This window comes from Nocardia sp. bgisy118 (assembly GCF_057708605.1).
On the sequence record NZ_JBYISM010000004.1, the window covers coordinates 55713 to 112891 of the forward strand.

A 57179-nucleotide genomic window follows, 5' to 3' on the forward strand; every position below is an offset into this window, starting at 1 on the left:
GGGCACGATGACCCTGGCGCGGCTGACCCGCAAGGACCGCGACTACCGGATGCAGCTGATGCTCGGCGATTTCGAGACCTACGACGAGCAGACCAACGCATCGCTGATGAAACAGTCCACCAGAGAGTGGCCGCACGCGTTCGCCCGGCTCGACGCGCGCGCCGAGGATTTCCTGTCCCGCTTCGGCGCCAATCACATTCACGCCGTCCCCGGCGACCACCGCGCCGCGGTGCGCGCGACCTGCGACCTGCTCGGCATCACGCTCGACGAGTTCTCCCGCGTCCCGTCCGGCGATCCGCGATGACGCGCGGTCGCGCGGAACGGCGGTGAGCCGATGTTCCTCGGCGTCGATATCGGCACCTCGGCTTCCAAGGGTGTGCTGGTGCGCGCGGACGGCACGGTCGTCGCGAGATCCGAACGCGCCCACGCCGTCTCGACTCCACGCCCGGGGTGGGTGGAGCACGACGCGGAGACGGTGTGGTGGTCGGAATTCGCCGCCATCACCGCGGATCTGGTGGCGGCGGCCGACGGCGAAGGGATCGACGGGCTCGCGGTCTCCGGCATCGGGCCGTGCCTGCTGCCCGCCGACGGCGCCGGCAATCCACTGCGCCCGGCCATCCTCTACGGCGTCGACACCCGCGCTACCCTCGAAATCGCGGAACTGAACGCGGAATTCGGCGCGGACAACGTGCTGGAGCGCGCGGGCTCGCCGCTGACGAGTCAAGCGGTGGGGCCCAAACTGCGCTGGCTGGCCCGGCACGAACCGCAGGTCGCCGCCCGCACCGACCTGCTGCTGATGGCGAGTTCCTTTCTGGTGCACCGGCTCACGGGCCGGTACGTGCTCGACCACCAATCCGCCAGTCAGTGCGTGCCGCTCTACGATCTGCGCAAGCGGGCGTGGGCAGCGGACTGGGCCGAGGCGGTGGCGTCGTGGCTGACGCTGCCCGATCTCGCCTGGCCCACCGAGATCGTCGGGCGGGTGAGCGCGACCGCGGCGGCGACGACGGGACTTCCCGCGGGCCTACCGGTGACCACCGGAACCATCGACGCCTGGGCCGAAGCCGAGAGCGTCGGGGTGCGCGCGCCGGGCGACGCCATGATCATGTACGGCACCACCCTGTTCCTGGTGCAGGTGCTGACCGAGCCCGTCCCGCATCCCGGCCTCTGGGGCACCTGCGGAACCTGGCCCGGCACTTACACTCTCGCCGCGGGAATGGCCACCTCCGGCGCGGTGACCGAATGGCTGCGCGATCTGGTCGGCGGCGACTACACCGAGCTGGTGACCGAGGCCGCCGCGGTGCCCGCGGGCAGCCGGGGCCTGCTCGCGCTGCCCTACTTCGCGGGCGAGCGCACGCCGCTGTTCGATCCCGACGCCCGGGGCGTGATCGCGGGACTGACACTGCGCCACGGCCGCGCCGAGCTGTACCGAGCGGCGCTGGAATCGATCGCCTACGGCGTCCGGCACAACCTGGAGGCGATGACCGAGGCGGGCGGGCAGGCCAGGCGGCTGGTCGCCGTCGGCGGCGGCACCAAGGGCGGACTGTGGACGCGGATCGTCTCCGAGGTCACCGGACTGCCCCAGCAGCTACCCGCCGACACGATCGGGGCCTGCCTCGGCGACGCCATGCTCGCCGCCACCGCGGCCGGTCTGGACACCTCGGCGTGGAATCCGGTGGCCGACACCGTCGTCCCCGATCCGGCCCGCACCGCCGCTTACGAGCCGTACTACCGGCGCTATCGCGAGCTCTACACCGCCACCGCCCAGATCGCGCATTTCCTGGCCGCCGAACAACACAGGGCACACCCGCCTTCCTGATCCCGGAGCGTCGTGCCAGGATGCTTGAGGCAACACCGGCAGGGAGGACCCGCATTGCCCACAGTGACCTTGACCCAACACAACTTTCACCAAGTCGTCAGCAGCAACCACATCGTGCTGATCGATTGGTGGGCGGGCTGGTGCGGGCCGTGCCGCCACTTCGCGCCCGTGTACGAGGCGTCCTCCGATCAGCACCCCGACATCGTGCACGGCAAGGTCGACACCGAGGCCGAAGAGGCTTTGACGGCGACGGCCCAGGTCGACCGTTTCCCGACGCTGATGGCCTTCCGCGAGGGCCTGCTGGTGTTCAACCAGCCGGGTTTCCTGCCCGCCGCCGATCTGGAGGAGGTCGTGCAGCGTGTGCTCTGGCTGGACATGGACGAGGTCCGCAGAGAACTGGCCGCGCAGGGCGGAACCGCGCCGCAGGCCGAGCCGGTCGCCGCGGCTCCGGTGGGCGCGGCGCGCCTCGCGGGACCGGCCCGCGGGCCCGCGCAGTACGGCTGGCCGGGGCTGTGACCGCGGCCGGGTCGCCACAGGAACTGTGGCGGCTCGACGCCGCCCGTACCCGGTCGATCAGCGCCGAGAACCCCACCGGTGCGCCCGGCGCGGGAGCCCGCGCCACGGAGGGCACCGGCGCTCATGCCGCTCGCCACCTCGGCCCAGGATGGAAGGTCTCGCCGTCCATCCACTTGGAGCCCGGCGCCACCGCCACCCTGGCCGACATCGCGGGCCCCGGCGTGATCCGGCACTTCTGGCTGACGACCGACCGCACCGCGCTGCGCGAACTGACCCTGCGCATGCACTGGGACGACGCGCCGCGGGCCGCCGTGCGCCTGCCGCTGGGCGATTTCTTCTGCAACGCCTGGGACGAGCTCGCGCTGGTGAACTCGGAGATGGTGGTGGTAGCCCCGGCGGGCGGACTGAACAGCTACTGGCCCATGCCTTTTCGGCAGACGGCGCGGATCGCGCTGCACAACGGCGCCGACCGCGCCGTGCCGGTGTACTACCAGATCACCTACACCGAAGAGGACGTGCCGGAGGAGGCAGGCTACCTGCACACCCAGTGGCGGCGCAGCGCGCCGTTGGGCAGCCCGGCGGTGCACACCATCCTCGACGGCGTCGCCGGACGCGGCCGCTATGTGGGGACCTATCTCGCCCTCCGACCGGGCGATCCCGGGTGGTGGGGCGAGGGCGAGCTGAAGTTCTACCTCGACGGCGACACCGAGCACCCGAGCATCTGCGGCACCGGCACCGAGGACTACTTCGGCGGCGCGTGGAACTTCGACATGGACGGCCGGTACCGGACCTACTCGACGCCGTATCTCGGCCTGCCCCAAGTACTTCCGCCGGACCGGTGCTACGAGGCCGAGCAGCGGTTCGGCATGTACCGCTGGCATGTGCGCGACCCGATCTGCTTCCACAGCGAACTGCGCGTCACCGTGCAGGCGCTCGGCTGGTCCGATCCGGGCACCTACCTTCCGCTGGAACGCGCCGAGATCGCCACCACCGCCTGGTGGTATCAGGGCTGACCGGGCAGCTCCGGCGCGGCGGCGTCGAGTCCGTCCATCAGCTCGTCGGCGCGCGCCAGCGCCAGGTCCAACCCCGCCCCGAGATCGTCGAGCATCGTCAAACCGCCCAGCAGCCCGGACAATTCGCTGCGCACCCGCTCCAGCTCCTCGATCGCCGGATCGACCGGCGACCACACCACGCCCTCCGACCAGCCCGACGCGTCGTCCAGCCAAGCGCACAGCACGTCACGCACCAGGCAGTGATCGGAGGTGAACACCTCGAAGCGCCGCGGGTCGTCGCCGCGGCGGTGCTGGAGTTCGTACATGCCGTCGGACAGGCGACGGGCCCGGATCCACTCCCGTTCCCCCCTGGCCATCTCCAGGAACGGCTGCTCGGCGGCGCCGCGTTCGGCGGGCGCCGCCGTCGAATCGAGGTCACCGGCTGGTCGACTGGGGTCCGCACGCACCGGGTCAGTCTGCCCGATCGTGGCCGCGAATACTCGAAATGCACCGCCGCACGCCGGTCCGGGTGCATGGTAGATGGATGCTCGCGGTGGTCATCGAGACGCCAGGTCGTTGTTCCGTGCAGACCGTGCCGGACCCGTCGCCGGGTCCGGGCGCGGTGGTGGTGCGTGTCGCCGCGGTCGGCATCTGCGGCACCGACGCGCACATCATGGACGGCGAATTCCCCCCGACGCCGTATCCGATCGTGCCGGGACACGAATTCGCGGGCGAGGTGGTCGCCGTCGGCCACGAGGTGGTCGGCGTCGCGGTCGGTGATCGGGTCGCGGTGGATCCGTCGCTGTTCTGCGGCGCGTGCCACTACTGCGCGATCGGCCGCGGCAATCTGTGCGAGCGCTGGGGCGCGATCGGCGACACCGTGGACGGCGCGATGGCCGAGTACGTCGCTGTCCCGGCCGCCAACTGCCACCGTCTGCCGGACGCGGTCTCGCTGAGTCACGGCGCGCTGGTCGAGCCACTGTCGTGCGCGGTGCACGCCTTCGACGTGCTCCCCCGCGCGCTCGGCTCGCACTATCTGCTCTACGGCGCGGGCACCATGGGCCTGCTGATGTTGCAGTTGGCGCGGGTGGCGGGCGCGGCCTCGGTGTCGGTCGTGGATCTCGATACCGCGCGGCTGGCGGTGGCCGAGAAGCTCGGCGCCGACGCGGTCGGCACCGACGCAGACGACTTCGATCGCCCGCACGGATGGGAGGTCGTCATCGACTGCACCGGCGCGATCGCCGCGATCGAGGACGGCGTGACCAGGGTCCGGCGCGGCGGGGTGTATCAGCAGTTCGGCGTCGCGCCCGGCGCGGCGACCGCCGCCATCTCCCCGTTCCGCGTCTACAACGACGAGATCACCATCGTCGGCTCCATGGCGGTGTTGCACAGCTTCGGGCGGGCGGTGGAGTTGATGGGTAAAGGCGTGATCGACGCCGACACCATGATCACCCACAGTTTCGCGCTCGGAGAATTCGGCGACGCGTTCGAGGCATTCCGCGCGCGGGCGGGCCGCAAGATCCAGATCCGGCCGGATCGGTCCGGATGACGCGGGTGGCCGGGGTGGACAGCTCCACCCAGTCGTGCAAGATCGTCGTCTGCGACGCGGCGACCGGCACGGTGCTGGAGCGAGCCACGGCCCCGCATCCCGACGGCACGTCGGTGCCCGCCGAGGCCTGGTGGGACGCGCTCCATGCCGCGGGCGACGGGCTGCTCGATCGGGTCGACGCGATCGCGGTCGGCGCGCAGCAACACGGCATGGTCGCGCTGGACGCCGACGGCGCGCCGGTCCGGGACGCGCTGCTGTGGCACGACACGCGCTCCGCGTCGGCGGCCGAGGAACTCGTCGGCGAGCTCGGCGGCCCGCAGCGGTGGGCCGACGCGGTGGGCAGCGTGCCGGTCGCCTCGTTCACCGTCGCCAAGCTGCGCTGGTTCGCCGATCACGAACCCCGATTGGCGGACCGTACCCGGCGGATCCTGCTGCCCCACGACTACCTGACCTGGCGGTTGCGCGGCCCCGACGCCGAACCCGTCACCGACCGTGGCGACGCCTCCGGCACCGGTTACTGGTCCCCCGCCCAGGGACGCTACCGAGAAGACTTGGTAGCGCTGGCTTTTCGCGGACGTACCCCGCAGCTGCCGCGGGTACTCGCGCCCGCCGAAGCCGCGGGCCGCACCGCGACGGGCGCGCTGGTCGCGGCAGGCACCGGCGACAATGCCGCGGCCGCATTGGGATTGGGCCTCGAACCCGGCGACGTCGTGCTGTCGCTCGGCACCAGTGGCACCGCCTACGCGTGTGCGGGCGCCCCCAGCGCCGACCCGTCCGGCGCCATCGCCGGGTTCGCCGACGCGACCGGCGCGTTCCTCCCGCTGGTCTGCACGCTCAACGCGGCACGAGTGCTGAGCTCCGCCGCGCAACTCCTCGGCGTCGATCTTCCCGGCCTGGAAGCCCTTGCCGCCCAGGCTCCTCCGGGTGCGGACGGATTGGTGCTGCTCCCGTACCTCACCGGCGAGCGCACCCCCAACCTGCCGCACGCCACGGGCAGCTTGCACGGCCTGTGCCCGCGCACCATGCTCCCCGGGCACCTCGCGCGCACCGCCTACGAAGGCATGCTGTGCAATCTGGCCGACGCCCTCGACCGCCTCGTGGCCACCGGCATCAGCCCACGCCGCATCCTGCTCATCGGCGGCGCCGCCCGCTCCGCCCTCGTCCGGGAGATCGCCGCGCAGATCGTCGGCCACCCGGTCACCGTTCCCGAACCCGAGGAATACGTCGCCCTCGGCGCGGCCCGCCAAGCTGCCTGGGCCCTCGCGGGCACCGCCGCTCCCCCGCGCTGGCCGACCCGCACCGCCGCCGAAATCCCCGTCTCCGCGGACGACGCCGCCACCGGCCGCATCATCCGCGACAGCTACGCCCGCGCCAGGGACGCGCTCTACGGCTGAGCCGGTCCGATGCCCTCGAGCAGGGCAGATCTCGGCCGATCCGCGATACCGCAGCACCCGACGGCGACGCGCGGCGGCGTCGTCGTCCGCGCGCCCGTCGCCGACATCCCGGCCCGCGCCGAGCACACGCACAACCTGCTCGACATGGCGCAACGCCTCGGCGTCACCGGCGCGCTGCACCGCTTCCCGGATCTGGCGCTCGAATACCAGCTGACCCGGCCGGGGCCGGGCCGCGATTCCTCGCCGCGCTGCTCGACCCGCTCGACGAACACCCGGAACTGCTCACCACCCTCTACTGCTACGTGGCCCACGGCTTCGACCGGCGACGCACCGCACGCGCGCTCCACGTGCACCCCAATACCGTCGACCTCCGTCTCGAGCGCATCGCCCAGCTGACCGGCCTGGACACCGCACCCGCCAACGGAATGTGGCACCTGCGCTCGGCGCTCATCGCCCGAAGCTACCGAGCACAGTCGGACGCCTGAGTATCGTTCGCGCTATGCCCGAGCTGATTGCGCCCACCACACGCCTGCACGCCGCCTGGCTCGAGGCGCACCAGGAGTGGGGGCCCGGTGTCCACGAGGACGGTTTCGGCCTGCGGTTGTCCGACCAGGTCGGCTCGCTCGAGGGGTTCGCGGCCTGGGTCGCGCGGTTGTCCGGCGCACCGGACCCGGCAAAGGTCGTCCCCGTGCGCACCGTCTATCGGTGGATCGTCGACGGCGACCGGGTACTCGGCGGTATCGCGCTCCGGCACGGGTCCGACGAAGTCGTCGAGCGGACGGGCCATATCGGCTACGGCATCCGGCCCTCCGCGCGCCGCCGCGGGGTCGCGACCTGGGCGCTCGGCCGGATGCTCGACGAAGCCCGGGTGCTCGGCATGAGCCGGATACTGGCCATCTGCGCGGCCGACAACATCGCCTCGGCGAAGACGATCGAACGGCACGGTGGCGTGCTGGAGAGCATCCGGGACACCGATCTCGGGCCCGCGTGCCGCTACTGGATCGAAATCGGCGGGCCCAGAGCATGATTCGGCGCCCCGGTTGGGTGCGGAAGCGAATACGCCGAGCGTAAACGGCGCGCGATCGCCTGATTCCGTCGCGACGCCGCGCCCGGCAATCGCTGACCCGGCAGACATCCACCGACCGAGGTCTTCTCCCGTTCCGAACGAGGGCTAGCGCAGAACCACCGAATTTCGCCACGGCGCAGCCGACCACGACTACGTCCGAAGTGTCCGCTTCGTCCTCCCCGGCGCCGTCGGGTCACTTCGCCCGGACAGTGGACTCGTCGCGTCCGCCCGACGGCATACCTTCGTCGCGACGGCCGAGTCCCGGACAACCAGCAGGTGAATCGACCTGATGATGCACGCCGAATCGAACGCGCTGGTCTAGGGTGTGGGTGCGGCGAGGTCGCACAGTCAGTGATGCGTGAACAGCGAGCGGTACGTTCCGTGGTTTTTCCACCGAATCGAAAGGCGCTGCATGTCTGGAGACTTGACGCAACTAGAGCTTTTGCGGGAGCTGGAGCCGGTCGTCGCGACCAATATCGACCGGCATCTGTCCACCGCCAAGGAATGGTGTCCGCACGACTACGTGCCCTGGGACGAGGGCCGCAACTTCGCCGCGATGGGCGGCGAGGATTGGCATCCCGAGCAGTCGCGGCTCTCGGAGGTCGCCAAGGTCGCGATGATCACGAACCTGCTCACCGAGGACAACCTGCCGTCCTACCACCGCGTGATCGCCGAGAACTTCTCGCAGGACGGCGCGTGGGGCACCTGGGTGGGCCGCTGGACCGCCGAGGAGAACCGCCACTCCATCGCCATGCGCGATTACCTCGTCTGCACCCGCGCGGTCGATCCCGTCGCCTTGGAGAACGACCGGATGGTGCACATGACCCGCGGTGTGCATACCCCGCCGGGCTTCGGCGGTGTGTGTGATCAGGTCGCGTACGTGACGTTCCAGGAGCTGGCCACCCGGGTCAGCCACCGCAGCACGGGACGGGTCTGCGAAGACCCGATCGCCGACCGGCTGCTGCAACGGATCGCGGCGGACGAGAACCTGCACATGATGTTCTATCGCAACGTCGCGGCCGCCGCGTTCGACATCGCTCCCGACCAGACGATCGAGTCGGTGACGCCCATCGTGAAGTACTTCGCCATGCCGGGCGCCGGCATGCCGAACTGGCGACGCAATGGCGTGTTGATGGTCAAGCACGGGATCTACGACCTGCGGCAGCACCTGGACGAGGTCGTCATGCCGATCCTGCGCATCTGGAACGTCTTCCACCGCACCGACTTCACCGCACGCGGCGAACGCAGCCGCGAAGAACTCGCCGAGTACATCGAGAAACTCGGACGCGACGTCATCCGGTTCGAAGAACAACGCGAACGCATCCTGGCTCGCGAAGCGGCGCGCGTCGGATAAGGCAAGCCATCGATCATTGATCCGACTGTTCGGACCGGCCATACCGGCCGGTCCGAACAGCTGTGTACGGGTACCGAGATCAGGGACGAACCGCCACGTTTCCCGGCCCGCACTCGACCCCGAGTCCTCCGATGATTATTTTTCGGTTTCGTACACTGTCGGCTCTTCGATGATCCGCGTGCCGACGCGAGATTCCACGGGATCGAAGCCCATTGCCGTCCTTGCGAGACAACGGAGTTCGCGCGGTCCATACTCGGATCGTTCACGCGGGCACGGTGCGGCGATCGGGGTCGTCACACGGTGCGTGGCGAAATCAAGCACTACGTCCATCGCAGGGGTTGACGGTGTCGGCATTCGAAATGATTTCATCGACCATCGCGGCTGTGGCAGTCATAGTCAATATCGCGGCACTGCTATTCCTCGGCATGCAGGTCAGGCAGGGCGTGCACAATGCTTCCGCTGCCGAGGTCACCAGGAAAGAGGAATGGGCCCAGCAGCGCAAAGAGGCGAGCATGCAGTTCTATATGACTACGCTCGAGCGCCGCGAACATCATAGAAGAGAGCTGCCACCCGACCGGGATCGTGAATCCATTCGGCGCATCCTCGCGGAAACCAAGAACGACCCGGCAAAAGACGCCGCAGTCCGCGGGTACCTCAACTACCTCGAGATGCTCGGCACCGGTGTCAACACCGGCATCCTCGACCTAGAGGTCATCGAACAGTTCGGGGGCGGGACCATGATCGCGGCCTGGAACAGTTACGGATTCTGGATCGTCGAAGTCCGCAAGGAGTTCTCGGCGCCCGATATATACCGCCAGTTCCAGATCATGGCTCGAACAATCGCCGATCGACGCGGCGTGGAGGTATGGAGCCCGGAGTCCGAGCCTCGTTCTCCAATGCCGACGAACGCACCCGACGAAGCGGCCCCCGAAGCCGACCCCGTCCGAGAATCCACCGCGGCAGCCTCCGGCGGCCGGTAGACCTACGCACCCTCCGCGGCGTCACTCCCGACCGGCTTCTCTCCGCACCCAGAAGGCGAACCGTTCCGCCGGGCGTCGGTAGCGCCTGGAAGGATTCGGGACATGAGTACCACCGGGGACGATGTCCGTGCCTATGCCTTGTCGTTGGCGGAGACGAACGAGCAGTTCGCTTGGGGGATGCCGATTTTCCGGGTGGCCGGGAAGTTGTTCCTGACATTGCCCGAGAACGAGACATCGATGGCGGTGCGGTGCCCGGCGATCGATCGGGACGAGCTGGTGGTGGCGGAGCCGGAGAAGTTCTGGATCGCGGCGCACGAGGCGAACAATCCGTGGGTCCGGGTGCGGCTCGCGGCGCTGGACGACCGGGACGAACTCGAGGCGATCGTGCTGGACTCGTGGCGGCAGGCCGCCCCTCGCCATCTGCTCGACGACGCGGAGTGAACGACAGCGCCGCCGCCCATGCCGAGGGGCGGCGGCGCTGTCGAACTGGGCGCGGCTCAGTGCTTGGTGAGCAGCTTCGCCTTCACCGCGTCCAGGGTCGCCGCGTCGATGCCGAGGCCCTCGGACAGGAAGCGGTCGAAGGAACCGTAGGACTGCTGGACCTGGTCGAAAGCGGCGTCGAGGAAGTCGCGCTGCACGCCGACGATGGGCTCCCAGAGCGCGCGGTCCTGCACGAGGCCCTGCTGGACGAGGGCGTCGAGCAGCGCCTTGTTGCCCGCGGCGAGATTGTCGTTGGACTCCAGGAAGTCGTTGTAGATCTGGCCCTTCGGGACGTCGAGGGCGCTCATGAGGATGGCGGTCATCCAGCCGGTGCGGTCCTTACCCGCGGTGCAGTGGTAGAGCACCGCGCCCTGAGCGCCCGCGATCTCGCGGAACGCCGAGGCGAACTGGCCGCGAGCAGTCGGGTCGGTGACGAACCAGCGGTAGTAGGTGCGCATGATCTCGGCGCCCTTGCCGTCGCCCAGCACCCGCTGCTGCTCCTCGGGACCGGCCTGGATGAGCCGGGAGACCATGACGAAGAAGTCGTTGGCCGGGTCGTACACCGGCAGCTCGGTGCGCCGCACGCCGGACGGGATCTTGTCGGGATCGCGGCCCGCCTCGATAGGGCTGCGGAAGTCGATGACCTGAGTGATGCCCAGCTCCACCAGCTTCTGCTGTTCGCCTGCGTCGAGCTTGGCGAGCGCGTCGGTGCGGTAGACGACACCGCTGGCGACGCGGCTGCCGCCCTTGGCCGGGTAGCCGCCGATGTCGCGGGCGTTGGGCGCGTGCGCCAAGCCCATCGGCCGGTCGGCCTTGCCCGGCGATTCGAGGACCGGGACCGCCGGGCCCGCGAGAGCGGGCGCGACGGTGACCGGCAGGACGCCGAGGAGTACCGCGGCAGAGGCCGCGACGAGGCCGCGCATGGCGCGTGAAATGGTCACAGGGAGTGTTCCTTTCGATCCTGGGACGGAGGTTTTCACGATCAGTCGGCGAGCAGCGTGACGGTGCCGGCGGCCCCGTCCACGCGCACCCGCTGTCCGTCGGACAGGCTGGTGGTGGCGGTCTTGGTGTCCACGACGCAGGGGATGCCGAATTCGCGCGCCACGATGGCGGCGTGCGAGGCCGAGCCGCCGATGTCGGTGACCACGGCGGCGGCGTAGGCGAACATCGCGGTGTGCCCGGTGTCGGTCACCGAGGCGACCAGAATGTCGCCGGGTTCGATGTCGTCGTCGAGCGAGAGCACCAGCTTCACGGTGCCTTCCACCACGCCGGGGCACACGCCGATACCGGTGAGACTCTCGTCGGCGGCCAGCGCGCCCGCATCGGCGACCGGTTCCCACTGTCCGGCAACGACATCGGGCATCCGGATGTCCCGCAGGCGTTTGCGCTCGGCGCGGCGGCAGCCCACCCGCTCGGCCGCATCCGCGGGGAGGCAGAAGATCTCGTCCAGGCTGAGGTAGCAGGCGTCGTCGGTCTCGCGCAGCAGACCGGCTCGGATCAGCCGGTCGGCGCGCTCGCGCACCGCCATGCGCAGGCAGTGCGTGATCCGCACGACGGCGTCGCGGGCCCGTTCCCTGGCGACCGTCGCGCCCGCCGCCATCCGCGCCGTGCGGCTCGTATTCGCCGGAACGGGTTCGCGCGTCGGCACGGGCATTTGGGCGGCCCGCGCGGCAGCGGTCACCAACAGCGCGGGACGGTCGCCGAAGGTCGGATTGATCAGTTCGCATTCGCCGGGGCCGCGGTGGCCGATCCTGGCGAGCTCCTCGTCCAGTGCGGCGGCGAAGGCGGGCGAGGCGGCCCGCGCCGCCGCCACATCACCCGTGCCCGCGATCTCCAACAGCGCCGAATCGGCGCGGCAGAGGGCGGCCAAACGCTCCACCGCGAGCATCGGTTTCGCCGATTCCAGCCGGTTCAGGTCGATCGCGACCTCGCCCGCGTTCTTGCCGCGGGCGTGCACGGCGGTGGCGGCGCCGGTCATCATGACTCCGATGGAGGCCGCCTGCCAGGCCTGGTGCAGCCGGTCGCGCCAGAGCAGCGCCCGCACGTGCAGTTGTTCGTCGGTGAGGGCCGCGATCTGTTCGGCCGTCAGCGCCTCGGTGTGCGAGGCGGCGTTGATCAGTTCCGCGGTCGCGACGAAACGACGGGCGGTGGCGATGACCCTGGAGGTGGCGCGCCAAGTGGCGGCGGTGCTGGCCAGGCCCGTCGGCATCGGCGGCTTCCCGTGCGGCTGTAGCGGAATCTCGTCCGGGATGTTGCCGTAGGCGTCGCGGCGGATGCTCTCCTCGTCCCAACCCGGCATGTTCTCGGCGGCCAGCACGCCGATCGAGGCGTTGATGTAGATGTGGTGGCCGAGCACGGTGGTCACCCGGCTCGTCCAGTGCTCCAAAGCGATTCCGTCGAGCGCGATCATGGTGCCCATCGCCTCGTTGGCGAGCCGGATCGCACCCGCGTGCAGGTCGATGGTGAGCGGCGTCATCGGACCGGGCAGCGCCTCGGAGGTGTTGGTGGCGGTGTGCACCGGATAACGCGGGTCGACGCGGTCGTCGAACTCGCCCTCCAGCCCCTCGGGGGCGACGTCGACCAGACGGTGCCGGTCGGAGGTGGCGGCGCGCGAGGGAATCACGTGCGCGGGCAACGGGATCGCACCACTGCGCGTACGGAAGGAACCGCCCGACGGCTTGCGGCCGACCAGGCCGCGCACCAGATCGGCCGCCGTCTCCGCCGCGGTCCATCCGCAGCGGAACCCCCAGTCCTGCTGCGCCACCGAGGAATTCAGCAGCGGGCGGCGCGCCGACCAGCCCGGAACCCAGGCGGAGTAACGTACCCCGGCCGCGCGCATCAGCGCGCGCACTTCGTCGGTCGTCACCACGCCCGGTGCGGCCAGCTCGACCACGCCGATCCGGGGCGAGGTCGCCGCCACCACGAGGAAGCGGTCCAGGTCGTCGCTGTGCAGCAGCTGGAAACGACCACCGGACTTGACGCCGAGGATCGGTTCGAGCGCACGGCGGGTCTCGTGACCGATCCGGCGGCCCGCGACCTGCGCGGTGCGCACCAGCAGGTGGTCGGCGCCCGATTCCCGAAGCCGTTCGGCGACTTCGAATTCCGGTACGCCAGCCGAGCGTGCCCCCGCCACGACCGGAACCACCACGCGCGCACCGGCATTCCGCGCCGCCGTGGCCATCGCACCGACGCTCGGGCCTGCCAGGTGGACGACGGTGTCGCAGCCCGCGACGGCCTCGGCGCAGGCCGCGGCGTCGGCCGGATCGCCCGCGGTGAACCGCACGCGGGGGTCGACGAAGCGGTGCCACCGGCGGTCCAGGCCGGCCACGTCGTGCCCGGCGGCCAACAGCATGCGCGCCACCGCCCGACCGCTCGGCTCGGTGATTCCGGTGATCAGGACCCGCATCGATATCCTCTCCTCACTGCGCCACCACAAACGTGACGTCGTTCACACACCTTTGCCAGTACGCGACCGCACCAGCCGGTTCAGTCCCACTGAGCGGGAGGTGGCAATCAGCTACCGAGATGATCGGTATCGGGTCGCCCGCGGAGGGGCGACTGTCGCAGGCATGAGCGAACGCAGTGAGCGAATCGTGTGCCGGCGCGCATCGCGCATGCCGGAGCCGAGCGTCAGCGAGGCCCGGGCATGAGCGAAACTCTGGGCGCTCGCCGCTCGGTCGCGCCGCGGCCCGCGGCGGAGGTCGACGCCTACGACATCGACACCGAGGTTCTGGTCGTCGGCTACGGATGTGCCGGAGCGGCAGCGGCTTTCGAGGCGGCCCAGGCGGGCGCGCGGGTGCTGGTGCTGGAGCGCTCTGGCGGGCCGGGCGGCGCCTCGGCCATGTCGGGCGGCGAGATCTACCTCGGCGGCGGCACACCCATCCAACAGGCGTGCGGTTTCACCGACACCCCCGAGCAGATGGCGGCGTTCCTGCGTGCCGCGCTCGGCCCCGGCGCGGACGAGGCCAAGATCGAGCGGTACTGCGCCGACAGCGTCGAGCATTTCCACTGGCTGGTGGCGCGCGGTGTGCCGTTCCAGCCGACCCTGTGGGACGCGCCCGCCTGGGTACCGCCCACCGACGACGGACTCATGTGGCTCGGCGAGAACAGCTGGCCGTTCACCGAACTCGCGACGCCCGCCCCGCGCGGACACCGGCCCGCCGCCAACGATTTCGGCGGCAAGCTGCTCATGGACGTGCTCACGGCGGCGGCCGAGCACGCTGGTGTGACAACACAATTCGACAGCTACGCGACGAATCTGATCAGCGCCGAGGACGGCACGATCACCGGCGTCACCGCGCGCCGCTACGGCCGCGAGTTCGCGGTGCGCGCGCGGCGCGGCGTCGTGCTCACCACGGGCGGGTTCGTCGACGACGACCGGATGCTGGCCGCCCACGCGCCCCGCCTGCTGCACCACACCAAGGTCAGCGCGGGCACCGACGACGGCAGTGGTATCCGGATGGCACAGGCGGCGGGCGCGGCGGTGCGCCACATGTCCGCGGGACAGGTAGGCATCGCGCTGATCCCCGGATTCGCGGCCCGCGGCATGGTCGTCAACGGCCGCGGCGCGCGCTTCGTCAACGAGGACACCTACCCGGGCCGCATCGGCCAGGCCGCCCTGTTCCGGCAGGACAACATGGACGTCTGGGTGGTGCTCGACGAACAGGCCTACGAGGCCGTGCCGGAACCGCAGCGCTGGGGCGTGCGCCCCACCCACGTCGCCGAGACCGCCGAGGAGCTCGGGCAGCTGATCGGCACCCCGCCCGGCGCGCTCGCCGCGACCATCGCCAGGTACAACGAATTCGCCTCGCGCGGTGTGGATCCCGATTTCCACAAGGCGCCGCGCTGGCTGCGTCCGCTGACCGCTCCGCTGGCCGCCATCGACGTGCGCGCGGGGGTGCGCCCGCCCGCGGAGACCGGCGACCGGCGCGGCACCGGCGCCTCGGTGTTCACCCTCGGCGGCCTGCACACCACCGTGGACGGCGCGGTGCTCGATCTCGACGGCACGCCGATCCCGGGGCTGCTCGCCGCGGGCCGCGCCAGCTCCGGCCTGCACGGCGAGGGCTACATCAGCGGCACGTCCCTCGGTGACGGCACGTTCTTCGGCCGTCTCGCGGGCCGCACCGCCGCCGGCTGAGCGCCGGAAATCCCAGCTCACATGGTTCCGATCACCGGGACTGACCTACCGGACGCGGGGTGGACCGCCCTAGCGTCACCACCATGGCGGGGGCCGCGCGCGCGGTTCCCGGCCCGACGAAACACAGGAGGACACCCGTCATGACCAACAAGGTGCTCGATCGGGTCCGTGACCTGCTTCCGGCGATCCGCGAGCGCGCCGCGGACACCGACGCGCAGCGGCGGGTCCCGGTGCAGAGCATCCGGGAGCTGACCGAGGCAGGCGTGTTCCGGATGCTGCAGCCCGCCCGGTTCGGCGGTGACGAGTCCTCCCCCGTGGCCTTCTACGAGGTGATCCGCGCGATCGCCTCGGCGTGCCCGTCCACCGGCTGGGTGTCCTCGGTGCTCGGCGTGCACCCGTGGCAGCTCGCGCTGTTCCCGCTGGAGGCTCAGGAGGAGGTGTGGGGCGCCGACTCCGACACTCTCATCTCCTCGTCCTACGCGCCGACGGGCATCCTGACCCCGGTCGAGGGCGGCTACGAGGTGAGCGGACGGTGGAGCTTCTCCTCCGGCTGCGATCACGCCGAGTGGGCGTTCCTCGGCGCGCTGGCGCCCGACGAGAACGGCAGGCCCAGCGACTATCTGACGATCTTGGTGCCGTGCGCGGACTACGTCATCGACGACGTCTGGCACGTGGTCGGCCTGTCCGGCACCGGCAGCAACGACATCGTCATCGAGAAGGCGTTCGTGCCGCACCACCGCGCCTACAGCGCGACCGAGCAGTCGCAGCTGCGCGGGCCGGGCCAGGAGGCGAATCCCGCTCCGCTGTACAAGATTCCGTTCGCGGGTGTCTTCTCCAACACCATCACCGCGCCGATCATCGGCGCCGCCCAGGGCGCCTACGAAGCGCATATCGAGCGGATGCGGGAACGGGTCCGGCTGTCCTACGGCGGCCAGAAGGTGGCCGAGGACGCTTTCGCCCACGTCCGGGTCGCCCGCGCCGCCTCCGAGATCGACGCCGCGATTCTGCAGATGGAGCACAACATCTCCGAGCAGCTGCGCTATGCCGAAGCGGGCGAGCCGATTCCGGACGAAGTGCGCCTGCGCACCCGCCGCGACCAGGTGCGCGGCACCGAGCGGGCAATTCAGGCGATCGAGCTGCTCTTCGACAACTCCGGCGGCCACTCGATCCGCAAACCGAATGCGATCGAACGGCATTGGCGCGACGCGCACGCGGGCAGCGTGCACGTGATCAACGACGTGGAGCGCGCGCTGGCCATGTTCGGCCGCGGCGAATTCGGCCTGACCGTCGAAGATCGGATGGTGTGACGGTGGCGCTCACCGCGGAGGAGACCACCCGCTGGGTGACGGTCGACGGACTGAAACTTCGCTACCACGAGGCGGGTTCGGGTCCGCCGCTGGTGCTGCTGCACGGATCGGGTCCCGGCGTGTCCGGCTGGGCCAACTTCGGCGGCAATCTCGCGGCGCTGTCCGAGCATTTCCGGTGCCTGGTGCTCGACCAGCCGGGCTTCGGCGCCAGCGCGCGCCCGGAGGTCTACGACCGCAACTATCTTCGCATCTCCGCCGACGCCGTGATCGGCCTGCTCGACAGCCTGGAGCTGCCGAGCGCGCACCTGCTCGGCAATTCGATGGGCGGCGCGGTGGCCACGCTCGTCGCCCTCGATCACCCCGGGCACGTCGACCGGCTGGTGCTGATGGCGCCGGGCGGGGTGGGGGTGAACGTGCTGGGTCCCGAACCGTCCGAAGGCATTCGGCGACTGCTCGACTTCACCGCCGACCCGACGCGCGAGCGAGTGCAGGCCTGGCTGCGCACCATGGTCTTCGACGAGCGGATCCTCACCGACGAGCTCGTGGACGCACGCCTGGCCGCCGCGGCGGAACCCGCTGCCATCGCCGCCATTCGCGACGCCTACGCCACGTTCGCCGATCCCGCACTGGCCGAACGGGTTCCGCTGTGGGCGCGGCTGCGCGGCCTGCGCAACGAGGTGCTGATGCTGTGGGGCCGTGACGACCGGGTGACCCCGGTCGAGGGCGCCCTGCTCCCCTCGCGGCAGCTGCCGAACGTCGATCTGCGGCTGTTCGGGCGCTGCGGGCACTGGGTGCAGATCGAACGCAAGGCGGCCTTCGAACGCGCCGTCGCCGATTTCCTCCGGCACGGGCTGTAAGCCGCGGTGCGGGCGTGCCCACCGGCCCGCCCGCACCGAAAATCGAAGGCGCCCTTCCCGACCGGACGATAGCCTCGGCCCATGACGTGGACCGCCCCCGAGATCGAACGGACACCCACCCCGCTCGTCGCCGACGAGCGACCCATGCTGCAAGCCTGGCTCGATCGGCACCGCGAGACCCTGCTCTGGAAGTGCGCCGGTCTGAATGCCGAGCAGCTGCGCGCGCGCCCGCTGGCGCCGTCCGGCCTCTCGCTGCTCGGCCTCGTCCGTCACATGAGCGAGGTGGAACGCGGCTGGTTCCGCATCGCCGCGGCCGGTGCGCCGCTGGACTACCTCTACTGTTCGGAGGACAACCCGGACGGCGATTTCGACGACGTCGCCGACGCCGATCCCGAGGACGCCTTCGCCACCCATCACCGCGAGGTGCGCGCCGCCGATGCCGCGGTCGCCGCGCTCACGCTGGACCACACGTTCACGCACCCACTGCGCACCGCCGTCTTCAGCCTGCGCTGGGTGTATGTGCACATGATCGAGGAGTACGCCCGCCACCTCGGCCATGCCGATCTGCTGCGCGAACACATCGACGGTCGCACGGGACACTGACCACACCGGCATGGCGCACTTACGATGCTGATCGTGTCTGATGTTGTGCGTGACGGTGATTCGGGCGCCGGGCCGGTCGGGCAGGGTGCCTGGTGGAGGGATCCGGTGTTGCTGGTGCGTGGGGATTTCGAGCGTGTGTGGGGGCTGCTGGATTCGGCGCCGGACGCTCAGGCCCGCTCGGTGGCGGCGGTATATCGGGCATCGGCACATCTGCACCGTGACGCTTCGCCTGCGGTGCGTCGGCAACTGCTGGCGCTGGACGCCGCCCGGTACGGACACCGAGAGCTGGCCGCCAGGATCACCGCCGTACCCGTGGACGGGGGAGAACACGCGCGGTGGGGGGTGGAGTGGGCCACTGCCAGCCAGGTCGATTCCCGTTTTCGATACGCCCTGACCGGCTGGAAGGTGCCGTCTGTGGCGACAGCCGTGGTGGATGGCCGTGCCGTCGCCGTGGGCCCGTCGTGGAGCGGCGGCAATAACAGCAGGGCACTTCGGGTGTGGGACCTGATGACCGGCGAGCAGATCGGCGAGCCCTTGGTCGGCCACGACGGTTCGGTGCGAGCGGTGGCGACGGGAGCGATGAACGAGCGCCCTGTCGCCCTCACCGGAAGCGAGGACGGAACGGCGCGGGTGTGGGACCTGGTCGGCCACAGGCAGATCGGCGAGCCCCTGGCCGGCCACGACGGCTGGGTGCTGTCCGTGTCGACGGCCCTGGTGGACGGCCGCCTCGTTGCGGTCACCGGCGGTACCGACCACACGGCGCGGGTGTGGGACCTCGGCACCGGACGGCAGATCGGCGTTCCGTTGGCAGGCCACAGCCACTGGGTGGTGGCGGTGGCGACAGCCGTGGTGAACGGCCGTCCCGTCGCCGTCACCGGCAGCTGGGATGCCACGATCCGGCTATGGGACCTGCGTACCGGAGTGCAGGTCGGCGATCCGCTGACCGGCCACACCGATCAGGTGCTGGCGGTGGCGACGGCCGTGGTGGACGGTCGGCCGGTCGCCGTCACCGGAAGCAATGACAAGACGACAAGAATGTGGGATCTCACCACCGGTGAACAGGTCGGCAATCCTCTGACCAGCCACTCTCACAAGGTAGGGGCCGTCGCGACAACCATGGTGAACGGCCGCCCGGTCGCCCTCACCGGCGGCGGGGACGCCACGGTCCGAATGTGGGACCTGACGACCGGCGAGCAGTTCAGCGACCCGCTGACCGGCCACACCGATCAGGTGGGCGCCGTGACGGTGGAGGATGTGGACGGTATCGCCGTCGCCGTCACCGCCGGTGCGGTCACCGATACCGATCACACGGTACGCACGTGGAGCCTGCGGGAGCGCCGCCGGACCGCCGAACCCTCGGATGGGCCCAGCGGCACCGTGGTCGCGATGGCGACGGCGACGGTGGACGGGCGGTCGGTCGCCGTCACCGGCAGCGGCGACGGCACGGCCCGCATATGGGATCTCGCCGCGGGTGAGCGCATGGGCGCCCCCCTCACCGGCCACACCGGTGAGGTGCACAAGGTGGCGGCCGGGACGGTGGAAGGCCGCCCGGTCGCCGTCACCGGCGGCCACGACGCACTCCGGCTGTGGGACCTTGCCACGGGTGACCCCCTCGGCGAACCGCTGACCGACCCCGACGGACCCACCATCGCGCGGGCCATGGCAATGGTGGACGGCCGTCTCCTGGCCGTCACCAGCGGCGGCCATCGCAGCGGCAGACCCCTGCGGGTATGGGACCTGGCCGCCCGCGAGCCGATCGGCGGATTCCCCGCAGGCCGCCGCCGCGGCTACGCCGACAAGGTGATCGCGGTGACGTTGGGGCAGCTGGACGGCAGGCCGGTCGCCGTCACAGGCGCCGACGACCGAACGGTACGCGTGTGGGACGCGACCACGGGGAAGCAGCTCGGTGAGCCCCTGAGCGACCATGACTGCTCGGTGCGGGCAGTCGCCACGGCGGCGGTGGAAGGCCGCCTGATCGTGGTCATCGGCAGCGACAACATGACAGCGCGAACAGCAGACCTGACCACGGGCCTGCTGATCGGCGAACCTCTCCGCGGCCACACCGACGTGGTGTGCGCGGTGGCCGCGGGCACGGTGGACGGACGCCCCATCGCTGTCACCGGGAGCTGGGACGCCACGGTGCGCGTGTGGGACGCCATGACGGGCGAACAGATCGGCGAGCAGCTGGTGTTCCCCGCGATGGTGAACGCGGTCGCCGTGACGCCGGATGGGCGCCTGGCAGTCGGATTCGGCACGGAGCTGGCCATCCTGGCCCCGCGCTGACCCCGTCCTCCTCAGCCCTCCCGGCAGGGCCGGGACCTAGCGCAGATGCTCGGCGACCCAGCTCGCGATCTGGGTCCGGGAATCGAAGCCGAGTTTGGTCATGATGTGGTCGACGTGGCTTTCCGCCGTCCGCACCGAGATCACCAGTTCGGCCGCGACGCGTTTGTTGCTGTACCCGGCGGCGACCAATTTGGCCACGTCCTTCTCCCGCCGCGTGAGCGCATCGGCCGCAACGGGTTTGGGGGCACGCTCGACGACGATCGGCGCGGTGCCCAGCGCGTAGCGCACCGCCTCGTCGGTGTCCAGCGCGGCGCCGCTGTCGAAGGCGGCGCGAAACTCCTTGTCGCCCATCGCCCGATGCACCTGGTCACGCACCTTGTCGCCGACCACCTCGGTCATCGCGTGCGCCAGCCGCTGCTTGCTGCCGTGCCGCACCGTGGACGCCGCGCCCATCAGTCGCGCCGCCCGCACCCGATCGCCTTCGGCGGCCGACACCCAGGCCAGCCCGTCGAAACCCGAAGCGGTCCAGACACATCGGTCGAACAGCCGGAACTGCTCGACCGCGTGCCGCAGGTCGACGGCGGCGCGGTCCTGTTCGCCGTGGCGCCAATGATTCGTGCCCACTGCCCAATACGCGAGCCCGCCGAGCAGATGCGAACCGTGCTCGGCGGTTCTGGCCAGGAAGTGTTCGGCGATGGCGTCGGCGCGCTCGTCCTCCAGCACGAGCGCGCACACGTAGGCGAAGGCGAAGCTCTCCATCTCCGTGCCGTGGTGGGCGACCTCGCCCGCGCGTTCGGCCGCCGTGAGCGCGATCTCCAGCGCGCGGTGCGGATCGTTGCCGCTGAAGGCCAGCAGCGCCGAGAGCAGCGTCGCCTCCACCAGGACCTCGGCGGCGTCGAGTTCGGTGGCCAGCTCGACGCATTCGCGGGCGTAACGGGTGGCCTCGGCGTTGTCCGACAGCATCGCCGCGATCACCGAGGAGGCGGCGAGCGCCCTGGCCCGATCGACGGTGTGCGCCTTGTCTTTTGCGATCGCCTCCACCAGCCAGCGGTAGCCCTCCAGCAGGAACCGGTAGTGCTCCCAGAACGGGCGGAGTTCGGTCGCGATCTCCAGCGCCCGATGAGCGCCGTCCGGATCGGACAGCGAGAAGTGCAGCGCGGCACGCATATTGGCGTGCTCCCTGGTGACGTCGCGGAACCAGGTGACGTCCTCGCCGCCCCAGTAGGCGGTGCGGCCGCGACGGGCGATGCGGTGGTAGTGATCGCGATGGCGGATGCGCACGGCCCGTTCGTCGCCCGCGGCGGACAGCCGGGCCAGCGCGAACTGCCGCAGCGGCTCCAGCATGGTGTAGCGGCCGCTGCCGTCGCTGTCGTGCCGGTGCCCGAGCACCGATTTCTCGACCAGCCCGGTCAGCGCGTCCACCAGCGCGTCGGGCGGATCCACCACGCACACCGCCTCGGCCGCGTCCAGATCGAAGCCGCCCGCGAACACGGCGAGCTGCTCCCACAGCCGCTGCTCGTCGGGCGTACACAGGTCGTAGCTCCAGCTGATCGCGGCTTCCAGCGTCTGCTGGCGGCGTGGTGCGGTGCGCAGGCCCGTGGTGAGCAGCCGCATCGCGTCGTCGAGGCGGGCCAGCACCTGGTCGGGGGTGAACATCCGCAGCCGCAGCGCCGCCAGTTCCAGCGCCAGCGGAATGCCTTCGAGCCGACGGCAGATCGCCGCCAGGACGCCGAGATTGGCTTCGGTGACCCGGAATTCGGGGTTGGCGGCCGCCGCGCGGTCGATGAGCAGGCGCAGCGCCTCGCTCTCGCCCGCGACGATCTCCCCGGTCAGCTCGTCGGCCGCGGGGACGGGCAGCGGGGCGACCGGCATGACCTGCTCGCCGTCTACGCCGAGCGGCTCGCGGCTGGTCGCCAGGATCCGCACGCCCTCGGTGGCCGGGATCAGCCTGCTCACCAGCGCCGCGCAGGCGTCGATGAGGTGTTCGCAGTTGTCCAGGACGATCAGCAGGTTCTTGTCGGCGAGGAACTCGACGAGCCCGGCCAGCGGAGCGCTGGTGTCGTCGCGCAGGCCGAGCGCCTGCGCGACGCTCAGCGCCACCAGATTCCCGTCGTGGACGTGGGCCACCTCGACCAGCCACACCCCGTCGGGAAACGCCCGCCGGACCGACTCGCCCACCCGCCGTGACAACCGGGTCTTGCCCACGCCGCCGGGCCCCGTCAGGGTGAGCAGCCGTGTGGTGGACAGCAGCCGTTTCGCCGCGGCGACCTCTTCCCCACGTCCGACGAAGCTCGTCACCTCCGCGGGGAGATTTCCTGTCACGTGCCGCACCACGCCGATTACCTTCGCACGTGCGGCCGACACGGCGGGCGTTTTGCCGCTATTCGGGCGCCGATGCCATGCGGTTGGCGGCCCGCACCAGGGCCGCGAGCGAGGCCGCGAGCACGGAGTCGCCGCGACCGCAGCACCAGCCGGTCCGCTCCCCCGCCCGGTATTCCAGATAGGCGATCGCACCGCCATCGCCTGCCGCGCCGATCGTCTGCTGAGTCAAGGTCAGCACCCGCACCGGCAGGCCCGCCGCCGCCAGCGCGGCGGTGAGCGCCTCGACCGGTCCAGCGTCGCGGTGCTCGCTGGTCGACGTCTCCCCGCCGACGGTGAGCGTGATGTCCGTGGTCGTGGCGCCGGTGTTCCACTGCTTCAGCACCACCGGAGCGGATTCGGCGTCCGCCAGGTACGCGGCGGTGAACAGCTCGTGCAGCTCCGCCGCGGTGATCTCCAGTCCGGTGTGGTCGGCGTGTACTTGGACGCGGCGGGCGAACTCGATCTGCCACCGCCGCGGCAGGTCGAGGCCGTATTCGGTGTGCAGCAGGTAGGCGATGCCGCCTTTGCCGGACTGGGAGTTGACGCGGACGACGGCGTCGTAGGAGCGGCCGAGGTCGGCCGGGTCGATCGGCAGATACGGTACGCGCCAGTCGATCTCGCGCTCCGGCCGCCCGGTCGCCGCGGCGCGGGCGCGGTGGTCGGCCATGCCTTTCTTGATGGCGTCCTGATGGGTGCCGGAGAACGCGGTGTGCACGAGCGCGCCCACGTACGGGTGACGTTCGTGGATGGGCATGCGGGTGCAGTACTCGACCGTGCGCGCGATCTCGTCCACATCGGAGAAGTCGATCATCGGATCGACGCCCTGCGCGTGCAGGTTCAGCGCCAGCGTCGCGAGATCGACGTTGCCGGTGCGCTCCCCGTTGCCGAAGACGCAGCCCTCCACCCGCTGGGCGCCGGCCAGCACCGCCAGCTCGGCGCAGGCGACGCCGGTGCCGCGGTCGTTGTGCGGATGCACCGAGAGGATCACGCTGTCGCGGCGGGACAGGTTGCGGTGCATGTACTCGATCTGGTCGGCGTACACGTTCGGGGTGGCCACCTCGACGGTGGCGGGCAGGTTCAGCACGACGGGTCGTTGCGGGGTGGCGTCCCACAGGGTCGTCATGCGGTCGCACAGGTCGAGCACGAAATCGGGTTCGGTCAGATTGAACACCTCCGGCGAGAACTCGAATCGCACCGAAGGCAGGTCACCGGCGAACTCGAGCACGTCGCGGCCGCCCGCCAGGATCAGCTCGCGCAGCGCGTCGCGGTCCTTGCCGAGCACCACCTCCCGCCAGGTCGGAGCGGTGGCCGTGTACATGTGCACGACCACCTCGTTGCGCAGGCCGCGCACGGACTCCACTGTGCGTTCGATGAGATCGCGCCGCGCCGCGGTGAAGACGACGATGGTCACGTCCTCGGGCGCGAGATCGGTATCGGCGAGCAGCCGTACGAAATCGAAATCGGTCTGCGAGGCCGACGGGTAGCCGACCTCGATCTCCTTGTAGCCCATGGCGACCAGCAGTTCGAAGAAGCGCCGCTTCCGGTCGCGGTCCATCGGCTCGGCGAGCGCCTGATTGCCGTCGCGCAGGTCCACCGGGACCCAGAGCGGCGCGGCGGTGATCCGCGCGTTCGGCCAATCACGCTGTGCCAGTGGGATATCCACACGGTCGTAGACGCTGTGATACCGGTGCGACAGCATCCGCGAATGCCGCTGTCTGTTCCAGTCCGGCGCACCGGCGGCGAAAGGCCCGGCGGGGGTATCGATGGTGGGGAAAACGCTCGTGGTCATGGAGGTTTCTGCTGCTTTCCGGCCGAGACGGCCTGCGCATACGAAGCGATGACCGGCCACGACGAAGCCCCACGGCGGGCGGCCGGTCGGTCAGGCCCCGCCGTGGCGGCTAAGCAGAAGCATGCGCGTCATGATGGCTAGACTATACACAACTCCTCAGACAAGTAGAGAGGTTCGGATGGTCTCGCAGGTTCGCCGCCACCCGCTCGCCGCACAGGCGGCCGAGCTGTTGCTGACCCGTGTGCGCGCGGGCGAATGGCCGCTCGGACACCGCCTGCCCGGCGAGACGACGCTGGCCGCGCAGCTCGGCGTCGGCCGGTCGACGCTGCGCGAGGCCATCCGCGAACTGGCGGGCAAGGGCGTGCTCGACAGCCGTCAGGGCGCGGGGGTGTTCGTCACCGCGCTGGACGTGACCGAGGAATGGGACGCGGTGCTGCGCCGCGCCGCCATCGCGTCGGTGATCGAGGCCAGGATCGCCATCGAGGCCGAGGCCGCCGCGCTCGCCGCCGCCCGGCGCACGCCCGCGGACCTGCGGGCGATCCGGCGCGCCCTGGCCGCACGCGAGGCTCGGGGCGAGCCGGTCGATGAGCACGTCGACGCCGACATGGCGTTCCACCGCGCGGTCATCGTCGCGGCGCACAACGACGTGCTCACCCAGCTCTTCGACAGCTTCCTGCCCCGCCTGCGTCAGGCCATGATCGACATGCTGAAGATTCGCCCCGTGCCCTCCGAACCCGAGGACCACGAGGCGCACATCCGGCTGGTCGATGCCATCGCCCACCGAAATCCCACGGCCGCAGCCGAATTCAGCCGCGCCCATCTCACCGCACTGAAAGCGGCGTTCTCGTGACTGCCGAGGAAGGAACATCCGTGACCACACCCGTGCTCGAGCTGACCGACGTGACCTTCCGCCGCGACGGCAAGCAGATCATCGACGGCATCTCGCTCACCGTGCGCGCGGGCGAACACTGGGCACTGCTCGGGCCCAACGGGGCGGGTAAGAGCACGCTGCTCGGATTCTGCGGCGCGGTCACCTTTCCCACCTCGGGCACGGTGCGCATCTTCGGCGAGCGAATGGGGCGCGTCGAACTCGCGGCGCTGCGCCACGCGATCGGCCACGTCAATCCGCGCCATCCGCTGCGCTATTCGCTCACCGTTCGCGAGGTCGTGCTCACCGGCCTCACCGCCACCATCGACACCCCGATGCGCTGGACACCCACCGCGGAGCAGTTGCGCAGGGCCGACGCCATGATCGAGTCCGTCGGCCTGAAAGGCAAGGGGGACAACACCTGGCCGACCCTCTCGCAGGGTGAGCGCGGGCGCACGCTGATCGCCCGCGCGCTCGTCGCCGAACCACGGCTGCTGCTGTTCGACGAGCCGACCACCGGTCTCGACGTGGCCGCCCGCGAACAGCTGCTGGAGACCATCGACGGCCTCGACCGCACCCATCCCGAGGTCGCGTCGGTCCTGGTGACCCACCATCTCGAGGAACTGCCGACCAGCACGACGCACGCCCTGCTCATCGCGGACGGCCGCACCGTCGCCGCGGGCCCGGCCCGCGACACCCTCACCACCGACGCCGTCTCCGCGGCCTTCGACCATCCCGTCGAGGTCGCCTACGACCGCGGACGCTGGACCGCACGCGCGAAGGTCGATCCGCTTCGCACCTTCGCCCGGTGACGCGGACGCCAGGCCACGGAGCGCTCAGTCCCCGTCGCGGCGTGCGGCGTCGAGGCGAGCTTCGGCCTCGGCCAGCTCACGCAGCGTGAGCAGCTGTTTGCGGGTCATGAAAACGTCACCGAAGGCGAGCGGCCGGGCGACGATTCGCGGTGTACCGAAGCGCGCTCGAACCACGAGCCGAGTGCCCGCCCCCTCCGGGCGCACGGCGTATGTCACGGCGATCCGTCCGGCGACCAGCGTGATGTGGCGACCGAGGACGAACGACTTCAGGTCGAAGGCCGACATGAATCGCTGACCGACCTCGAGTTCGGTGAGGTGCGGGTCGCGCTCACGCGGGCTGCGCTTGCCCCAGTTGTCCAGCAGATCGTAACTGTATGGCGCGACCCGCAATTGACACAGCCAGCTGTAGACCAAGCACGGCGACGCGGCGATGCTGATGGCCCGATCGGCTTGCAGCCCACGGGGTTCCAGCTCGTCGCACGGCAACGGAGCGTCGCGCTCGGCTTCGGTGGCGCCCCAGACCGTTCCGCTGATCATGCCGCGGCCGCGATTCGGCCGAGCATGCGCCGCACCACGAACGCGTGACCGCCGCTGCCGACCACCAGCGCGCGATAGATCCTGCCGTGCAGACCGGGAAAATCCCCTCTGCTCACGGCCCGCACCCTGGTCCGGCTCGGCCCCTCGTCATCGAGTTCGAAGATCAGCTCGTAACGGGAGAACCAGTGCTGCCCGTGCATCGCGAACCGGGCCGGTTCCTCGGCGGTGTCCAGGACGAATCCGGAGGGAACGGTGGCTGGGTCGTGCGGGTCCTTGCAGACGACTCGAAGCAGCGCTTTCCAGGTCCGGTCGCGATTCGCGTCGACTTCTCTGGCATGCTCGTCGATATAAGACAATCGCTCCATATAGAAGGAACGTACTAGTAGATGGCGCCACCCCGCAAGCACGACACCGATGTGATCCTCGACGCAGCGCGCGCCCTCGTGCTCGCCGACGGACCGCGCGCGGCCAGCGTGGCGGCCATCGCCAAAGCCAGCGGCGCGCCGGTCGGCACGCTGTACCACCGCTTCGGCAATCGCAACGGCGTGCTCACCGCCGCGTGGATTCGCGCGCTGGATCGCTTCCAGCAGCGGACCTTGGCGGCCGCGGACCACCCCGACCCCGTCGAGGCCGGGGTCGCCATGGCGGGCGCGGCCATCCGTTTCGGCCGTGAGCTGCCCGAGGACGCCAGGCTGCTGCTCGAGCTGCGCCCGCGCGACCTGCTCGACGGCGGCCCCGACGCGGAATTCCGCGCCCGGCTGGACCGGATGAACGCGCCGCTGATCGACCACCTGCGCCGCGTCACCCGCGACCTGTTCGGGACAGAAGGGCACCGGGAGATCGACGCGGTCAGCCGCGCGGTGGTCGACCTGCCCTACGCCGCCCTGCGCAGGCACGCGCACGCCCCGGCGCTGCCGGACTGGCTGGACGCCGACCTGGCCGCCGCCACCCGAGCCCTGCTCGAGTCGTACCGCCGCTGAGCAGCGTGTTCAGTCGCCCGCGACCAGCGCGGGGGTGAGTTCGTCGAGCCCGCCGATGACCTGAGCGGCGAGCGCGACGGCATCGGGGTCGAGCGGATACTCCGGACGCGGCGCGGCGATCACGCGCATGCCCGCGGCGTGCGCGGCGCGCAACCCGTTGCTCGAGTCCTCCACGGCCGCGCAGTCGGTCGACTTCTTGCGCAGGAAGCCCGCGACCGCCACGTACACATCCGGCGCGGGCTTGCCGCGATCGACCTCCTCGGTGGAGAACGTCACGTCGAAGAACTCGATCAGCCCGGTGCGGCCGAGGACGGTGTCGATCAGCGTCCTGGGCGAGGAGCTGGCCACCCCGAGCGGCCAGTTCTCGCTCATCCGCTGCACCGCGGACACGGCGCCGGGCAGCAGCGGCACCGTCCGGTCGTAGTGCGCGGCCATCCGCTCGATGACGTCGTCGGCCACCCGTTCCGGCGGCTCGCCGACCCCGAGCTCACCGCTGAGATATTCCGACCACTCCCCCGTGCTCATGCCCATCAGTCGCTTCTGCGTATCCGGTAGCCAGCGGCCGCCCTTCTCGGCGACGTACTCGCGCCGCACCTGCTCCCAGACCGGTTCGGAGTCGATCAGCACGCCGTCCATGTCGAACACGACTGCCGTAATACGCATCGGTGCAACGCCTTTCGCCGTTCACGAGGGCACGCCCGCCGGGCCGTCACGGACCGGCCGCGCCGAGCTCGCGTGGTGTATCGGTAGACCTGATGGGTGAACGGGTACCCAGCGTAGGGGTGTCCGATTCCCCGCGCGGCCCGGGGCCGCCGGTACGCGCCTCCCCCGCCGCGCGAGCATCCCACGGGCAACCGATAACTTGTTCTCATGAACGAAGAGCAGGCCGGCGCCCCGCTGCCGAACCAGGAGCACCACGAGGGCGGGTTCCGGCCGATGACCGAGTTGATCGACGCCGCGGCCAACGAGGTCGACATCTCCCGCGGCGGGCCGCACTACGGCGCCTTCATCGAACAGGTGCGCGGCCTGATGGACCGGGCCCGGCTCTCGTCGCCGTCCGACGAGCTGGCGCTGGAGACCATCGCCGTGCTCAAGGAGCTCAACGACAAGCTCGACGCCGCGGTCGTCGACGAGTGGTCGGCGCCCGCCTGGACCCGGGTCGACCTGCCCGCTCGCGGCAACGTCACGCTGCCGCCCTTCGTGGTGGACCGGGCGGACGGGGACGGCGTCGAGGCCCGCATCACCTTCCGCACGTACCACCTCGGCGGCAACAAGGCCGCGCACGGCGGTCAGATCGCGGTCGGCTTCGACGACCTGCTCGGCATGGCGGCCGCCGTGCACGCGGGCGGGGTGACCCGTACCGCCTCGCTCACCATCGACTATCGCTCGATCACCCCGTTGAACACCGAGCTGCGGCTGCGCGCGTGGGCCGAGCGCAGGGACGGCCGCAAGGTCTACGTCCGGGCCACCCTGCACGACGGCGATCGGCTCTGCGCCGAAGCCAACGGCCTGTTCATCGTGCTGAAGCCCGGCCAGCAGTAGCCGGGGGCCCGCCGGGCGCGGTCGCGAACCGATAGTTGGCCGGGTCGGGCGTGCGCTGCATCAGCGCGCGATGCCGGGCGGGGGTCCACGGCCACAGTTCCGGCTTGCCGTCCTTGCCGAGATACCAGCTCTGGCAGCCGGTGGCCCACACCGTCTTGGGCAGGGCGGCGCGCAGTCGCGCGTAATAGCGCTCGGTAGCGGCCTCGGTCGGTTCGACGGTGTCGAATTCCCCCGCGCACCAGCGGCGGATCCAGCCGAGGATGTGCTCGGCCTGCGTCTCGGCGATCAGCGTGAGCGGGTAGTTGCCCACCGGGCTGTGCGGTCCGATGAGCAGAAACATGTTCGGAAAGCCGGGCAGCGCAACGGTTTCGAAGGCCTGCGGCCCGTCCGCCCATGCCTGGTCCAGGGTGCGGCCGTCCGCGCCGACGATGCCCATCGGCCGCATGAAGGCGTGCGCGTCGAAGCCGGTCGCCAGCACCAGCACGTCCAGTTCGTGCACGCGGCCGTCGGCCGTGACGACGCCGCGCGGCACGAGGTGGTCGACGGTGCTGGTCACCACGGCCACGTCGGGACGCTGGACGGCGCGGTAGAAGCCGCCCGAGATCACCAGCCGCTTGCACATCGGCTCGTACTCCGGTGTCAGCGCGGCGCGCAGGGCCGGATCGCGCACCGTGCGCAGGTTGGCCCGGCAGAACCCGGCGACCATCTCGCGCCTCGGCCCCGGCTCGATGAGCGCGCCCATGAGGAACTCGAAGATCCGGTGGGTGACCGCGTAGCCGAGTTCGTCGAGCACCGGGAAACGCCGATGCGCGGCGCGAGTGAGCCGGGAGTAGCGGCCGTTCGGCAGCGGCGCGACCCACTGCGCCGTGCGCTGGAACAGCGTCAGCCGCCCCGCTTTTCCGGCCAGATCGGTCACGATCTGCACACCGGTCGAGCCGGTGCCGAGCACACCGACGCGCTTGCCGGTCAGCTCGATGCCGTGATCCCAGCGCGCCGAATGGAAAGCCGCGCCCGCGAAGTCGTCCAGGCCGGGCAGGTCCGGCGTCCTGGGGTGGTGCAGGATGCCGGTGGCGCACAACACGAAGTCGTAGCGCTCGCGCGCGCCCTCGGCGGTCGTCACCGTCCACCGCCCGTTCGCGAACTCCGCGCCGCACACCTCCGCGCCGAACCGAGTGATGCTCGGCAGCCCGTACTCGTGCGCCACCCGCGTGAAGTACTCCTCGATCTCGGCCCCCGGCGCGAAGAACTGCGACCAGTCGGGGTTCTTCGCGAAGCGGAACTGATAGAACCGCGACGGCACATCGCAGGTCAACCCGGGATAGGTGTTCTCGCGCCAGGTGCCGCCGAACCGGTCCGACTTCTCGAAGATCGTGACATCGCGAAAACCCGCGCGCAGCAACGTGATCGCCATGCAGATTCCCGACATCCCCGCGCCGATCACCGCGATCGCGGGCTCGCGCGGCGCGCTCATCGGACGCTCCGCCCAACGAGACGACCGCCGCCACGGACCAAATCACGCATACGACACCGCGTCGCCTCCCGGTCGGCGGCCACCATCAGGCCGCGCCGGCCCGGCGACGGCCCAGCCCAGTCCGCCGCCCGCACCGACCACAGCCGGGCGATGGCCTCGGCCGTGACAAAGCACCGCGGCTTCGCTCTCATACTTCAACGCTATGGCGCGCGACCGTCCTGCGGAAGGCCTCGCGACGACAGGAGTCCGGAGAACCTCGCTCACCGCGTGACGACGAATACCCAGTACCCGATGATCAGCGCGGTCAACACCGCCGGGATGGCCGCCACGCTGGGGGTGACAGCCGCGCGGGCGAGGTCGCGGATCGGTCGGCCGGAGTCGGAGATCATGTCGAACGGGTGCGGGCCGGATGGCGACGGGGTCTGTAACTGCTGCGCTACGGAGGCGAAGAGGCGCCGGTAGCGGCGTTCCAGGCTCAGGTAGTACCCGTCCAGGCCCCAGAAGATCCACGCGGGCGCCAGCGCGGGCAGGATCAACTCCGATCGATACTGGGCCTGCGCGGTGAGCAGCGCGAAGATCACCGAGACGAGGGTCACCGACCACCCGCGCACAGTGAACGACTGCTGACTCAATCGCGCGATGATCGTCTGCAATATCTCGAGATGCTTGACTCGGTAGTCGGTATTCATATGGAGCCGATCTCTTTCTGACACAGGGTGATTCGTCCACACGCCGGCGCGGCGGCCATCCGCCCTTTCTCGATATGCCGCACGGTTTCCGGCGGTACACTCGCGGAAACCGAAGGGTTGCTGGTGGCGCCTTCGGCACGCCCGCGGCGGCGCGGGCGCGACGAACGACGCTGTCGTGCAAGAAGTTCTGCGACCGGAGACGGTGGTTCTGGGGAAAGTGATGACACGAGCTGAATTCGGCCGAGAGCTGCGACGACGTCGAACCCGGCAGGGGTTGACCCTCGGCGAGCTCGCCGAGCTGGTGCACTACAGTCGCAGCCATCTGAGCAAGGTCGAGAACGGGCACAAGTCGCCTTCCGCGCAACTGTCGCGCAAGTGCGACGCGGTCCTGTCCGCCGGTGGCGAACTGCACGCGATGGCTCCGGCGGACACCCGGCCGGAGAGCGACACCGGGCCCGGCCCCGACGCACGCGAATACGGGCACACGCAATGGAACCTGCGCCTGTATTCCGATGGCTCCGGGACATTCGAGATCGGTGAAGCCGGCGCGCCCGCCGTGACCGAGCTGCCGCAGCCCGCCGCCGCCTCCGCCGACACGCTGCCCGGCCTGGCCGCTCTGTTCGAGGAGACGAAGCGCCTCGGCCGCACCAGCAGCCCCAGCCTGGTGCTGCCGATGGCGATCACACAGGCGCACGTCGCGGACTCCTCGGCCCGGCAGAGCACGGGTGAGGATCAGCGGCGGCTGCTGCGGCACGCCGCCCGCACCGCGGAGTTCGCCGGGTGGATGGCGCAGGAGTGCGGTGACGACCGGGGTTCGCTGTGGTGGACCGACCGCGCGGTCGTGCTGGCCTCGGCCGCGGGCGACGAACACATGACCAGCTATGCCCTCGTCCGCAGGGCGGTGGTGAGCCTGTACCGCGGGGATTCCTCCGCGACGACCGGGCCCACCGAGCAGGTGCTCGCCGGCGACGCCATCCACCCCCGCATCCGCTGGCTGGCCGCGCTGGGCGCGGCCCAGGGGTACGCCATCGGCCTGGACCAAGCCAGCGCGATGCGCGCCTTGGACACGGCCGCAAGCCTTTTCGAACAAGCGCAGCGTCTCGAGGGTGACGAACAGCTCGGCCCGTCGGCCATGCACGGTCGTCCCCTCCTCATCGAGGCGTGGTGCCAATACGATCTGGGCAACCTCGCCGCGGCCGCCGCGCTCTTCGAGCGGGCGATGTCGCGGCCGCTGCCCTCGGACCGCGATCACGCGCGATTCGGTACGCGCCACGCGCTGGTGTACGCCGCGCTGGGCGAGCCGGATCGGGCGAGCGAACTGATCGGGCCACTGCTCGATGTCGTGCGCTCGGTCGATTCGGCGACGATCCGCGCCGACCTGCGCGACTTCGCCCGCACGATCACTCGTTTCCGTGGGCACCCCGGGACTCATGACATCCAGGCTGCCCTGATGGCGGCTCTGGTCAAGCGCTGAACAGCGCGTTGTCCGTTGCCGGTCGATCGGGCAACGGACAACGGCTGTCGGGGCGCCGCCCGCTGCCGGATGCTGGAGCAGAGCCAGGATCGGCAGCCGCGGGCCGGGCGTATGCGCTTGCGACCGTGCGCCGTTCGCGATTCGCCTGCCCGGAACAAGAGTGATCTGCCGGTAGATCGGGCTCGGCGTCCGAGACCTGGATGTGGCAACGACGTCTGTTCGGACTGTGACCGCATATATACGGACCGGTGAGGATGGCGGTGGACGAATTGCAGCATTTATCGACTCCGGCACGAAATATGCGCGCACCGGGGCGCCGGGATAATAAACCGACCGGCACCTTTTCGAAAGTCGGTGTGCGACCCTTCATTTCGTCGGTCCACCCGATACCCGCGTTCACTCGGCAAAATGCTGGCTACAGGTGCAGAATGAAACCGATCCAGCGGTGGGCCGGTAGTCCGGCGCGGCGCTGCGGGTATGCGTGGCCCGAAAGTGGAGCGCTCGAGGAGGGGGTACAGCGAACTGGTCGCCTGCTTTAACTTTCGCCCGCCCAGCAAGGCTCGGTCGCGCACAGAATCCAGCCGTGCGGAGAGACGTTATTTCGAGGGATTACCCGTCATATGAAAATTTTTCTGAATTATCGCACGATCGACAGCGTATACGCCGTCGGTCAGATCTCGAAGCAGATGGCGCGCCATTTCGGCAGGGTGCACGTCTTCCGCGACCAGGAATCGCTGGCGCTGGGCGTGCTGTACTCCCGTCGCATCCGCGCCGCGCTCGACGACAGCGACGTGATGGTGTCGGTGATCGGCCGGCACTGGCTCGATGCCCGTGACAAACGAGGGGTACGGTGCATCGACAACGAGCGCGACTGGGTGCGCATGGAACTGCGCACCGCGTTCGAGCGCGGTATTCCGGTCGTTCCGGTTCTGCTGGACGACACGCTGCTCCCGGTGCCGGGAAGCCTGCCGGAAGACATTCGGAAACTGACCATCTCGCAGGGGTGGCGCATCCGGCACCAATCGCTCGACGCCGATATCGCCGGTCTGATCGAGCGGTTGTCGCCCGGTACCGAGCCGCAGGATCCGTCCGCGTCCGGGCCGGCGCAGGCGCCCCCGCCGCCGGCGCAGACCAATTCCGCGACCAGCGGCGGCATCGTGGTCGCCAATCAGAACGGACCTCAGAATGTCACGTTGAACGATCCCAGCGGGAGATGAGGTGCGCTTCTTCCCCGGATCGAACAGCAATGTCAACGCACAGAATCAGGTAAATATCGCGAAGCGCGGCGGCACGGTGGTTTCCAGTCAGAACGGCCAGCAGACCGTCAATATCTTCCACAGCAATGCGGTGCGCAGAGTCCGCCTGTGGTACGTGCTGGCGGTCCTGCTGCTGGTCGACATCGTGTTCATCTGGTACGCCCAGGCCGCCTACACCGGAGTTTCCGGCGACGGTGGCGACCAGTTCCGTGCGGCGACGAGCCTGCTGCTGATCGTCGCCACATTCGCGCTGGCGCGGCGATGTATCCGCGATCTGTTCGGCCGCTGGAAATAGAAGTGAACAGGTTTTCGTCGGGCACATCCGCGCGCGATGCACAATCTGGTGAAGGAATAGTTCATGAGCATCACATTCGATCACGAGGACGGCGTGTGCGGGATATCGAGGCGACCGGCCCTGAGTGGTCGCGAGATCGAGGTACTGCTGGCGTGGCTCGCTTCTGACTCGAAGGTGGAAGTCGGCCAGCGCCTGTATATCTCACCCGGCACTGTCAATACTCACCTGTCCCGGATCAGAGACAAGTATGCGGCCGTCGGCCGGCCCGCGCCCACCAAAGCCGCGCTCGTCGTGCGGGCGTTGCAGGACGCGCTCATCGGCATCGACGACTTGTAGTTCCCGGTGCGCTGTCCGTCGAATGGCCGACAGTGGAATCGGTTGCGCGACTGTAGTGTTCGGCGTGCTCGGGCGAAGCGGGAAAGGGAGTGTGAGCTGAATGAACGAACCGAAGGCAACCGTGCTGCCGGTCTATTTCGTTGCCGACGAGTCGTATTCGATGGCCGACGATGTGGGCGATCTGAATGCCGGGCTGGTCACCTTGTTCGACACCTTGCAGGGTGAATCGATGGCCGCGGCGAAGGTCAGGTTCTGTGTCCTGGGATTCTCCGATGACGCGCTGTGCTACCTGGAGCCGAGCGATCTGCGGTACGTGGACGGCGTACCGGAACTGCGTGCCCGTGGTTCGACGTCGTTCGCCGCGGCCTTTTCCGAATTGAGCAACCGTATCCCGCGCGATATCCGGGCACTGAAGTCCGACGGTTATCTGGTGAACCGGCCTGCGGTCTTCTTCCTGACCGACGGCGCCCCGAATCCCGGCGACGGCTGGGAGGCGGCGCACGCGCGACTGATGAGTTTCCCCGCCCGCCCGAACATCTTGGCTTTCGGCATCGGACAGGCCGACGCCGATGTGATCCGGCGAGTGGCGACCAACGCGAAGTACGCGTTCATCGCCGCGGCGGGGACCGATACCGGTGTCGCGATCTCGAAGTTCGTCACCGCACTCACCCAGTCGGTGATCAATTCGGGTACGGCGCTGGCGACCGGGCAGGCGACGTTGCAGGTGGAGAAGCCCGACGACTTCGTCTCGCTCGATGTGGATACCGTCTGATGGGCTGGTTGGGCAAACGGAACAAGCACGACGAGCAATCGGCGGCGGATTCGTCCCCGGAAGCGGAGGCGGAAGCCGAAGCGGACGTGGCGGCGCCCGAGCTCGCAGGCCGCCCGGACGCCTCGGGGGAGGCACAGGCGCCGGGCTGGCCGTCGAGAGGGCCGATCGTCGTCGGTGCGCCGACGCCCGCGTTCGAGCCCAAGGCGGTGGACAAGGAGTACGGCAGGACGCCCTATCGGGCCGACACCGTGATCGATGGCTGGTCCAGCGGTGCGTTCACGGTGCGGGCGGCATCGGTGCGGGGGTATCTGCACCGGTACGGCGGCGCGCCACGCCAGGACGATTTCGCCATCACCGTCGACCCGGAGCGTCAGCGCCTGGTCGTCGCCGTGGCCGACGGTGTGTCGTCGGCCAAGTACTCCCACGTCGGTTCGTCCACCGTCGTCCGCTATGCCACCCGATGGCTGGAGGAACCGCCGGAACCGCTCGCCGACGGCGGCTGGCACACCCTGTTCAAGAGCGCCGCGTGGACGCTGACCGAACAAGCGGCGGCGGTGCTGTCGCTGCCGGAGGCCGACGCCGAACAGGCGGAGCGGATGCTCGCCACGACCCTGGCTTGCGCGGTGTGCGAACCCCACCCCGACGGCGGCCTGTCGGCGGTGGTCGCCGCCGTCGGCGACTCCGGTGTCTGGTTGCTGACCGACGGGACATTCGTCCCGGTACTCGGTGGCAAAGAGCAGTCGCCCTCGGGGTTGTCGTGCTCGGCCGTGGTCGGTCTGCCCAGGGTGCCCAACGACGTCGCGCCCCAGCCGGTCATCATCGAGCCCGGTCAGGTGCTGCTGGTGGGAACCGACGGATTCGGCGATCCCCTCGGCAGTGGGGAGGGCGGCGTCGGCGCGCTGTTCGCGGGGTTGCTCGGTGACCGGGTGCCCTCACAGATCGAATTCGCCCACGCGTTGGACTTCTCGCGGGAAACGTTCGACGACGACCGGACGCTGGTGGCCATATGGCCACCGAGCAGCTGACGGAGCCACCGTGGCGCAGCAGCGTTTGAAACGCGGGATGCTGGGGGCGGTGCAGAAGCTGGCGTCCGGGGGCCAAGGGGTGGTCTACCTGGCGCCGGGTGTGCAGATGGCGCACGCGAAAACGATGGTGTTCAAGGAGTACAAATCCCCGGTGTTGCCGAACATCCGGGTCGACGTGCTCGAGGACATGCCCTCCTACCTGGAGTCGTTGCCGTTCAACGAAGGAATGGAACTGCTGAAACGGGCGGCGTGGCCGTGCCGGCTGGTCGAGGAGGATCACTCGGCCACCGTGCTCGGATTCGTGATGCCCGCGATTCCGGACGAGTTCTTCGTCGACATGGTGACGGTGGCGGGGACTCGGCGAATGACCGCCGAGTTCCAGCATCTGCTCAACGACGACGTCTACCTGGCCAAGCGCGGCATTCCGCTGTCCGATCGCGCCAGGTACGAACTGCTCGGTGACGCGGCGGAAGCGCTGACGCTGCTGCATCGCCATCACATCGCGGTCGGTGACCTGTCGCCGAAGAACCTGCTGTTCTCGCTGCGACCGGAACGGCAGGTGTACTTCATCGACTGCGACGCCATGCGGATGCGCTCCCGATCGGTCAGCGATCAGTTCGAGACACCCGACTGGGAGGTCCGGACGGTCAGTGCCGGTGAGGAATTGGCGACCCCGCAGTCCGACGCCTACAAGTTCGCGCTGCTCGTGCTGCGCCTGCTGGCCGGTCACCAGAGCACACGGGACCCGGACCGGCTGCCAGCCGGTGTGCCCACCGCGGTGCGTCAGCTCGTCCGCACCGCGCTGTCCGCCCCGGTCGGTCAGCGGCCCCGCCCGGCGGACTGGCTCCAGGCGCTCAACGCCGCCGCCGCGGGCGCGGGCACTCGGACACCGGTGGCGCCGCCCCCGGTCGTCCAGCCCAGGACCGGCCATCCGCGGCCGCAGCAGGCCGGCGGGGGATACACCCCGCCGCTCATTCCTTCGCCACGCCGCAACCCGTGGTGGCAACGGGTTCCGTTGCGCGTGCGTGTGATCGGCGCCATCGCCGCCGTGGTCGTGGTCGCCGGATTGCTGACCAGCATCACCTCGAGCGAGGACGACCCGCCCCGCGCCGGTGGGTCGCTGCCCGTGGCCGCCCCGGCGGCGGTGAACACCACGATCCCGGTCGGTGTGCAACCGTGGGGGGTCGCCGTCGATACCGGGACCGCCACCGTGTTCGCCACCAACAGTCTGAGCAACTCGGTGTCGGTGTACGACACCGAGACCGGCGCCACCGCATCGATCACCTCGCCCGACTTCGCGAAACCGACTGCGATAGCGGTCGATTCGGCAGCCGACCTCGTCTTGGTGACCAACGCCGGAAACGGATCGGTGTCCGTCATCGGTGCGCGTGACCGAGCTGTCGTCGGCCGGATCGCCGTCGGCGCTGGCCCGTACGGGATCGCCGTCGACCCGGCCGGACGAACCGCCTATGTCACGAATTTCGAGGCGGGCACGATGTCGGTCGTCGACCTGCGATCCAGGGGCGTCGTCGCGACGATCCCGGTCGGCAGTCACCCGTACGGCGTGGCCTTCGATCCGGCCACACGTAGCGTCTTCGTGGCGATCGCCGGCCCGCCCGAGTCGGTCGACCGCAGGGTCGCGGTCGTGGATGCCGTGGCGCTGTCGGTGGTTACGTCGATCCGAGTGGGCAACCAGCCGTGGGGCGTGGCGGTCGACACCGACACCGGTACCGCGTACGTGACGAATCATGCGGACGGCACGGTGTCGGTGATCGATACGCGCACGCGCGCGGTCACCGCGACCGTGCGCGTGGGAGCCGGGCCGGTCGGCGTCGCGGTGGATCACGCGAGCCGGACGGTGTTCGTGACCAACCACGGACTCGACGATGTGCGGTCGGAGAATTCCGTCTCGGTGATCGACTCCCGCGACAGCGTCACGACGGAGACGATCCGCGTCGGGGCCCGCCCGCACGGGGTCGCGGTGGACCCGGCCGCGGGCCAGGTCTACGTGTCCAACTTCAACGGCGGCACGATGTCCGTCCTCGGAAACAGGGGCAGATGACGTTCTTTCGCAGCGGGAGCCGGCGTTTGTCCCGGGTGGGCGTGGTCGCCGTATGCGCGGTGGCGCTGGTGTCCGGCGGCGGTTCCGTGCCTCACGAGCCCGTGGTCGAGGACGCCGCAGCACACGAATCCGCGGCGCTGGGCCGGATCGCGGAACCGATCGTGCGCGAGGTGCTCGACGCACTGCTCGTCCCGGGGGCGGTGGTGCACATCCGCACGCCGAATACGTTCTGGGAGGGGGCATTCGGGGATCGCGCTGTCGGGAGGGACGATCCGGTGCGGGTGCACGACTTCTTCCGCGTCGGCTCGACCACCAAGACCATGGTCGGCACAGTCGCGCTGCAACTCGTCCGCGAGGGCAGGCTCGCGCTCGACGATCCGGTGTCGCGGTACCGCGCCGGTGTTCCGAACGGAAACAGCATCACCATCGCCGAATTGCTGAACATGCGCAGCGGTTTGTTCAGCTACAACGAGGATCCGTCGTTCGCCGCGGCGATGGACGACGATCCCGGCCGGGTGTGGCAGCAGGACGCGCTGTTGCGGATCGGGTTCGGCTCGGCGCCGTACTTCGCACCCGGCACCGACTTCCGGTACTCGAACACGAACACGATCCTGTTGGCGGCGGTGCTCGAACAGATCACCGGGCAGGACATCCGCACGTTGCTGACCGACCGGATCTTCGTTCCGCTCGGCATGTCCAAGACGTCGTACCCGGAGCCAGGCGATGCCTCGCTGCCTGCACCGTCGCCGCGGGGATACCTCTACGGCACCAACACCTCGGCGCTGGTCTCGGCGGTACTGCCCGACGACCAGATCGCCGCGGCCCGCACGGGCGCCCTGCTGCCCACGGACGTGACGAACCTCGACCCCTCGTGGATCGGTGCGGCGGGTGGTGTCATCTCGACCGCGCAGGACCTCGCGCACTACGTGCGCACGCTGGTCGGCAGCGACGAGCTGATCGGACCCGTGTTGCAGCGCGAACGCCTGAACAGCGCTGCTCCGCTGGACCGGCGGGATCCCGCGGGCATCCGCTACGGTCTGGGGCTGGAGTCGTTCGGCCCGATGGCCGGCCACGACGGCGCCATTCCCGGCTTCCAGACGTTCATGGGCTACGACCCTGTCACCGACGTCACCATCGTAGTGCTGTGCACACTGCGCGACGGGCCCGCGGGCGGGCGGCCCGCGAACGAGATCGCCTACCGCTTGGTCAGAGCCTTGATCGGGAATTGAGCCGGTGGCGCCGCACGCCGGTCGTCCCGCGGTGACCTCTTCGCGACGCGATTCATGAGGGGTTTGTCGACGCCGTGAAAGATGGCGGCGGCGGCGAGGATCGATGCGAGGAAGCTGACTCCGGTCCACATCGCCCAGCCCTCGATCGAGTACCGATGCCCGCCGATGAACAGCCGGGCGATGAGCACCATCACCGGGAACTGGATCATGTAGAACGCGAACGAGATGTCACCGAGCCAGACCAGTGGCCTGCTCGCGTTGAGGCCGCAGACGCCCGCCAGATCGCGGGCGGCCAGGGTCGCCACCACGGCGGCCATGGGGGCCACCAGCAACGCCGACATCTTGTAGTTGAGCGGGACGAACCAGGTCGCGCCATAGGCGAGGGCCAGGGCGGCCAGCGGTGTGCTCAGCCGGGTGTTGCGCCATACCCCTTCGGCGACCATGCGGGCCGCGAGGACGCCCACGTAGAACTCGGGCAGTCGCGATACGGGAAAGGGATAGCCGAGCCAGTACGAGGCCGGGATGGGGATGTCGGATTGCGCGAACCACTGTGGTGAGACATGGATTTCGAACTCGGGTGAGACGTCACCGGGGAGCAGCCGGGCCGCGAAGACGTTGGCGGTGCCCTTCGGTCCTTCCACCCAGAGATGAAAGCCGGTGTGCAACATCATGATCATTACCAGCAGAACGGCCGCGGCCACCCACAGCCGATGTCGCGGGATCCGGTCGACGAGCGGCAGCGCGAGTGGAAAGCTCAGGTAGAACAGCAGTTCCGCGCACAGCGACCAGGACGGCACGTTGAGCCCGCCGAGCGTGGTCCACTTCGGCACCCAGGTGTGCACGAGCAGCAGGTTCGGCAGCCACACCACCGGGCGGGCCAGCGGCGCCGCGACCACGAGCACGAGCACCAGCGCCGAAATCACATGGGTGGGATAGATCTTGAGGATCCGGCGCAGGTAGTACCCGCGCACCGGCATCCCCCTGCGGAACGACCAGCAGATCACGAAACCGGAGAGGACGAAGAAGAAGGTCACCCCCGCCGCGCCCTGCTGCATCGGGACGACATCGTGGATAGCGCGGAACAGTTCGGACTTCTGGAACGGGTAGACCGGCAGGAACACCAAAGCGTGCAGGACGAAAACCGCCGCGGCCGCCCACCATCGCGCACCGGTCAACGCGGGCAGTCGGGTGCCCGGTGCGCACGGAGCAGCGGGCACGGCGCTCAGAGCCCGAACCGCTCTTGGACTTGCGCGGCGACCGCGGCGTTGCCCTGCGCGTTCGGATGGATGGGCGCGCCGTCGAACAGCGATTCGGCGCCGTCCAGGCCGCTGATCCACGGTTCGGCCGAGCAGCTGCCGTGTCCCGCGGTGATGGCGCAGACATCGATGAACTCGACGCCGAGCAGCGCCGCCGCTTCTCGCTGCGCCTGCTGGATCCGGTCGAGGTAGGCGATGTAGCCTTCCGCGCGCGGTTGCACGACCCGCCCGATTCCGGCGAGATCCATGCAGGCGGCCTGCTGTCCCGACAGGAAGACCTCCGGGTATCCGACCAGGGCCACCCGCGCATTCGCGGCGTGGTATCGCACGAACGCCACGACGTCGCGCACCCGATCCGCGTAGCCTGCGCCAGTGACAGCGCGGTAGTCGGGCAGCCGGTGCTGTTCGGTGGCGTCGAATCCGCACCCGGCGACGACGTTGAGCAGACAGTCGGTCGAGGGGAAGGCCGTCCCGGTGGAGGCGCCCCACACGTCGTTGAGTCCCATCTGGATCAGGACGACGCGCGTGTCCGCGCCGAAAGCGTTCTGCGCGGAGGCTTTCCGGGCCTGGTGGACCAGAGTCCAGCCGTGCCCGGTGTCGATCGTGCCGCCGTTGCAGGACACGTCCACGAACCGCGGGGTCTCCGCGAACCGGCTGGCTCGCGCGAGTTGATTCGGCCACGAGGAGGGTGATCGTGTGCACCCGTCGTCGGCGTGCCCGATGACGGGTGCGGTGGCGGTGAACGAATCGCCAAGGACGACCGTCGTCGCCCCGCCGGGCGGATCGGCCACCGCGGTAGCCATCGCGGGCAGGGTGACCGCTGACATCGCGGTGAGCACTGCGGCAGCCGAGGACCTCGCCCGGCGGAATCTCATGGGTATCCAATCGCTGTACGGCACAACGCACTTCAGTATTGCCTCGCGGCCGCGGTGGCGGTGTCGGTCGAACGGACGACTGCGGCGGCCCACGCCCGCGGTTAGCCTTGCGCCGTGTCCGTCCAGAAATACCGAATTCGCTGGTCCACGGTCGCGCTCGCCGCGGCGCTGGTGCTCGCCGGCTGCGGTGCGAGTTCCGATCCGGCGCCTGCCGAATCCCCCGCGGTCGCCACGAATTCGGGGACGAGTGCGACGCCCGCGCTCACGCAGGCCCCGGCGGCCGTCGCCGCCGATGATGTGCCCGACGTCGGGGACCCGCCGGAATCCGCGCCGCCGAACGCGGGGGCAGGCGCGCCTACCGGCGCTCCCGAACCGCAGCCGCGCGTTGTGCCGCACACGCAGCAATCCGCGCCTCCCGCCGAGCCGCCTCCCGCCGAGCCGCCGTCGCTGCCCGACCCCGGTTTCGAGCCGCGCGCCGGATACTGACGCACGGCGGTATTGCACGTCACGCTGAGGAACTCACGCCTCTCTCGAAGAGCGGCGGCGCTGCCGATCGACCCCGACACCCAGGTGGCGGTCATCCGGCAACCGCGGTCGCGCAAGACTCGGGATGAAGACACGCGTTTCATCGGTGGCGGGTTCGGCCACCGAGGCGGTACCGTCGTGGGAGAAAACCACCGCGAACGCCGATGTCACGCCAGGGTTGCACTCAGCGCAACTGCGCACTGGATGTCTTATCCAGAATGGAATCCGGCACTCGTGGGCCGAAAGTGGTTAATTCGCACCACAATTCGTGAGTCCAAGCCCGATCTCAGCCGAAATTGCATGCGATGCAACTTTGCACGGCATGTCAGGTTCGCCGGTCGACCGCGCGGGCCGACCGGCGAACCCTCAGCGATTCGGGAAGTGCACCGCGCGGTACTCGCCGAACCGTTCGTCGACCTGATCCACTGTCAGACCGAAATCGTCGAGCGTGTACTGGTGCGACGGACGCGCCGCGCCCGTGGTGCTCTCCGCGTGCAACGCCGCCATCGCCGCCTCCGCGTCGGCGCTCAGCGGGAGACCGAAGTGCCGGTAGACGGAGCGCACCGTGTCGATCGGGTCGGCGACGAAGTCGTCGTAGTACACGTCGACGAACTGATCGGCGTTGTGCCGCTTGCGATCTTCCAGGAAACGCTGCGCGCCGCGGGCCCACAGATCCAGCTGCGTCCGGCCGACCACGGGACCGCGGAACTTCTCCGACCATCCCGCCGACGCCTGTTCGTTGAGGCTGCACACCGACGCGATGATCGTGCGCGGATCGCGGTGCATCTGGATGATCAGCGCGTCGGGGTACACGTCGAAGATGGCGTCCAAGGCGAACAGGTGGCTCGGATTCTTGAGTACCCAGCGACGATTCGCGTCCGGCAGCCCGATCAGCTGCAGGTTGCGCCGATGCCTGCGGTAGGCGACGGTCCAGTCGCGGCCCGCCAGCCATTCCGAATACCCGGGCAGGTAGGCCAGGCATTCGTAGGACACCGACATGGCCGACTGCCGCAGCAGCTGCCAGCACTCCTCCACCTGATCGGCCGAAATGTGGTGCACGCCCATGAATTCGGGATGCTCGACGTGATGCTTCTCGAACGCCGCCTCGATGCGCTGGTACACCGGATTGTCGGCCCAGGTCTCGCGCGGCGGCCGCGGCTGCGGCATCTCGGTCAGCCACATCTCCAGGCCCTGGTGCGCGGGATCGGCATTGAGCAGCCGGTGCACGGCCGTGGTCCCCGAGCGCGGCAGGCCGGTGACGAAGACGGGCCGTTCGATCGCGACGTCGGCGTGTTCGGGGTGCCGCTGCCAGGCGTTCTCGCTGAGCAGCCTGGCGATCAGCGCGCCGCGCAGGAACGCGCGGTTGACCTTGTTGCCGAACGGCGTCAGCTCGGCGTCCGCGGCGTAGGAGTCCAGGAGCACCTGGAGCCCTTCGCGATAGTCGTCGTCGCCGAAATCGTCGAGCCCGACCACCTTGGTCGCCGAGGCGTGCAGATCCTCGACGGTGCCGACGTCGTCCCTGCCGATCATGCTGTGCTCTCTCCTCATCGGTGGTGTTCGATCAGTGGTGGTACTCGCCGCCGTTGACGTCCAGACACGCGCCGGTGATCGCCCGCGCCAGCGGCGAGGCGAAGAAGACGACGGCGTCGGCGATCTCGTCGGGCTCGGGCAGCTTGCGCAGGTCGATGGTCGACGCGGTCTCGGCGTAGACCTCTTCCGGCGTGATCCCCCGCTGCTGGGCGAGGTAGTTGAAGTACCACTTCAGGTTGTCGGCCCAGATGTAGCCCGGCGCCACCGAATTCACCCGGATGCCCTGGGGACCCAGTTCGGTCGCCAGACTCTGTGCCAGCGCCAGCAGGCTGGACTTGGCCATCTTGTACGGGCCGAAGGTGCGCCGGGAGTGGCGCAGCACGGCCGAATTGATCATCACCACCGAGCCTTTCGTCTCGGTGAGCGCGGGCACGAACAGCCGGGTCAGGCGCAGCGCGGCCAGCACGTTGGTCTCGAACCCGGCGCGCACCTGATCCAGGTCGACCACGGCCAGATCCGCCAGCGGCGGAATGGCGAAGGCGTTGTTCACCAGCGTGTCGACCCGCCCGAACGCGCCGGTGGCCGTCTCGACCAGATTCGCCACCGCCGCTTCGTCATTGATGTCGGTGGGCACCACCACCGCGCGCCTGCCGACCTCGGCGATCTCCTTGGCGACCTCGGTCAGCCGCGATTCGGTGCGCGAGGCGAGCACCACGTCCGCGCCCGCCTTGGCCGCCTGCACCGCGATGGCCCTGCCGAGCCCCGGCCCCACACCGGAGACCACAACCACCTTGTCCTGCAACAACATCAGCCGAGCATCCTCTCCGCGACGGCGACCTGACGGGCCGCGATCCGTGCTTTCCATTCCTCGGGCGTCACCCGCGCCTGCTCGTAATAGGGCAGCCGCGTGGGTAATTCGTCGACCGCCACGATCTCCACGGCCGGCCCGTCCTCGGGTTTGAGGTCGCGGGAGAGCCGCTGCCAGCGGAACTGGAGGTAGCCCCTGGCGTGCCCGGTGCGCTCGATCCAGTTCGCCAGGCCGGGGTCGCGCTCGCTGACCACCAGCCGGATCATCCCGTCCGGATCGACGCGGGCTTGGTCGGCGGTGAGGCTGGTCTGGTGGTTGATGTAGTCCAGCGACAGGTACCACATGCTGCCCAGCTGGAAGCCCTGGTAGGGCGCGTCCGACTCGGGCACCGTGATGATCATGGCCTGGTCGTCGGCCAGCTCGTAGTGCCCCGCCGAGGAGAACTGGGTGGTGAGCCCGCCGGGGGTGGAGCGCGGTTCGGTCATGGTGTTCACCGGCAGGTTCAAGTAGAACCACTCCGGGAAGGCCAGGAACGTCTTCAGCCGGGACAGCAGCATCTTCCCCGCGATCCCGTAGCGCTTGGTCAGCAGATCTTTGGTGAGCGGGGGCGGCGCGTCGCCGATCGTGTCGACGCGCTGGATGCGCAGGGTGCCCGGCTTCTCGGTGGCCCAGTCGCTGAAGACCTCGCGCACCACCAACATGGCCGAGTCGGGCGCGAGGTGCACGTAGCCCGGCCGCGCCTCGCCCGGCCCGAGCCGCAGCTCGTAGGAGCCGTCGGCAGCCACGTCCAGCGCGCGATCGTCGAAGGCGGTCTCGCTGTCGGGCACGTCCACCGGCGAGTAGTTGCCGTTGAGCACCTGGAAGCTGAGGTCCCTCGTGGTGCCGCGGGTGCCCGTCACCAGGTATTCCGCGTCCGGCCGCAGGTAGGCGTGGAAGTACAGGGTGTCGGGGTTGTCCAGGCCCATCTTGGTGTAGGGGCCGGTCGACTGGACGAAGAACGGGAAGTCCCGCTCGTAGGCCCACGCCATCTGCAGGGCCGCGCGAATGCTGCCCGCCAGGTAGTCGTAGCCCTCCACGAGGTCCTGTTCGGTCCTGATGTGCGGCGCTTCGGTGATGATCTGCTCGGCGGCGGCGATCGCGTCCGCGAACGGTTGGGTCAGCAAGAGGCTCTCCCGGGTGGTCCAAATATGTACCGCTCTGGTACATTTCGATACGAGCAAGATTAGAACGTGTTCTAGGAGTTGTCCATGGTCGCGCGCCGATCCGCCCCCACCGAGCGGGTGGTCCAGGTACTGGATTTCCTCGTCGAGCAGCGCGGCAAGCGCTTCGGGCTCTCCGAGCTGGCCCGCGAACTGACCATGGCCAAGCCCACCTGCCTGGGCATTCTCACCGAGCTGACCGCGGGCGGCTACCTGGTGCGCGATCCGCACACCCACGTCTACGGCCTCGGACCCGCGCTCATCGCGGCGGGCCGGGTGGCCCAGGACGGCTTCGCCATCTCGGCCATCGCCCGCGCCGAGCTGGCCGAACTCAGCGCGCGCTACCGCACCACCTGCACCGCGTCGGCCGTGGTCGGCGACCGGATCTCGGTACTGGAGAGCACCGGCCCCGGCATGGTGAAGATGGGCGCGTCCTACCACTTCGCGCCGCCCGTCGGCTTGATGTACGTGCTGTGGGACACCGACGCCGCGTTCGACGCATGGCTGGCCATCCCGCCCACCGTCCCGCTCCAGCAGGACGAGACCCGGCTGCGCCAGGTGGTCGCCGAGTGTCGCGAGCGCGGCTATCTGGTCGAAAGCCTGACCGCGGCCGGGCGGCGGCTGTACTCGCTGCTGGCCGGCGTCGCCGCCCGCGATCTGCCCGACGAGCTGCGCGAACTGGTCGGCGAGCTGGTCACCAGCCTGGGCGAACGGGTATATCTCGGCGCCGATCTCCGGCCGCGCAAGGAGCACCCGGTGAGCCTGCTCGCCGCGCCGACCTACGGCGGTGACGGCAGGCAGAACATGGTGCTCACGATGTACGTCGGCGCGTCCATCACCGGCGCCGAAATCGCCCGCCGCGGAGCGGCATTGGTCGCCGCGGCGGACGCGGTGACCAGCGCGTCCGGCGGCCGCAAAACGCCCGAAGACCGCACCGCGGGCCGACCCGGATAGCCCGGAGCGCGCCGCACCGAGACGGCGCGCCGCGGCCGACCCGTTGACCACAGACCGAAACGTGTTCTAGTTTTGGGGCGTGAGCCAGTACGCAAAGTCGACGGCAAGCACCTACGAGCTGCCTCATTTGGACGCGCTCGAGGCCGAGTCGGCGCACATATTCCGTGAAGTGGCAGCCACCTTCGAACGTCCGGTGCTGCTGTTCTCCGGCGGCAAGGATTCGGTGGTGATGCTGCACCTGGCGGCCAAGGCCTTCTGGCCCGCGCCGCTGCCGTTCCCGGTGCTGCACATCGACACCGGGCACAACTTCGACGAGGTCATCGAGTTCCGTGACCGCACCGTCGAGCGCCTCGGGCTGCGACTGATCGTCGGCAGCGTGCAGGACGACATCGACGCGGGCCGGGTCGTGGAGGACACCGGCCCGCGCGCCTCGCGCAATCGGCTACAGACCAGCACGCTGCTGCGCAGCATCCGGGAGGGCGGCTTCGACGCGGTCTTCGGCGGCGCCCGCCGCGACGAGGAGAAGGCCCGCGCCAAGGAGCGGGTCTTCAGCTTCCGCGACGAATACGGGCAGTGGGACCCGCGCGCCCAGCGCCCCGAACTGTGGAATCTGTACAACGGCAGGCACCGCCCCGGCGAGCACATCCGGGTCTTCCCGCTCTCCAACTGGACCGAACTGGATATCTGGAGCTACATCGTGGCCGAGGAGATCGAGCTTCCCCCGCTGTACTACGCGCATCGCCGCCCCGTCGTGCAGCGCGACGGAATGCTGTTGGCGCACACCAGGTTCCTGCGGTTGCTCGACGGCGAACGGCCCTACGAGGCGACCGTGCGCTTCCGCACCGTCGGCGACGCGACCTGCACCGGATGCGTGGATTCCACCGCCGCCACCCCCGCCGAGGTGGTCGCCGAGGTCGCCGCCGCCCGCGTCACCGAACGCGGCGCCACCCGTGCCGACGACCGCATCTCCGAGGCGGGCATGGAAGATCGCAAACGAGAAGGGTACTTCTGATGGCCACCACCCTGCTGCGCCTCGCCACCGCGGGCAGCGTCGACGACGGCAAGTCGACCCTGATCGGCCGTCTGCTCTACGACTCCAAGACGATCTTCACCGATCAGCTCGCCGCCGTGGAGCGCACCAGCCGCGACCGCGGCGACGACTACCCGGATCTCGCGCTGCTCACCGACGGACTGCGCGCGGAGCGTGAGCAGGGCATCACCATCGACGTGGCGCACCGGTATTTCGCCACGCCGCGGCGCAAGTTCATCATCGCCGACACCCCGGGGCACATCCAGTACACCCGCAACATGGTGACCGGCGCGTCCACCGCCGACGTCGCGCTCATCCTGGTCGACGCGCGCAAGGGCGTGGTGGAGCAGACCCGCCGCCATGCCTTCCTCGCCAGCCTGCTCGGCATTCCGCACCTGGTGCTGTGCGTCAACAAGATGGATCTGGTCGGCTGGTCCCAGCAGCGGTTCACCGAGATCCGCGAGGAGTTCGCCGGTTTCGCCACCAAGCTCGAGGTCGCCGATCTGTCCTTCATCCCGGTCTCGGCGCTCCAGGGCGACAACATCGTGCACCACGGCGCCAGCATGCCCTGGTACGAGGGCACGCCCCTGCTGCACCACTTGGAGGAGCTGCACATCGCCTCCGACCGCAACCTGATCGACGCGCGCTTCCCCGTGCAGTACGTGACCCGCAGGCACGGGCAGGATTTCCGCGGTTACGCGGGCACCGTGGCGGGCGGGGTGTTCAAGCCGGGCGACGAAGTGGCTGTGCTGCCTTCGGGTTTCACCACCACGGTGGCCGCGATCTGGGGGCCCGGCGGCATCCCGGTGGCCGAAGCCTTTCCGCCGCAGGCGATCACGATGCAGCTCGCCGACGAGATCGACATCTCGCGCGGCGACCTGATCTGCCGTCCGGCCAACCGCCCGCAAGTGGGCCGCGACATCGACGCCATGGTGTGTTGGTTCGCCGAGGACTCCGCGCTGACACCGGGCGCCACGTACACGGTGCGCCACACCACCCGCGCCGCGACCGCGGAGGTCCGCAGCCTCGACTACCGGCTCGACGTGAACACCCTGCATCGCGACGAACACGCGGAATCGTTGTCGCTCAACGAGATCGGGCGCATCCAGCTGCGCACCCGCCAGCCGCTGCTTTTCGACCCCTACCGCCGCAATCGTTCGACCGGCAGCTTCGTCCTGGTCGACGAGGCGACGAACAACACCGTCGCCGCGGGCATGATCACCGGCCCGACGCTGCCCTCGGCCCGGGTGGTCTGGCACTCGACCGCGGTCGGTCGCGAGGAGCGCGCCACCCGCGGCGCGACGGTCTGGCTCACGGGCCTGTCCGGTTCCGGGAAGTCCACGGTCGCCGTCGAAGTGGAGCGGCGGCTGGTGGCGTCAGGGCGTCCCGCGTTCCTGCTGGACGGCGACAACCTACGCCACGGCTTGAACGCCGATCTCGGTTTCTCCGCCGAGGACCGGGCCGAGAACATCCGCCGCGTCGGCGAGGTGGCCCGGCTGTTCGCCGAAGCCGGTGTGGTGGCGGTCGTTTCGCTGATCAGCCCGTACCGCGCCGACCGCGAGCGGGTGCGCGCCGCGCACGAAGCGGCCGGACTCCCGTTCGTCGAGGTGTTCGTCGACACGCCGCTGGAGATCTGCGAGGCGCGCGATCCGAAGGGCATGTACGCCAAGGCCAGGGCGGGTGAGATCCGCGGCTTCACCGGCATCGACGATCCGTACGAAACGCCCGCCGCACCGGATCTGGCGCTGCGCCCCGCCGACGGCGACCCGGCCGCCATGGCCGCGACCATTCTGACCCTGCTGGACACCCTGGATTGATTCATACCATGCTCACCGATGCCCGCCTGGCCGCCGACCTGGCCGAACGCGCCGGAACCCTGCTGCGCGCCCTGCGCGACGAGGTATCCCCCGGCGGCCCGCCGCCACCCGATCTCGGGGCGCGCGGCGACACGCTGTCCAATGACTTCCTGCTCGCCGAGCTCGCCGCGGCCCGGCCGGGGGACGCGGTGCTCTCCGAGGAATCTGCGGACGACCCGGCCCGACTCACCGCCGACCGGGTATGGATCATCGATCCGCTCGACGGCACCCGCGAGTACGCCATGCCAGGCCGCTCGGACTGGGCCGTGCACGTCGCGCTGTGGGAGCGCGGCCGCGGCATCACCGCCGCGGCCGTGGCGCAGCCGGCGCTGGGCCGGGTGCACGTCAGCGACGCGCCGTGCCCCGCCGCCGACCCCGGGAAGCCGCGACTCCTGGTGAGCGACTCGCGGCCGCCCGTCTGGGCGCGCGACGTCGCCGACGCTGTCGGCGCGCGATTGGTGCCGATGGGCTCGGCGGGCGCCAAGGCAATGGCGGTGGTGCGCGGCGAGGCCGACGGCTACCTGCACGCGGGCGGACAATACGAGTGGGATTCGGCCGCGCCCGTCGGCGTCGCGCTGGCGGCCGGCCTGCACGCCTCCCGGGTGGACGGCAGCCCGCTGGAGTACAACCGTCCGCACCCCTACCTACCCGACCTGCTGATCTGCCGGACGGCGTGGCGAACACCGCTGCTCGAGGCGGTCGCGGCCGCCTCGAGCCGATCGCGGTAGCCGACCCCTCACCTTTCGCGACACATCGGTAGTAACGTATCAAATACCCGGGGCCGAGACGGCGCTCCGGAAGTGATGTTCGCGAGAGGATGACCGTGCGCTCGAACCTGATCTCCCGTAGGGATCTCGACTTCCTGCTGTACGAATGGCTGCGGGTCGAGGACTTGGCCGCGTTCCCCCGTTTCGCGGAGCATTCCAGGGAGACCTTCGACGGCTTCCTCGATCTCTGCGAAGACATCGCCACCCGGCATTTCGCGCCGCACAACAAGCGCAACGACAGCAACGAACCGACCTTCGACGGCGAGCGGGTGACGATCATCCCCGAGGTGAAGGCGGCCGTCGAGGCGTTCACCAAGGCGAACCTGGTCGGGGCGGGCATGGACGAGGGGATCGGCGGCCTGCAACTGCCCGCCACCGTGGAGGCCGCCGGGTTCAGCTGGTTCCAGGCCGCCAACGTCGGTACCTCCGGCTACCTGTTCCTGACCATCGGCAACGCCAATCTCCTCGCCGAGCACGGGACTCAGGACCAGATCGACCGTTTCGTCCGGCCCATGGTCGAGGGCAGGTTCACCGGAACCATGTGCCTGTCGGAGCCGCAGGCCGGGTCGTCGCTGGCCGACATCGTCACCCGCGCCGAACCGCAGGCCGACGGCACCTATCGTCTGTTCGGCTCGAAGATGTGGATCTCCGGCGGCGATCACGAGCTCACCGAGAACATCGTGCACCTGGTGCTGGCCAAGATCCCCGGCGGTCCGGCGGGCACCAAGGGCATCTCGCTGTTCGTCGTCCCGAAGTTCCTGGTGGGCGCGGACGGCACGCTCGGCGAGCGCAACGACGTGGTGCTGGCGGGCCTCAACCACAAGATGGGCTACCGCGGCACGACCAACACGGTGCTCAACTTCGGCGAAGGCAGGCACACCCCGGACGGCGCGCCCGGCGCGGTGGGCTACCTGGTCGGCGAACCGCATCGCGGCCTTTCCTACATGTTCCACATGATGAACGAGGCGCGGCTCGGCGTCGGCCTCGGCGCCACCGCGCTGGGATACACCGGCTACCTCAAGTCCGTGGAGTACGCCAGGCAGCGGCACCAGGGCCGCGCGGTGACCACCAAAGACGCCGCCGCGCCACAGGTCCCGATCGTCGAGCACGCCGACGTGCGGCGAATGCTGTTGGCGCAGAAGGCCTATGTCGAAGGCGCGCTGGCCCTGCTGCTCTACTGCAACCGGCTGGTCGACCTGCGCCGCACCGCCGCCGACGAGCAGGCCGCCCGCGAACACACACTGCTGCTGGAGATCCTGACCGGCGTCGCCAAGAGCTGGCCCTCGCAGTGGTGCCTGGAGGCGAACAGCCTCGCCATCCAGGTGCACGGCGGCTACGGCTACACCCGCGAGTACGACGTGGAACAGCACTACCGCGACAACCGCCTCAACCCGATCCACGAGGGCACGCACGGCATCCAGGGCCTGGATCTGCTGGGCCGCAAGGTGATCCAGCACGAGGGCGCCTCGCTGCGACTGCTCGGTGCGCGGATCGCGGCGACCGTCGAAGCGGCCACCGCACAGGGCGGCGACGCGGAGGAATTCGCGGTGGAGCTCGACTCGGCCTGGCAGCGCCTGCTGCTCGTCACCGCAGGCATGTTCGCGGCGGGCGATCCGGCCGCCGCGATGGCGAACTCGTCCATCTACCTGGAGGCGTTCGGTCACATCGTGGTCGCGTGGATCTGGCTGGAGCAGATGGTGGCCGCCGCCGACCACGAGGGCGACTTCTACGAGGGCAAGCGCGCCGCGGCACGCTACTTCTTCCGTTACGAGCTGCCCAAGACCGGGCCGCAGCTCGACCTGCTCGCCGCCATGGACCGCACCACGCTCGAGATGCGCGACGACTGGTTCTGAGCACGATCGGCATCGATCATTCGAATCTGCGTGATCGAAACCCGAGCCCGGGAAACAGGGTGGCGCAATAGCCGTTAGCCACCCTGTTTCCCCAGGTCGGCGCCGGTTACCACTGGCGAAGAAACATCCCTTGATTCGCACGGCGCGCGAGCTGGATTTCCCGCGCCCATTCCCCGTCTATCGTCGCTGTTCGTGCAGGTCAGCGAAAGAGAGGCGGAACAGATGGGTGCGGAACCGGCCCCCGTGCGGCAGCTGCGCGCCGATCAGGCGCGCCGGGTTGCCGACGTGCTGCGCCACCAGATCCACGCGGGCGCGTTCGACGAGATCTTGCCGACCGAACAGCAGCTGGTCGCCGAGCACTCCGCCTCGCGCAACACCGTGCGCGAGGCGCTGGCCCTGCTCAAGGACGAGGGCCTGATCGACCGCGCGCCCAAGGTCGGCACCCGGGTGGCGACCCGCAAATACGACCACGGCCTCGACGCGCTGCTCGGGCTCCAGGAAACCCTCAAGGGCCACGGCACCGTTCGCAACGAGGTGCGCACCGCGCAGCACATCACCGCGCCGCCCGCGGTGGCCCGCAGGCTCGGGCTCGAACCCGGGCAGCGAGTCGTCTACCTGGAGCGGCTGCGCTATCTGGCGGACCTGCCGCTGAGCCTCGACCTGACCTATCTGGTCCCCGACATCGGCGCCGAGGTGCTCGCCAACGACCTCGAGAACACCGACATCTTCGTGCTGCTGGAGAAGATCAGCGGCCGCTCCCTCGGCCGCGCCGATCTGGCGCTGGAGGCGATCGCCGCCGACCCGCACACCGCATCCACTCTCGACACCCCCGACGGCGCCCCGCTGCTGATGCTCGAGCGACTGACCCGTCTCGACGACGGCAGACCGGTCGACCTCGAGTACATCCGCATGCGCGGCGATCGAATCACCATGCGCGGCAGCCTGTCCCGCGGCGCACCCGAATGGAAGGTCCTGTAGATGGCACTCGCGAATCAGCGCGCCGACATCCCGGTCACGATCGATGAATCGCTGTGCATCCAGGGCTGCACGCTGTGCGTGGAGATCTGCCCCCTCGACTCCCTGGCCATCAATCCCGACAACGGGAAGGCCTACATGCACGTGGACGAGTGCTGGTACTGCGGACCGTGCGCGGCCCGCTGCCCCACCGGCGCGGTCACCGTCAACATGCCCTATCTGCTCCGCTGATCTGGAAGTCTCATGAAAGCACGTCTCGTTCCCGTCCTGCTCGCCGCCGCACTTGCCGTCGCGGGCTGCTCGCTCGAAAGCTCCGACGAAGCCCCCGCGGGCACGGTCAAGGTCGTCGTCGGCTACCAGTCCAAGACCATCAACACCGTCACCGCGGGCACGCTGCTGCGCGCCCAGGGGTATCTGGAGCAGCGGTTGCGCCAGATCACCGACAACGGCGGCGCCGAGTACCAGGTGGAGTGGCAGGACTACGACACCGGCGCACCGATCACCGCGCAGATGGTGGCCGAGAAGATCGATATCGGCTCGATGGGCGACTATCCGTTGCTGATCAACGGGTCTCGCACGCAGGCCAACGAGCGGGCGAAGACCGCGCTGGTCTCGGTCACCGGGTACAACCCCAAGGGCGCGCTCAACATGGTTGTGGTGCCGAACGATTCGACCGCGAGCGGGATCACCGACCTGGCCGGCCAGAAGATCTCGGCCAGCGTCGGCTCGGCGGGCCACGGCACGCTCGTGCAGGCCCTGTCGCGGGCGGGCATCGACCCGGCCAAGGGCGTCGAGGTGCTCAACCAGCAGCCGCAGGTCGGCGCGACCACGCTGGAGTCGCACCAGGTGGGCGCGCTGTCCCAGTTCGTCGCCTGGCCCGGCCTGCTCGTCTTCCAGAACAAGGCCAAGCTGCTCTACGACGGCGCCGAGCTGAACGTGCCCACCTTCCACGGCGTCGTCGCGCGCCGCTCCTACACCGCCGACCATCCCGAGGTGCTGCAAGCCTTCCTCGCCGCGCAACTCGACGCGACGAAGTTCCTCACCGAGCGCCCCTTCGAGGCCGCCAAGATCGTCGCGGACGGTTCCGGCCTGCCGCAGGAAGTGGTGTACCTCTACAACGGCCCCGGCGGCACCCGTTTCGACACGACGCTCAAGCCGAGCCTGATCTCGGCGCTGAAAGGCGATGTGCCGTACCTGAAGTCGATCGGCGACTTCGCCGACCTGGACATCGACCGCTTCGTCGACGACGCGGCGCTGCGCAAGGCCTTCGCCGAAACCGGGCAGGGCGACTACGACCGGGCGCTGGCCGCCACCGCCAACCCGAGCTCGATCACCGGCGCCGACCCGGTCTGCGGCACCGCGGTCAGCGATCCGGCGCTGGCCGGTGAGGTGTGGGTCGACGGCGCCGACCGCCCGCAGCCCGCGGCCGACCCCACCTGCCTGCTGCGCGCCGTGCAGGCCGCCAACGCCCAGGGCAAGGTGATCCGCGCGGTCTACGTGCCCGACGCCGAACTCGGCACCCGCTGGTTCGCCGACAAGGCTGTGTGGCTGCGCGACGGCGCGAAGTACCTGCCGTTCACCACGCAGGCCGCCGCGCAGCGCTATCGGCAGAACCACCCCGCCGCCACGTCGGTCTCCTACGACCAGGCGGTCACGGAAGTACGCGGATGAGCGAACGAAGTGAGCGAGTCATGTGCCAGCGCGCCTCGCGCATGCCGGTGCCGAGCGCCAGCGAGGCGCAGGCATGAGCGCCGTGGCCGTCGCGGGCGACGCGGTCACCGAGCCGGAGACCGCAAAGGGCCGAACCACTTCCGAGTGGCGGTCACGGGCCGTCCGGATCGTCTCGGTGCTCGCGGCCGTCGGGCTCTGGCAGCTGCTCACCGTCAACGACGTGCGAGCCGGACTGCGCTTCGACTCGCTGCCGACGGTGACCGAGATCGTGGCGGAGTTCGGCGAGCATCTCGGCAAGGACCAGTACTACCTGGACATCGCGCAGTCGCTGATCCGCATCGTCACCGGCTTCGGGCTGGCCGCGGTGGTCGGCGTGCTCGCGGGCATCGGGCTCGGCCGCTCCCGGTTGCTCGCCGACGTCTTCGGCCCGCTCACCGAGCTGGTCCGCCCGATCCCCGCCATCGCGCTGGTGCCTGTCGCGATCCTGCTGTTCCCCAGCGACGAATCCGGCATCGTCTTCATCACCTTCACCGCGTCGCTGTTCCCGGTCCTGGTGAGCACCAGGCACGCGGTGCGTGCGCTGCCGACCATCTGGGAGGACGCGGTGCGCACGCTCGGCGCGTCGCGCCGAGATGTGCTGGTGCGCGTGGTGTTTCCCGGCATCCTGCCCGGCGTGTTCAGCGGGCTGTCGGTCGGAGTTGGCGTGGCCTGGATCTGCCTCATCTCCGCGGAGATGATCTCCGGGCGGCTCGGCGTCGGCTACCGCACCTGGCAGGCCTACACCATCGTCGACTATCCAGCGGTCTTCGTCGGCATGATCACCATCGGCGTGCTCGGCTTCGCCACCTCCGGGCTGGTCGAGCTGGCCGGTCGCCGGATCACCCGCTGGCTGCCCAGGGAGGTTGCGGAATGACCACCACCACAACGGCGCCCGCCGCACCCGTCACTTCGGGGATGCGGCTGACCCTGGACGGCGTGCGGATCGCCTACGGCGCACGCACCGTCGTCGACGGCCTCGACCTGGACATCGCCGCGGGCGAAATCCTCGTCGTGGTCGGCAAATCCGGCTGCGGCAAGTCCACCCTGCTGCGCGCCATCGCCGGTCTGCGCAGCCCCGACGCCGGGGTGGTGCGCGCCGACGGCGCCACGGTCACCGGACCGTCGGCCGATCGCGCGCTGGTGTTCCAGGACGACGCGCTGCTGCCATGGCGCACCGCGCGCCAGAACATCGAACTGGCGCTGCATCTGCGCGGCACACCGCGCGCCGAACGCAAGTCCGTCGCGCGACGCTGGGTCGCCGAGGTCGGTCTCACCGGCTACGCCGACTACCTGCCGCGCGACCTGTCCGGCGGCATGCGGCAGCGAGTCCAATTGGCGCGCAGCCTCGCCGGAGCGCCGCGGGCCGTGCTGATGGACGAGCCGTTCGGCGCGCTGGACACCCAGACCAGGGCCACCATGCAGCGGTTGCTGATCGACACCTGGCGCGCCCACCCCACCACCATCGTCTTCGTCACCCACGACCTCGACGAGGCCCTGCTGCTCGGCGATCGCATCGCCGTGCTCGGCAGGCACGACGAACACTCCGCCGCCCTGCGCGCCGTCGTCGAGGTGCCCGCACCGCGACAGCCGGTCGACCGGCAGGCGGTGCGGGACGAGATCCTGGAGAAACTGTGAACATTCCCGAGCTATCCGAACGGATCCGGCTCGACTGCGATGTCCTGGTCATCGGCGGCGGCACCGCGGGCACCATGGCCGCGCTCACCGCCGCCGAACACGGCGCGAACGTGCTGCTGCTGGAGAAGGCCCACGTGCGCCACTCCGGTGCGCTGGCCATGGGCATGGACGGCGTCAACAACGCGGTCATCCCCGGCAAGGCGACACCGGAGGACTACGTCGCCGAAATCACCAGGGCCAACGACGGAATCGTCGACCAGCGCACCGTCTATCAGACCGCGACGCGCGGCTTCGCGATGGTGCAGCGGCTGGAGCGCTACGGCGTGAAGTTCGAGAAGGACGAGTACGGCGAGTACGCGGTGCGCCGGGTGCAC

At 69.7% G+C, this 57179-nt stretch carries 53 protein-coding genes and 2 pseudogenes (2 of these 55 cut by a window edge); 40 read left to right on the forward strand and 15 right to left on the reverse strand.

Going from position 1 to position 57179, the window contains the following annotated elements; all coding sequences use genetic code 11:
- The 4 genes and pseudogenes from AC3EO7_RS06075 to AC3EO7_RS06090 all read left to right on the forward strand — a co-directional run.
- Positions 1-304 carry the 3' portion of an L-fucose/L-arabinose isomerase family protein gene (locus tag AC3EO7_RS06075; RefSeq protein WP_435590649.1) on the forward strand. Its footprint begins 1127 nt before the window's first position, so 304 of the gene's 1431 nt are visible here — the last part of the coding sequence; its start codon lies off the left edge, out of view; the stop codon is at positions 302-304.
- A gap of 30 nt (positions 305-334) precedes the next feature.
- Positions 335-1816 (forward strand): FGGY-family carbohydrate kinase, encoded by a 1482-nt coding sequence (locus tag AC3EO7_RS06080; RefSeq protein ID WP_435590650.1) that lies wholly within the window; start codon positions 335-337, stop codon positions 1814-1816.
- Between the two features lie 54 nt (positions 1817-1870).
- Positions 1871-2224 (forward strand): annotated as a pseudogene (locus tag AC3EO7_RS06085) (thioredoxin family protein); the annotation flags it as partial.
- Between the two features lie 104 nt (positions 2225-2328).
- Positions 2329-3345, forward strand: coding sequence for a glycoside hydrolase family 172 protein (locus AC3EO7_RS06090; RefSeq protein WP_435590651.1), 1017 nt, complete (start codon positions 2329-2331; stop codon positions 3343-3345).
- Here AC3EO7_RS06090 and AC3EO7_RS06095 read toward each other — a convergent pair.
- Positions 3336-3791: a hypothetical protein gene (locus AC3EO7_RS06095; RefSeq protein ID WP_431972324.1), complete on the reverse strand. Its 456-nt coding sequence runs from the start codon at positions 3789-3791 to the stop codon at positions 3336-3338. The two genes, AC3EO7_RS06090 and AC3EO7_RS06095, sit on opposite strands and share 10 nt — an antisense overlap.
- A 77-nt stretch (positions 3792-3868) precedes the next feature.
- On the opposite strand from AC3EO7_RS06095, the gene AC3EO7_RS06100 reads away from it, so the two are divergent.
- The 7 genes from AC3EO7_RS06100 to AC3EO7_RS06130 all read left to right on the forward strand — a co-directional run bounded on the left by AC3EO7_RS06100 (position 3869) and on the right by AC3EO7_RS06130 (position 10108).
- Positions 3869-4873, forward strand: coding sequence for a zinc-dependent alcohol dehydrogenase family protein (locus tag AC3EO7_RS06100; protein ID WP_435590652.1), 1005 nt, complete (start codon positions 3869-3871; stop codon positions 4871-4873).
- Entirely contained in the window at positions 4870-6267 is a 1398-nt protein-coding gene (xylB, locus tag AC3EO7_RS06105) for a xylulokinase (RefSeq protein WP_435590653.1), read from the forward strand. The genes AC3EO7_RS06100 and xylB overlap by 4 nt, the downstream gene beginning before the upstream one ends.
- A gap of 302 nt (positions 6268-6569) precedes the next feature.
- The gene (locus AC3EO7_RS06110) at positions 6570-6752 is read left to right on the forward strand and encodes a helix-turn-helix domain-containing protein (RefSeq protein ID WP_431972327.1); all 183 of its coding nucleotides are present in this window, start codon (positions 6570-6572) and stop codon (positions 6750-6752) included.
- A 14-nt stretch (positions 6753-6766) separates the two neighbouring features.
- Positions 6767-7294, forward strand: a complete 528-nt coding sequence (locus AC3EO7_RS06115) for a GNAT family N-acetyltransferase (RefSeq protein WP_431972328.1) — start codon at positions 6767-6769, stop codon at positions 7292-7294.
- A gap of 451 nt (positions 7295-7745) precedes the next feature.
- Positions 7746-8687: an acyl-ACP desaturase gene (locus AC3EO7_RS06120; RefSeq protein WP_431972329.1), complete on the forward strand. Its 942-nt coding sequence runs from the start codon at positions 7746-7748 to the stop codon at positions 8685-8687.
- 344 nt (positions 8688-9031) lie between these two features.
- A complete protein-coding gene (locus AC3EO7_RS06125; protein WP_431972330.1) occupies positions 9032-9667 on the forward strand; it encodes a DUF4760 domain-containing protein in 636 nt (211 codons plus the stop codon).
- A gap of 102 nt (positions 9668-9769) precedes the next feature.
- Complete coding sequence (locus AC3EO7_RS06130; protein WP_431972331.1) at positions 9770-10108, forward strand: MmcQ/YjbR family DNA-binding protein; 339 nt, start codon at positions 9770-9772, stop codon at positions 10106-10108.
- 56 nt (positions 10109-10164) lie between these two features.
- Here the strand turns inward: AC3EO7_RS06130 and AC3EO7_RS06135 are convergent, their stop codons facing one another.
- Positions 10165-11088 carry a tyrosine-protein phosphatase gene (locus AC3EO7_RS06135; RefSeq protein ID WP_431972332.1) on the reverse strand — a complete coding sequence of 308 codons (924 nt, stop codon included), beginning with the start codon at positions 11086-11088 and terminating at the stop codon, positions 10165-10167.
- A 41-nt stretch (positions 11089-11129) separates the two neighbouring features.
- Positions 11130-13553: a PEP-utilizing enzyme gene (locus tag AC3EO7_RS06140; protein ID WP_435590654.1), complete on the reverse strand. Its 2424-nt coding sequence runs from the start codon at positions 13551-13553 to the stop codon at positions 11130-11132.
- 240 nt (positions 13554-13793) lie between these two features.
- On the opposite strand from AC3EO7_RS06140, the gene AC3EO7_RS06145 reads away from it, so the two are divergent.
- The 5 genes from AC3EO7_RS06145 (at position 13794) to AC3EO7_RS06165 (ending at position 20334) form a co-directional block, all read left to right on the forward strand.
- Entirely contained in the window at positions 13794-15284 is a 1491-nt protein-coding gene (locus AC3EO7_RS06145) for an FAD-dependent oxidoreductase (protein ID WP_435590655.1), read from the forward strand.
- Between the two features lie 140 nt (positions 15285-15424).
- Positions 15425-16591, forward strand: coding sequence for a 3-hydroxy-9,10-secoandrosta-1,3,5(10)-triene-9,17-dione monooxygenase oxygenase subunit (gene hsaA / locus AC3EO7_RS06150; protein ID WP_431972335.1), 1167 nt, complete (start codon positions 15425-15427; stop codon positions 16589-16591).
- A gap of 2 nt (positions 16592-16593) precedes the next feature.
- Positions 16594-17448, forward strand: a complete 855-nt coding sequence (locus tag AC3EO7_RS06155) for an alpha/beta fold hydrolase (RefSeq protein WP_431972336.1) — start codon at positions 16594-16596, stop codon at positions 17446-17448.
- 81 nt (positions 17449-17529) lie between these two features.
- A complete protein-coding gene (locus AC3EO7_RS06160) occupies positions 17530-18051 on the forward strand; it encodes a DinB family protein (protein ID WP_435590656.1) in 522 nt (173 codons plus the stop codon).
- A gap of 33 nt (positions 18052-18084) precedes the next feature.
- Positions 18085-20334: a WD40 repeat domain-containing protein gene (locus AC3EO7_RS06165; RefSeq protein WP_435590657.1), complete on the forward strand. Its 2250-nt coding sequence runs from the start codon at positions 18085-18087 to the stop codon at positions 20332-20334.
- A 36-nt stretch (positions 20335-20370) separates the two neighbouring features.
- On the opposite strand, the gene AC3EO7_RS06170 is transcribed toward AC3EO7_RS06165, so the two are convergent.
- Positions 20371-22656, reverse strand: coding sequence for a LuxR C-terminal-related transcriptional regulator (locus AC3EO7_RS06170; protein WP_435590658.1), 2286 nt, complete (start codon positions 22654-22656; stop codon positions 20371-20373).
- A 58-nt stretch (positions 22657-22714) separates the two neighbouring features.
- On the reverse strand, positions 22715-24484 hold the full coding sequence (locus AC3EO7_RS06175) for a 2-isopropylmalate synthase (RefSeq protein ID WP_435590659.1): 1770 nt from the start codon (positions 24482-24484) through the stop codon (positions 22715-22717).
- Positions 24485-24662: 178 nt separating this feature from the next.
- On the opposite strand from AC3EO7_RS06175, the gene AC3EO7_RS06180 reads away from it, so the two are divergent.
- A complete protein-coding gene (locus AC3EO7_RS06180) occupies positions 24663-25334 on the forward strand; it encodes a FadR/GntR family transcriptional regulator (protein ID WP_435590660.1) in 672 nt (223 codons plus the stop codon).
- A 20-nt stretch (positions 25335-25354) separates the two neighbouring features.
- Entirely contained in the window at positions 25355-26164 is an 810-nt protein-coding gene (locus AC3EO7_RS06185) for an ABC transporter ATP-binding protein (RefSeq protein ID WP_435590661.1), read from the forward strand.
- A 24-nt stretch (positions 26165-26188) separates the two neighbouring features.
- Here the strand turns inward: AC3EO7_RS06185 and AC3EO7_RS06190 are convergent, their stop codons facing one another.
- Both AC3EO7_RS06190 and AC3EO7_RS06195 read right to left on the reverse strand, forming a co-directional pair.
- Positions 26189-26701: a hypothetical protein gene (locus tag AC3EO7_RS06190; RefSeq protein ID WP_431972342.1), complete on the reverse strand. Its 513-nt coding sequence runs from the start codon at positions 26699-26701 to the stop codon at positions 26189-26191.
- Positions 26698-27066 carry a hypothetical protein gene (locus AC3EO7_RS06195; RefSeq protein WP_431972343.1) on the reverse strand — a complete coding sequence of 123 codons (369 nt, stop codon included), beginning with the start codon at positions 27064-27066 and terminating at the stop codon, positions 26698-26700. Before AC3EO7_RS06195 ends, AC3EO7_RS06190 begins: the two co-directional genes overlap by 4 nt.
- Before the next feature lie 21 nt (positions 27067-27087).
- Between AC3EO7_RS06195 and AC3EO7_RS06200 the strand changes: the two genes are divergently transcribed.
- Entirely contained in the window at positions 27088-27681 is a 594-nt protein-coding gene (locus AC3EO7_RS06200; protein WP_431972344.1) for a TetR/AcrR family transcriptional regulator, read from the forward strand.
- Between the two features lie 9 nt (positions 27682-27690).
- Here the strand turns inward: AC3EO7_RS06200 and AC3EO7_RS06205 are convergent, their stop codons facing one another.
- Positions 27691-28344 (reverse strand): HAD family hydrolase, encoded by a 654-nt coding sequence (locus AC3EO7_RS06205; protein ID WP_431972345.1) that lies wholly within the window; start codon positions 28342-28344, stop codon positions 27691-27693.
- A gap of 207 nt (positions 28345-28551) precedes the next feature.
- Between AC3EO7_RS06205 and AC3EO7_RS06210 the strand changes: the two genes are divergently transcribed.
- Positions 28552-29223: a PaaI family thioesterase gene (locus tag AC3EO7_RS06210; RefSeq protein WP_435590662.1), complete on the forward strand. Its 672-nt coding sequence runs from the start codon at positions 28552-28554 to the stop codon at positions 29221-29223.
- Here the strand turns inward: AC3EO7_RS06210 and AC3EO7_RS06215 are convergent.
- Together AC3EO7_RS06215 and AC3EO7_RS06220 are read right to left on the reverse strand one after the other, a co-directional pair.
- Positions 29195-30694, reverse strand: coding sequence for a flavin-containing monooxygenase (locus AC3EO7_RS06215; protein WP_435590663.1), 1500 nt, complete (start codon positions 30692-30694; stop codon positions 29195-29197). The genes AC3EO7_RS06210 and AC3EO7_RS06215 overlap by 29 nt on opposite strands.
- 260 nt (positions 30695-30954) lie before the next feature.
- A complete protein-coding gene (locus tag AC3EO7_RS06220; RefSeq protein WP_431972348.1) occupies positions 30955-31383 on the reverse strand; it encodes a hypothetical protein in 429 nt (142 codons plus the stop codon).
- A 220-nt stretch (positions 31384-31603) separates the two neighbouring features.
- Here AC3EO7_RS06220 and AC3EO7_RS06225 point away from each other — a divergent pair, with 220 nt between their 5' ends.
- The 8 genes from AC3EO7_RS06225 (at position 31604) to AC3EO7_RS06260 (ending at position 39832) form a co-directional block, all read left to right on the forward strand.
- On the forward strand, positions 31604-32857 hold the full coding sequence (locus AC3EO7_RS06225; protein WP_435590664.1) for a helix-turn-helix domain-containing protein: 1254 nt from the start codon (positions 31604-31606) through the stop codon (positions 32855-32857).
- Between the two features lie 620 nt (positions 32858-33477).
- Positions 33478-34074, forward strand: coding sequence for a toll/interleukin-1 receptor domain-containing protein (locus tag AC3EO7_RS06230; RefSeq protein WP_431972350.1), 597 nt, complete (start codon positions 33478-33480; stop codon positions 34072-34074).
- 1 nt (position 34075) lies between these two features.
- A complete protein-coding gene (locus AC3EO7_RS06235) occupies positions 34076-34408 on the forward strand; it encodes a hypothetical protein (RefSeq protein WP_431972351.1) in 333 nt (110 codons plus the stop codon).
- A 63-nt stretch (positions 34409-34471) separates the two neighbouring features.
- A complete protein-coding gene (locus tag AC3EO7_RS06240; protein ID WP_431972352.1) occupies positions 34472-34744 on the forward strand; it encodes a LuxR C-terminal-related transcriptional regulator in 273 nt (90 codons plus the stop codon).
- A gap of 100 nt (positions 34745-34844) precedes the next feature.
- Positions 34845-35516: a vWA domain-containing protein gene (locus AC3EO7_RS06245; protein ID WP_431972353.1), complete on the forward strand. Its 672-nt coding sequence runs from the start codon at positions 34845-34847 to the stop codon at positions 35514-35516.
- Positions 35516-36541, forward strand: coding sequence for a protein phosphatase 2C domain-containing protein (locus AC3EO7_RS06250; protein WP_435590665.1), 1026 nt, complete (start codon positions 35516-35518; stop codon positions 36539-36541). The genes AC3EO7_RS06245 and AC3EO7_RS06250 overlap by 1 nt, the downstream gene beginning before the upstream one ends.
- Positions 36542-36551: 10 nt before the next feature.
- Positions 36552-38603: a hypothetical protein gene (locus AC3EO7_RS06255; RefSeq protein WP_435590666.1), complete on the forward strand. Its 2052-nt coding sequence runs from the start codon at positions 36552-36554 to the stop codon at positions 38601-38603.
- Between the two features lie 35 nt (positions 38604-38638).
- The gene (locus AC3EO7_RS06260; RefSeq protein ID WP_435590819.1) at positions 38639-39832 is read left to right on the forward strand and encodes a serine hydrolase domain-containing protein; all 1194 of its coding nucleotides are present in this window, start codon (positions 38639-38641) and stop codon (positions 39830-39832) included.
- On the opposite strand, the gene AC3EO7_RS06265 is transcribed toward AC3EO7_RS06260, so the two are convergent.
- Both AC3EO7_RS06265 and AC3EO7_RS06270 read right to left on the reverse strand, forming a co-directional pair.
- A complete protein-coding gene (locus tag AC3EO7_RS06265) occupies positions 39799-41049 on the reverse strand; it encodes an acyltransferase family protein (RefSeq protein ID WP_435590667.1) in 1251 nt (416 codons plus the stop codon). The genes AC3EO7_RS06260 and AC3EO7_RS06265 overlap by 34 nt on opposite strands.
- 5 nt (positions 41050-41054) lie before the next feature.
- Entirely contained in the window at positions 41055-41891 is an 837-nt protein-coding gene (locus AC3EO7_RS06270; protein WP_435590668.1) for an SGNH/GDSL hydrolase family protein, read from the reverse strand.
- Between the two features lie 186 nt (positions 41892-42077).
- On the opposite strand from AC3EO7_RS06270, the gene AC3EO7_RS06275 reads away from it, so the two are divergent.
- Complete coding sequence (locus tag AC3EO7_RS06275; RefSeq protein WP_435590669.1) at positions 42078-42449, forward strand: hypothetical protein; 372 nt, start codon at positions 42078-42080, stop codon at positions 42447-42449.
- 405 nt (positions 42450-42854) lie between these two features.
- Here the strand turns inward: AC3EO7_RS06275 and AC3EO7_RS06280 are convergent, their stop codons facing one another.
- The 3 genes from AC3EO7_RS06280 to AC3EO7_RS06290 are packed head-to-tail and all read right to left on the reverse strand — an operon-like array spanning position 42855 to position 45989.
- The gene (locus AC3EO7_RS06280; RefSeq protein WP_431972361.1) at positions 42855-44018 is read right to left on the reverse strand and encodes a sulfotransferase family protein; all 1164 of its coding nucleotides are present in this window, start codon (positions 44016-44018) and stop codon (positions 42855-42857) included.
- Positions 44019-44049: 31 nt separating this feature from the next.
- Positions 44050-44826, reverse strand: a complete 777-nt coding sequence (locus tag AC3EO7_RS06285; protein WP_431972362.1) for an SDR family oxidoreductase — start codon at positions 44824-44826, stop codon at positions 44050-44052.
- Entirely contained in the window at positions 44826-45989 is a 1164-nt protein-coding gene (locus AC3EO7_RS06290) for a hypothetical protein (RefSeq protein ID WP_431972363.1), read from the reverse strand. Before AC3EO7_RS06290 ends, AC3EO7_RS06285 begins: the two co-directional genes overlap by 1 nt.
- Before the next feature lie 84 nt (positions 45990-46073).
- Between AC3EO7_RS06290 and AC3EO7_RS06295 the strand changes: the two genes are divergently transcribed.
- The 11 genes and pseudogenes from AC3EO7_RS06295 to AC3EO7_RS06345 all read left to right on the forward strand — a co-directional run.
- A complete protein-coding gene (locus AC3EO7_RS06295) occupies positions 46074-46979 on the forward strand; it encodes a helix-turn-helix domain-containing protein (protein WP_435590670.1) in 906 nt (301 codons plus the stop codon).
- Between the two features lie 79 nt (positions 46980-47058).
- A complete protein-coding gene (gene cysD, locus AC3EO7_RS06300; protein WP_435590671.1) occupies positions 47059-47991 on the forward strand; it encodes a sulfate adenylyltransferase subunit CysD in 933 nt (310 codons plus the stop codon).
- Complete coding sequence (cysC, locus tag AC3EO7_RS06305) at positions 47991-49826, forward strand: adenylyl-sulfate kinase (RefSeq protein WP_435590672.1); 1836 nt, start codon at positions 47991-47993, stop codon at positions 49824-49826. The genes cysD and cysC overlap by 1 nt, the downstream gene beginning before the upstream one ends.
- An 8-nt stretch (positions 49827-49834) precedes the next feature.
- Positions 49835-50569, forward strand: a pseudogene (locus tag AC3EO7_RS06310) (3'(2'),5'-bisphosphate nucleotidase CysQ); the annotation flags it as partial.
- 119 nt (positions 50570-50688) lie between these two features.
- Positions 50689-52485, forward strand: coding sequence for an acyl-CoA dehydrogenase (locus AC3EO7_RS06315; protein WP_431969804.1), 1797 nt, complete (start codon positions 50689-50691; stop codon positions 52483-52485).
- A 222-nt stretch (positions 52486-52707) separates the two neighbouring features.
- Entirely contained in the window at positions 52708-53463 is a 756-nt protein-coding gene (locus tag AC3EO7_RS06320; protein WP_431969795.1) for a GntR family transcriptional regulator, read from the forward strand.
- Entirely contained in the window at positions 53464-53691 is a 228-nt protein-coding gene (locus AC3EO7_RS06325) for a 4Fe-4S dicluster domain-containing protein (protein ID WP_068054481.1), read from the forward strand. It begins immediately after the preceding gene.
- 12 nt (positions 53692-53703) lie between these two features.
- On the forward strand, positions 53704-55131 hold the full coding sequence (locus tag AC3EO7_RS06330; RefSeq protein ID WP_435590673.1) for an ABC transporter substrate-binding protein: 1428 nt from the start codon (positions 53704-53706) through the stop codon (positions 55129-55131).
- Positions 55132-55204: 73 nt separating this feature from the next.
- Positions 55205-56044, forward strand: coding sequence for an ABC transporter permease (locus tag AC3EO7_RS06335; RefSeq protein WP_431969793.1), 840 nt, complete (start codon positions 55205-55207; stop codon positions 56042-56044).
- Positions 56041-56805: an ABC transporter ATP-binding protein gene (locus AC3EO7_RS06340; protein ID WP_431969792.1), complete on the forward strand. Its 765-nt coding sequence runs from the start codon at positions 56041-56043 to the stop codon at positions 56803-56805. The genes AC3EO7_RS06335 and AC3EO7_RS06340 overlap by 4 nt, the downstream gene beginning before the upstream one ends.
- Positions 56802-57179, forward strand: the beginning of a protein-coding gene (locus AC3EO7_RS06345) for a fumarate reductase/succinate dehydrogenase flavoprotein subunit (protein WP_435590674.1). It continues 2307 nt past the right edge of the window; the window shows 378 of its 2685 coding nt (coding positions 1-378); its start codon is at positions 56802-56804; the stop codon falls past the right edge of the window. Before AC3EO7_RS06340 ends, AC3EO7_RS06345 begins: the two co-directional genes overlap by 4 nt.

Excerpts from the sequence above, each read along its gene's own strand:
- AC3EO7_RS06190 (WP_431972342.1), bottom strand. The coding sequence starts at position 26,701 with ATGATCAGCGGAACGGTCTGGGGCGCCACCGAAGCCGAGCGCGACGCT.
- AC3EO7_RS06285 (WP_431972362.1), bottom strand. The coding sequence starts at position 44,826 with ATGTTGTTGCAGGACAAGGTGGTTGTGGTCTCCGGTGTGGGGCCGGGG.
- AC3EO7_RS06340 (WP_431969792.1), top strand. The coding sequence starts at position 56,041 with ATGACCACCACCACAACGGCGCCCGCCGCACCCGTCACTTCGGGGATG.
- AC3EO7_RS06220 (WP_431972348.1), bottom strand. The coding sequence starts at position 31,383 with ATGAATACCGACTACCGAGTCAAGCATCTCGAGATATTGCAGACGATC.
- AC3EO7_RS06160 (WP_435590656.1), top strand. The coding sequence starts at position 17,530 with ATGACGTGGACCGCCCCCGAGATCGAACGGACACCCACCCCGCTCGTC.
- AC3EO7_RS06330 (WP_435590673.1), top strand. The coding sequence starts at position 53,704 with ATGAAAGCACGTCTCGTTCCCGTCCTGCTCGCCGCCGCACTTGCCGTC.
- AC3EO7_RS06250 (WP_435590665.1), top strand. The coding sequence starts at position 35,516 with ATGGGCTGGTTGGGCAAACGGAACAAGCACGACGAGCAATCGGCGGCG.
- AC3EO7_RS06205 (WP_431972345.1), bottom strand. The coding sequence starts at position 28,344 with ATGCGTATTACGGCAGTCGTGTTCGACATGGACGGCGTGCTGATCGAC.
- AC3EO7_RS06240 (WP_431972352.1), top strand. The coding sequence starts at position 34,472 with ATGAGCATCACATTCGATCACGAGGACGGCGTGTGCGGGATATCGAGG.
- AC3EO7_RS06295 (WP_435590670.1), top strand. The coding sequence starts at position 46,074 with ATGGTCGCGCGCCGATCCGCCCCCACCGAGCGGGTGGTCCAGGTACTG.
- AC3EO7_RS06195 (WP_431972343.1), bottom strand. The coding sequence starts at position 27,066 with ATGGAGCGATTGTCTTATATCGACGAGCATGCCAGAGAAGTCGACGCG.
- AC3EO7_RS06140 (WP_435590654.1), bottom strand. The coding sequence starts at position 13,553 with ATGCGGGTCCTGATCACCGGAATCACCGAGCCGAGCGGTCGGGCGGTG.
- AC3EO7_RS06335 (WP_431969793.1), top strand. The coding sequence starts at position 55,205 with ATGAGCGCCGTGGCCGTCGCGGGCGACGCGGTCACCGAGCCGGAGACC.
- AC3EO7_RS06280 (WP_431972361.1), bottom strand. The coding sequence starts at position 44,018 with ATGATCGGCAGGGACGACGTCGGCACCGTCGAGGATCTGCACGCCTCG.
- AC3EO7_RS06130 (WP_431972331.1), top strand. The coding sequence starts at position 9,770 with ATGAGTACCACCGGGGACGATGTCCGTGCCTATGCCTTGTCGTTGGCG.
- AC3EO7_RS06145 (WP_435590655.1), top strand. The coding sequence starts at position 13,794 with ATGAGCGAAACTCTGGGCGCTCGCCGCTCGGTCGCGCCGCGGCCCGCG.
- AC3EO7_RS06245 (WP_431972353.1), top strand. The coding sequence starts at position 34,845 with ATGAACGAACCGAAGGCAACCGTGCTGCCGGTCTATTTCGTTGCCGAC.
- AC3EO7_RS06200 (WP_431972344.1), top strand. The coding sequence starts at position 27,088 with ATGGCGCCACCCCGCAAGCACGACACCGATGTGATCCTCGACGCAGCG.
- AC3EO7_RS06080 (WP_435590650.1), top strand. The coding sequence starts at position 335 with ATGTTCCTCGGCGTCGATATCGGCACCTCGGCTTCCAAGGGTGTGCTG.
- AC3EO7_RS06175 (WP_435590659.1), bottom strand. The coding sequence starts at position 24,484 with ATGACCACGAGCGTTTTCCCCACCATCGATACCCCCGCCGGGCCTTTC.
- AC3EO7_RS06320 (WP_431969795.1), top strand. The coding sequence starts at position 52,708 with ATGGGTGCGGAACCGGCCCCCGTGCGGCAGCTGCGCGCCGATCAGGCG.
- AC3EO7_RS06120 (WP_431972329.1), top strand. The coding sequence starts at position 7,746 with ATGTCTGGAGACTTGACGCAACTAGAGCTTTTGCGGGAGCTGGAGCCG.
- AC3EO7_RS06180 (WP_435590660.1), top strand. The coding sequence starts at position 24,663 with ATGGTCTCGCAGGTTCGCCGCCACCCGCTCGCCGCACAGGCGGCCGAG.
- AC3EO7_RS06215 (WP_435590663.1), bottom strand. The coding sequence starts at position 30,694 with ATGAGCGCGCCGCGCGAGCCCGCGATCGCGGTGATCGGCGCGGGGATG.
- AC3EO7_RS06115 (WP_431972328.1), top strand. The coding sequence starts at position 6,767 with ATGCCCGAGCTGATTGCGCCCACCACACGCCTGCACGCCGCCTGGCTC.
- AC3EO7_RS06325 (WP_068054481.1), top strand. The coding sequence starts at position 53,464 with ATGGCACTCGCGAATCAGCGCGCCGACATCCCGGTCACGATCGATGAA.
- AC3EO7_RS06270 (WP_435590668.1), bottom strand. The coding sequence starts at position 41,891 with ATGGCTACCGCGGTGGCCGATCCGCCCGGCGGGGCGACGACGGTCGTC.
- AC3EO7_RS06225 (WP_435590664.1), top strand. The coding sequence starts at position 31,604 with ATGACACGAGCTGAATTCGGCCGAGAGCTGCGACGACGTCGAACCCGG.
- cysC (WP_435590672.1), top strand. The coding sequence starts at position 47,991 with ATGGCCACCACCCTGCTGCGCCTCGCCACCGCGGGCAGCGTCGACGAC.
- AC3EO7_RS06100 (WP_435590652.1), top strand. The coding sequence starts at position 3,869 with ATGCTCGCGGTGGTCATCGAGACGCCAGGTCGTTGTTCCGTGCAGACC.
- AC3EO7_RS06210 (WP_435590662.1), top strand. The coding sequence starts at position 28,552 with ATGAACGAAGAGCAGGCCGGCGCCCCGCTGCCGAACCAGGAGCACCAC.
- AC3EO7_RS06230 (WP_431972350.1), top strand. The coding sequence starts at position 33,478 with ATGAAAATTTTTCTGAATTATCGCACGATCGACAGCGTATACGCCGTC.
- xylB (WP_435590653.1), top strand. The coding sequence starts at position 4,870 with ATGACGCGGGTGGCCGGGGTGGACAGCTCCACCCAGTCGTGCAAGATC.
- hsaA (WP_431972335.1), top strand. The coding sequence starts at position 15,425 with ATGACCAACAAGGTGCTCGATCGGGTCCGTGACCTGCTTCCGGCGATC.